Raw genomic sequence first — 56,777 nt, 5'->3', positions numbered from 1 at the left:
AGCCGGAGGAGCTCGGCCTGGCTCCCGCGGGCCCGTTCGCCGCCCGGTTCGCGGAGGTCCACGTGGACGCCGACCTGGGCCGGGTCCGCGTGGCCCGCATCGTGTCGGTGGTGGACGGCGGCCGCATCCTCAACCCGAAGACGGCCCGCAGCCAGATCATCGGCGGCACGGTCGGCGGCATCGGCATGGCACTGCTCGAGGAGACGGTGACCGACCCGCACACGGGCCGCATCGCCAACGCGACGTTCGGCGACTACCTGATCCCGGTGAACGCCGACGTCCCGGACCTGGACGTGGTCTTCGTCGGCGAGGCGGACCGCTTCAACCCGGTGGGCGTGAAGGGCGTCGGCGAGGTCGGCCTGGTGGGCGTGGCCCCGGCGATCGCGAACGCGGTGTTCCACGCGACGGGCAAGCGCGTCCGCGACCTGCCGATCACCATCGACAAGCTCCTCTGACCGGCACCCTGAGCTACTCGCGCAGTCCGGACACCTCCGGGTGGGCGAACAGCCCCGGCAGCCCGCCCGTGTGCACGAACACGGTCCGCTCACCGGCCCCGATCCGCCCGTCGGCGACGCAGGCGCGCAGCCCGGCGAGGGCCCGCCCGGTGTACGTCGGGTCGAGGAACAGCCCCTCGGTCCGGGCGGCGAGCCGCAGCGCGTCGGCCACGCCGGGGGCGAGCGTGCCGTACCCGGCGCCGACCTGCCCGCGCTCGATCAGCGGCAGCTCGCCGTCCACGCCCAGCGCCCGCAGCGTCGCCACCGGGTCGGGCACCGCCCCGACGTCGACGCCGACCACCCGCGCGGCCCCGAGCCCGGCGACGAGGCCGGCGGCCGTCCCGCCCGACCCGAGCGCCACGACCACCCGGTCGACCCCGGTGAGCTGGGCTTCGAGCTCCTGGGCGCACTCCAGATAGCCGCGGGCACTGTGCCGGCTGGAGCCGCCGAACGGGATGAGGAACGGCACGCCCCCGCTATCCCGGATGCGCCGCTCCTCGCCGGCGGCGACGTCGTCGGCCGCCCGGTCCCCGGCCCAGACGATCCGCGCCCCGGCGAGCAGGTCGAGCACCAGGTTTCCCCGCGGCTCGCCGGGCTCCTCACCCTTCAGGACGAGGGTGACGGCCAGCCCGAGCCGCGCCCCGGCGGCGGCGGTGAGCCGGGCGTGGTTGCTCTGGGCGGCCCCGGTGGTGACGAGGTGGGTCGCGCCGGCGGCGAGTGCCTGCGCGCACAGGTGCCGCAGCTTGCGCACCTTGTTGCCACCACCGCCGAGCCCGGTGAGGTCGTCGCGCTTCACCCACAGCTCAGCGAGCCCGACGGCGGCGGCGAGTCGTGGCGCCGGCTCCAGTGGCGTCGGCCACGTCCCGAACCTGGGGATGGACACGTCTGCGACGATACCGGGGATGCACCTCGCCGAGATCTTCGCCCGCGACACCCTGACGACCGACCGCCTCGTGCTGCGCCCGTTCACCCGCGAGGACGCCCCGGAGGTGCACCGCGCCTGGCAGGACGAGCGGTTCATCGCCTCGGCCCCGGTCGGCTACCCGTACGCGGGCGCCGACCTGGAGACCGCGCTCGCCTGGTGCACGACGGGCATCGAGCAGCGCCGCCTGGAGGGCAAGGGCGTGGGCTTCGCGGTGGTGCCGCACTCCGGCAGCCCCCTGGTCGGCCACGTCTCGCTGTTCGGCGCCGACTGGCAGGCCCGCACCTGCGAGATCCACTACTGGACGGCCCCGTGGGCGCGGCGCCGCGGCTACGCGGCCGAGGCGGCGGCCGCGGTGGCCCACTGGGCCCTGACCACCCAGCGCCAGGCCCGCATCACGCTGCAGGTCGACACGGACAACCCGGCCTCCCGCCACGTGGCGGAGCGGGCCGGCTTCCGCTTCGAGGGCATCCTGCGCAGCGTGGCCGAGTCCCGCACGGGCGGCCGGGCCGACATGGCGATGTACAGCCTCATCACGGAGGACCTGACCCCGGCCCACGTCTGACCATCGGTCAGGTCAGGTCAGGCGGGTTGGGGCGGGGTGTCCCAGAACTCCGTGGCGGGGTGGGCGGTCGGGTCGGCGTGCTTCTCGTGCTCCAGGTCGCGCAGCTCCACGCGGCGGATCTTGCCGGAGATCGTCTTGGGGAGGTCGGCGAACTCCAGGCGGCGGACGCGCTGGAACGGGGACAGGTGGGCGCGGCAGTGGGCGAACAGCGCCCGGGCCGTCGACTCGTCGGCGGGCCAGCCCTCGGCCAGCACCACGTACGCCTTCGGGACGGCCAGGCGGAGCGGGTCCGGGGACGGGACGACCGCCGCCTCGACGACCGCCTCGTGCTCGATCAGGACGCTCTCCAGCTCGAACGGGGAGATGCGGTAGTCCGACGCCTTGAACACGTCGTCGGCCCGGCCGACGTAGGTGATGTACCCGTCGGCGTCGCGGGCGCCGATGTCGCCCGTGTGGTAGCGGCCGCCGGCCATGGCCTCGGCCGTGCGCTCCTCGTCGCCGTGGTAGCCGGCCATCAGGCCCAGCGGGCGGTCGGTCAGGTCCAGGCAGATCTCGCCCTCGTCGGCCTCCTCGCCGGTGGTCGGGTCGACGAGCACCACCCGGTAGCCGGGCACGGGGCGGCCCATCGAGCCGGGCTTCACCGGCTGGCCGGGCGTGTTGGCGATCTGGACCGTCGTCTCGGTCTGGCCGAAGCCGTCGCGGATCGTCACGCCCCAGGCCTTCTGGACCTGCTCGATGACCTCCGGGTTGAGCGGCTCGCCGGCGCCGACCACGACCCGGGGCGGGGTGGTGAGGCGGGTCAGGTCGGACTGGATAAGCATGCGCCAGACCGTGGGCGGGGCGCAGAAGCTCGTCACGCCGCAGCGCTGCATCTGGGCCAGCAGGGCCGGGGCGTCGAAGCGGGTGTAGTTGTAGATGAAGACGCACGCCTGCGCGTTCCACGGCGCGAAGACGTTGCTCCAGGCGTGCTTGGCCCAGCCGGGCGAGGAGATGTTGAGGTGGACGTCGCCGGGCTGCAGGCCGATCCAGTACATCGTCGAGAGGTGCCCGGCCGGATACGACGCGTGGGTGTGCTCGACCAGCTTCGGCCGGGCGGTGGTGCCCGACGTGAAGTACAGCAGCAGCGTGTCGGACGCCCGGGTCGGGCCGTCGGGCACGAACTCGGCCGACGCGGCGAACCCGTAGTCGTGCCAGCCCGGCACGGCGCCGCCGACGGCGATGCGGGTGACGGACGGGTCGACGCCGTCGAACTTCGCCGCTGAGGCCGCCCCGGCGATCACGTGGCGGGCGCCGCCGCGCTCCACCCGGTCACGCACGTCGGCCGGGCCGAGCAGCGGCGTGGCCGGGATGATGACGGCGCCGAGCTTCATCGCGGCGAGGATCGTGTCCCACAGCTCGACCTGGTTGCCCAGCATGAGGACGAGGCGGTCGCCGCGGCCCACCCCGAGCTCCCGCAGGCGGGTGGCCAGCCGGTTGGAGCGCTCCGACATCTCGGCGAAGCTGAACCGCTGCTCGCCGCCGTCCTCCTCGACGATCCACAGCGCCGGTGCGTCGTTGCCGGCGGCGTTGACGTCGAACCAGTCGAGCGCCCAGTTGAACTCGGTCAGCGACGGCCAGCGGAACGCCTCCACCGCCCCGGCGTAGTCCTCGCGCAGGGCCAGCATCAGGTCTCGGGCCTGCCGGAACGCATCGGTCATGGTGCCTCCTCGCGTCGTGCTGCCACCCTACGACCTCCGCCCGACAAATTCCCCCAGCCCGAGCGCCGCTCACGCTCCGTCGAGGTCCAGCACACGCAGCGCGGCCGACAGTCGCGAGAGCCACGCGCCGGCGCCGGACCCCGCCACCGACGGATGGCTGTCCACGGTCCAGTCCGGGACCGAGGCCAGCGCGGAGCGGTCGACGAGCCGGCGCAGCCGCGGGGAGAGCGCCAGATCATCGCGGGCGGCGAGCAGCACCGCGTCGTAGAGGTCCTTCCCGCCGACCACCCCGCGCGTGGCGTGGTCGGCGGCGAGCCACTGCAGCTTCCAGACCAGCGACAGCGCCGGCGAGGCGGTCCACAGCGCGTGCGGTGTACGGCCGCCGTACCGCGGCACGGCCGTCAGCACCGGCGGCTCCGGCAGCGCCTCGTCGTAGGCGAAGTCGAGCTGGACGGTACCGCTGGATCCGTCGTCGGCCGAGAACGGGACGACCATCCGGGCGCCGCCCGGGTAGTAGCCGTACGACCGGCCGTGCACGGTGTCGGCCGGGTGCAGCCGCACCCCGCCGGCCTCCGGGTGCTCCTCGACGAGGTCCAGCAGCTCCTGGTGGGGCAGGGAGCGGTCCACCACGGCGGCCGGCCGGACGACGAAGTCGAGGTCCCCCGGCTCGCGGGCCCGGTCGCCGAACCAGGCCACCATCGTCATGCTCCCCCGCAGGACGAGGGTGTCGGCGCACCCGGACCGGGCCACCAGGGCCAGGACGTGGTCGAGGGCGGCGAGCCGGGCGGTCACGACGGCAGCGCCGTCAGGTGGATCTCGTAAGCGTCCGGGAGCACGCGGCAGAGGGTAGCGTGTTCCAGTTTTTGCACTGGAGGTTTGGTTATTGCATTTACAAACCCGAGTATGTACCGTCATCGCCACGAAACATCGCAACCGGTGGATGCCTGGGGCTTCGGCGGCCCAAGCGACACCCCGGCCCGAACCGTGTCCGGGAAGGAACCCTACCCGATGTCACCGCCGAACCGTGCCCGCAGGGCGGCCGCCACCGCCCTGCTCCTCCTGGCCCCCGGCCTCGCCGCAGTAGCGGCGCCCGCCCCGGCCGCGGCCGTCATCCCCGCCTCCGACTACCAGCAGGTCGAGCTCGCCAAGGGCCTCAGCGAGGTCGGCGAGCCCATGTCGATCGCGGTGCTGCCCGACCGCTCCGTGCTGCACACCGCCCGCAACGGCACCCTGCGCCGCACCGACGCCGCCGGGAACACCGCCGTCGTGGCCAACATCCCCGTCTACACCCACGACGAGGAGGGCCTGCAGGGCGTCGCGATCGACCCCGGCTTCGCCACCAACCGGTACATCTATCTCTACTACGCGCCGCCGCTGAGTACGCCCGGCGGCGACGCCCCCGCGGCCGGCGGCGACTGGAACGTGTGGAAGGGCGTCAACCGCCTGTCCCGGTTCACGCTCGCCACCAACTGGACGCTGAGCGCCGAGAAGGTGGTGCTGGAGGTCGGCACCGACCGCGGCATGTGCTGCCACGTCGGCGGCGACCTCGACTTCGACGCGGCCGGCAACCTGTATCTCTCGACGGGCGACGACTCCAACCCGTTCGACTCCAACGGCTACTCGCCGCTGGACGAGCGGACCGACCGCAACCCGGCCTACGACGCCCAGCGCAGCGCCGGCAACACCAACGACCTGCGCGGCAAGGTCCTGCGGATCAAGGTGAACGCCGACGGCTCGTACTCGATCCCGTCGGGCAACCTGTTCGCGGCCGGGACGCCGAACACGCGGCCGGAGATCTACGCGATGGGCTTCCGCAACCCGTTCCGGATGAGCGTCGACAAGCCCACCGGGATCGTCTACGTCGGGGACTACGGGCCCGACGCCGGCGTCACCGACGCGAACCGGGGACCGTCCGGGCAGGTCGAGTTCGACCGGGTGACCAGCGCGGGCAACTACGGCTGGCCGTACTGCACCGGCACGAACACCACGACGGAGACGTACAACGAGTGGAACTTCGCCAGCAACTCGACCGGCCCGAAGTACAACTGCGGCGGGGGACCGACGAACAACTCGTTCCGCAACACCGGCCAGCAGACCCTCCCGGCGGCCCGGCCGTCCTGGATCCGCTACGCCGGTGACGCGGGCAGCCCGCCCGAGTTCGGCAGCGGCTCCGAGTCGCCGATGGGCGGCCCGGTGTACCGCTACGACGCCTCGCTCAACTCGGCGGTGAAGTTCCCGCAGTCGCTCGACGGGAAGTTCTTCGCCGGCGAGTTCGGCCGCCGCTGGATCAAGGCGGTCACGGTCAACGCCGACGGCTCCCCCGGCACGATCGAGAACTTCCCGTGGTCCGGCATGCAGATCATGGACCAGGCGTTCGGCCCGGACGGCGCGCTCTACGTGCTCGACTACGGCGCGGGCTTCGGCAACGGCGACGCCAACTCGGCGCTGTACCGCATCGAGTACATCGGCGGCGGCAACCGCGCCCCGATCGCGGTCGCGGGCGCCAACCCGGTGTCCGGACCCGCCCCGCTGGCCGTCCAGTTCACGTCGGCGGGCAGCAGCGACCCGGAGGGTCAGGCCCTGTCCTACTCGTGGGCGTTCGGCGACGGTGGTACCTCGACCGCCGCGAACCCGTCGCACACGTACACGAACGCCGGCACCTACACGGCGACGCTCACGGTCCGCGACCCGCAGAACGCCACCGGCTCGGCGAGCGTGACGATCAGCGTCGGCAACACGCTGCCGACGGTGTCGATCACGGCCCCGGCCAACGGTTCGCTGTTCTCGTTCGGCGACACCATCCCGTACCAGATCAGCGTCTCCGACCCCGAGGACGGCAGCATCGACTGCAACCGGGTCAAGCTGACCTACATCCTCGGCCACGACAGCCACGGCCACCAGATCAGCCAGAAGACCGGCTGCTCCGGCACGATGACCGTGCCGACCGACGGCGAGCACGACGCGGCGGCGAACGTCTTCGCGGTGTTCGACGCCGAGTACACCGACAACGGCGGCCTCGTCGCGCACAAGCAGCACATCCTGCAGCCCCGGCTGCGCCAGGCCGAGCACTTCGGCGCCATGCAGGGCGTCCAGGTGTTCGACAAGGCCTCGGCCGAGGGCGGCAAGACCGTCGGGGAGATCCAGAACGGTGACTGGATCTCGTTCCAGCCGTACCTGCTGAGCAGCGCCACCTCGTTCAGCGCCCGGGTCTCCTCCGCCGGGGCCGGCGGCACGATCTCGCTGCGGTCCGGCTCGCCGACCGGCACCCTGCTCGGCTCGGCGACCGTCCCGGTGACCGGCAGCTGGGACACGTTCGTCAACGTCACCGGCGCGATCGCGAACGCGCCCACCACCGCCGGGACCCTGTACCTGGTGTTCACCGGCGGCAGCGGCGCGCTGTACGACGTCGACTCCTTCACCCTGACCACCGGCACCGTCCAGCCGCCGACCGGCCGGGTCGAGGCCGAGTCGTTCACCTCGCAGTCCGGCGTGCAGGTCGTCGCCGACGGCGCCGCGCACGGCGGCAACCGCGTCGGCTACATCGACGGCGGCGACTGGGCGGGGTACTCCGGCGTCAACGTGTCGGGCAAGACCGGCTTCACCGCGCGGGTCGCCTCGGGCGGCACCGGCGGCACGATCCAGATCCGGTCGGGCTCGCAGACGGGTCCGCTGCTCGGGTCGGTCGCGGTCGGCAACACCGGCGGCTACGGCACGTTCGTCGACGTCAGCACCACGATCACCGCGGGCTCCGGCGCACTGTTCCTGGTGTTCGTCGGTACCGGCACCGGCGGCCTGTTCGACGTCGACGACTTCGAGCTGACCGGCGGCTCCAACCCGCCGCCGACGAACCTGGCGCTGAACAAGACGGCCACCGCGGACAGCCAGTGCGCGGCCACCGAGGGCCCGGCCAAGGCCGTCAACGGCACCGTCAACGGCGGCAACGCCGACAAGTGGTGCTCGCTCGGCGCGTCCAAGTGGTGGCGGGTCGACCTCGGCTCCTCGCAGAACGTCGGCCGGATCGTCGTCCGCCACGCCGGCGCCGGCGGGGAGAACACCGCGTTCAACACCCGCGACTACGACCTGCAGGCCAGCACCGACGGCAACACCTGGACCACCGTCGCCCAGGTCCGCGGCAACACCGCCAACGTCACGACCTCGACGTTCACGCCGTTGAACACCCGCTATCTCCGCATCAACGTCATCGCACCGACCAGCAACGCCGACACCGCGGCCCGCATCTACGAGTTCGAAGCGTTCGCTTCCTAAGGACATGATGATGAGACGCAGACTCCTCGCCGTCGCGGCCGTGGCCGCGGTGCTGCTCGCCGGGGCGCACGCCCCGGCGGCCTCCGCCGACACCGCCTTCGACGTGCTCGTGTTCTCCAAGACGGCGGGCTTCCGCCACGACTCCATCCCGGCCGGCATCACGGCCATCCAGCAGCTCGGCGCGGCCAACGGGTTCACCGTCACGGCCACCGAGGACGCGAACGCGTTCACGACGGCCAACCTCGCGCAGTACGAGGCGGTGGTGTTCCTCAGCACCACCGGCGACGTGCTCAACGCGACCCAGCAGACGGCGTTCGAGTCCTACATCCGGGGCGGCGGCGGGTACGTGGGCATCCACGCCGCCGCCGACACCGAGTACGACTGGCCGTTCTACGGCGAGCTCATGGGCGCCTGGTTCTCCTCCCACCCGGCGATCCAGCAGGTCACGATGAAGGTCGAGGACCGGACCCACCCGGCGACGGCCCACCTCGGCGCGACCTGGGTGCGCACCGACGAGCTCTACAACTACCGCACCAACCCGCGCTCGACGGCGCACGTGCTGGCGACGCTCGACGAGTCGACGTACAGCGGCGGCACCATGGGCGCCGACCACCCGTTCGTCTGGTGCAAGACGGTCCAGAGCGGCCGGTCGTTCTACACCGGCGGCGGCCACACGCAGGAGTCGTACGCCGACGCCGCGTTCCGCTCGCACCTGCTCGGCGCGATCCGCTACGCTGGCGGCAAGGTCGCGGCGGACTGCAGCGTCGGGTCGACCCCGCCGCCGACCGGCCGCATCGAGGCCGAGTCGTTCACCTCGCAGTCCGGCGTCCAGATCGTCGGCGACGGCGCCGCGCACGGCGGCAACCGCGTCGGCTACATCGACAACGGCGACTGGGTCGGCTACTCGTCGGTCAACGTCTCCGGCAAGACCGGCTTCACGGCCCGGGTCGCGTCGGGCGGCAGCGGCGGCACGATCCAGGTCCGGTCCGGCTCGCAGACCGGCCCGGTGCTGGGGACGTTGACGGTCGTCAACACCGGCGGGTACGGCAACTTCGTCGACGTGACGATCCCGATCAGTGCCGGCTCCGGGGCGCTGTTCCTGGTGTTCAACGGCACCGGTGGCGGCGGCCTGTTCGACGTGGACGACTTCGCGCTCACCGGCAGCACCCCGCCGCCGGCCACGAACCTGGCGCTGAACAAGACGGCCACCGCCGACAGCCAGTGTGCGGCCACCGAGGGCCCGGCCAAGGCCGTCAACGGCACCGTCAACGGCGGCAACGCCGACAAGTGGTGCTCGCTGGGCGCGTCCAAGTGGTGGCGGGTCGACCTCGGCTCCGCCCAGTCCGTCGGCCGGATCGTCGTGCGGCACGCCGGGGCGGGCGGCGAGAACACCGCCTTCAACACCCGCGACTACGACCTGCAGGCCAGCACCGACGGCAACACCTGGTCCACGGTCGCGCAGGTCCGCGGCAACACCGCCAACGTCACCACCTCCACCTTCACCCCGCTGAACACCCGCTACCTGCGCATCAACATCATCGCGCCGACCAACAACAGCGACACCGCGGCACGGATCTACGAGTTCGAGGCGTTCGCCTCCTGATGACGGCAGGCCGCCGGCGCCCCGGGGTGAGGGCGCCGGCGGCTTCGCCTTGTCCGGCTCAGGTCAGCCCGGTCACCCCGGGCGCGGTAGACGACTCGGGCGGATGAAACGCGCCGAACACCCGACGGCCGATGTTCGGGGTGCTCACGCCGGGGAACGCAGCGTCAATGCGTGCGATCGTCATCGAGGGGTTCGGCGGGCCGGAGCACCTCGTCTACCGGGACCTGCCCGAGCCCGAGCCGGTGCCCGGCCAGGTCGTCATCGAGGTGAAGGCGTTCGGGCTCAACCACGCCGAGATGCACATGCGGCGGGGCGAGTGGGCCGAGGCCGCGCCGGTCAGCGGGATCGAGTGCGTCGGGCTGGTCACCGCCTGCCCCGGCGGGGAGTTCCCGGTCGGGGCCAAGGTCGCGGCGCTCATGGGCGGGCTCGGGCGCACGATCAACGGCAGCTACGCCGAGTACACGCGGGCGCCGGTGACCAACGTGGCGCTCATCGACTCCGGCCTGCCCTGGGCCGAGCTGGCCGCCATCCCGGAGACCTACGCGACCGCGTGGACCTGCCTGTTCCGCAACCTGGAGGTGACCGCCGGGCAGACGCTCGTCGTGCGGGGCGGCACGTCGTCGTTCGGGCAGGCGGCGATCAACCTCGCCGTCGACGCCGGCGCCCGGGTCACCGCGACCACCCGGCAGCCGGACCGCATCGCGATGCTGGCGGCGCTCGGCGCGGAGCGGATGGAGCTCGAGGGCCCGGAGCTCTCCCACCGCATCGCCGGTTCGGGCACGTTCGACGCGGTGCTCGACCTGATCGGCAACAGCACCATCCTCGACTCGCTCGACCTGCTGCGCCGCGGCGGCCGGGCCTGCCTGGCCGGCTGGCTGGGCGGCCTGGCGCCGATCCGCGACTTCAACCCGCTGCTGCAGATGGCCAGCGGCGTGTACCTCACGTTCTTCGGCAGCTTCGTGTTCGGCAAGCCGGGCTTCCCGCTCTCCGACGTGCCGCTGCAGGAGATCGCGGAGAAGGTGGCGGCGGGCCGGCTGCCCGCGAAGCCGTCCCGGGTGTTCGGCTTCGACGAGATCCGCGAGGCCCACGCCCTCATGGAGTCCGGCGAGGCCCGCGGCAAGATGGTGGTGGTCCGCGGGGAGTGACGAGCGGCGGCGACGACCTCGAGGTGTCGCGTGTCACCCTCGGCGCGCGTCGTGAACGCCAGGCCCGGCCCGAGCGCCTTCGGGGCGGTCGTGAGCAGGTCACCGGCCTGCCCGGCGGCCTCCGACCGGTTTCTGCCCACGCCGCGTCATCGGCGCGGCGCGCCGCCATCTGAGCACTTGGTGACAGTACGTCGATCACTTTGCCGACCACGGAGCGTGAACCGGGACCGTACGTTCTCCTCAGTCACGACAGCGACCAGAGGGAGACTGGTACCAGATGGGCCTCTTCAAGCAGATGAAGGACCTCAAGAACCTCACCGCGCAGGCGCCGGGCATGGTGGCGCAGGCGCAGCAGACCGCCGCCGCCGCGCAGGCCTACGCCGCGCAGCAGCAGGCCGCCTACGGCGCCACCGGCTACACCGCCGCCAACGCGTTCGGCGCCCCGGTCAACACGGGCATCGCCGCCGACGACCCGCGCCTGGCCCCGATCGCCGGCGTCGACCTCGTCATGTACGCCCGCATCTCGAAGGCCGCCTCGCAGGAGGGCCTGAACGTCGACGGCCTGCTGCTCAAGGCGCAGAGCTTCGGCGTCTCCGCCGAGGCGTGGCAGGAGGCCGCCGCCGGCTGGCCGCTGCGCATGCGCGGCGACACGCAGCTCGCCGTCCACTACGGCAACGTCTTCGGCCAGGTCTGAGCCGTGGGCCTCTTCGGCGACCTGCGCAAGCTGCAGCAGCAGGCGAAGGAGATCGACCGCACCTGGGACCCGGCCGCGCAGATGCGCGCCGGCATGGCCCAGATGCAGCACGTCGAGCAGCAGATGCGGGCCCAGACCGCCGACCTGGAGCTGGTGCAGACCGGCGTGCCGGCCGCGGCGACGATCATCGGCCTGGCCGACACCGGCACCCGGGTCAACCTGGAGCCGCTGGTGCGCATCAGCCTGCTCGTCGAGGTCGCCGACCGCCCGCCGTACCCGGTGACCCGCGAGGTCATGCTGCCGTTGCACGCCTCGGCCCAGGCCGGCGTCGGTCAGCGGGTCTCGGTGCTGGTGCACCCGCAGCAGCCGGACCGCGTCCTGGTCCGCTGGGGTGTTCCGGTCTGATGCCTGGTGAACGCCGGTCGACATCTCGGTCGGCCGGCATCGCCGTTCAACGGCCGGTCAACTGGCGTTCATGAGCGACTCATAGCGTGCGCGGAACTTGAACACGAGTTCCATTCCCGCGACGAGGAGCCCTGCATGACAGAGCCACACCGCCGCTCTTTGCCGTTCATCGGTACCGCCAAGGTGCCCGCACACGGCGGCCGCGACCGGATGACCTGCCTGTACCGCTGCGGCAACGCCTGCGACCACCCGGTGCCGAACCAGTCCGCCAACGAGTACTTCGGCGACCTCATGACCGCCGGCTCGGGTGAGGTCACCCGCCGCGGCGTCATGCGCGGCGCGTTCGTCGTCGGCCTGGCCGGCGCGGGCGTCGCGGCCGGCGCCGTGCCGGCGATGGCCACCCCGGCCGGCGAGGTGACCGAGCCCGACGTCGTCGTCCCCGAGGTCGACACGTACGCGGCGAAGGCCCCCGAGCCGTCGCAGCTGAGCTTCAAGGCCGTCACGCCCAACCAGGTCGACGGCATCGTGGTGCCCAACGGCTACGACCACGCCGTCGTCATCAAGTGGGGCGACGAGGTCGTCCCGGGCGCGCCGCGGTTCAACGTGGCGAAGCAGACGGCCGACGCGCAGTCGAAGCAGTTCGGCTACAACAACGACTTCGTCGCCGTGCTGCCGCTGGACCGCCGCGGCGAGCGGGCGCTGCTCGTGTGCAACCACGAGTACACCAACGAGGACCTCATGTTCCCCGCCTTCCCGGGCATCGACGGGCTGTCGGTGGAGCAGCTGAAGGTCGCGATGGCCGCGCACGGCATGTCCGTCGTGGAGCTGGAGCGGGTCGGCGACTCGGGCCGCTGGGAGCCGGTGACCCGCGGCTGGCGCCGCTACAACCGCCGCATCACCGCGCTGGCGACCAAGTTCACCGTCACCGGCCCGGCGGCCGGCAGCGCGCTGCTGAAGACCAAGGCCGACCCGACCGGTCGCGTGGTCGTCGGCACGCTGAACAACTGCGCCGGCGGCGTGACCCCGTGGGGCACGATCCTGTCCGGCGAGGAGAACTTCAACCAGTACTTCGTGGGCGCCGAGACCTCGACGGGCGCCGACAAGGACCGGTTCAACCGCTACGGCATCGACACCGTGAACCGCTACCCGTCGGGCAGCCGCAAGTGGGACCGGGCCGACGAGCGCTTCGACCTGACGAAGAACCCCAACGAGGCCAACCGCTTCGGCTGGGTCGTCGAGGTCGACCCGTTCACCCCGGGCTCGACCCCGCGCAAGCACACGGCCCTGGGCCGGGTGAAGCACGAGGGCGCGAACATCATCATCGCCAAGAGCGGCAAGGCCGTGGCGTACATGGGCGACGACGAGCGCTTCGACTACCTCTACAAGTTCGTGTCGGACAAGAAGTTCGACAGCGGCAAGTCGTACTTCGCCCGCCGCCACAACCTGACCCTGCTGGAGTCGGGCACGCTGTACGTGGCGAAGCTCGGCTTCACCTCGGCCGCCGAGATCGACGGCTCGGGCAAGCTGCCCTCGGACGGCGCGTTCAACGGCACCGGCACCTGGGTCCCGCTGGTCAAGGACGGCAAGTCGCAGGTCCCCGGCATGACCACCGAGGAGGTGCTGGTCTTCACCCGCCTCGCCGGTGACGCGGTCGGCGCCACCAAGATGGACCGCCCGGAGGACGTCGAGCCGAACCCGAAGACCGGCAAGATCTACGTCGCGCTGACCAACAACACGGCGCGCGGCCCGGCCGGCAAGGCCCCCGCCGACGAGGCGAACCCGCGCACCAACAACAAGCACGGCCACATCTTCGAGATCACCGAGGACAAGGGCGACCACACGGGCACCACGTTCACCTGGACGATCCCGATCGTCTGCGGCGACCCGAAGGACCCGGCCACGTACTTCATGGGCTACGACAAGAACCTGGTGTCGCCGATCTCGTGCCCGGACAACGTCGCGTTCGACGGCGCCGGCAACCTGTGGATCTCGACCGACGGCAACGCGCTCGGCACCAACGACGGCCTGTTCGCGGTGCCGCTCGAGGGCGCGGAGAAGGGCCACCTCAAGCAGTTCCTGACGGTGCCCTACGGCGCCGAGACCTGCGGCCCGTGGATCCACACCGACAACAAGAGCGCGTTCGTCGCCGTGCAGCACCCGGGCGAGATCTCCGGCGCCTCGATCGAGAAGCCGGCCTCGAACTGGCCCGACGGCGACTTCGCCAAGCCCGGCATCGCCGTGGCGTGGCGGCTCGACGGCCGCAACATCGGCGTCTGACGGCGTCAGTACCGGTCGTTCGGGTCCTCACGATCCGAACGGCCGGTACACCATCAGGACCACGATCACGCAGACGATCACGAACGACAGCCCGGCCGCCCCGGCGAGCCGGTCGCCGAGCGCGCTCAGCCGCTCCCGCTCGACGCCATCGGGCTCGTCGAGGGCCGCCACGGCCGAGCGCCGCTGCAGCAGCTGCGCCGCCTTGCGCAGCGCCGGCACCGTGTAGCCGGCGGACACCCCGAGCAGCACGACGAACAGCGTCGACGAGATGATGACCCAGGGCGTCCCGAAGGTGTACCGCGACGACACCGCCACCGCGAGCGCCCCGAACAGGGCGACGACGACCGACCCGGCCGTCGCCCAGCGCCCCGCGACGAACGCCTGACGCGCCGCGTCGGCGTCGCTCTTGCGGATGGCCCGGCGGCCGACGAACCCGGCGAGCACGAGCGGGCCGATGAGCAGGACCGCCGCAAGCACGTGGACCAGGACGACGAACCGCTCCATGCGATCACGGTACGTTCACGCCCGGATTCGGCGGGTCACCCCACACGAATGGCGCCCACTGCCCCCGCCCCCGGCGATGGTGGACGCGTCCCAACAAGCGGAACGTTCTCAAGGGGGAACCCATGACGAGTGCCACGGCCGAACGCACGCAGGGCGGCACGATGGAGCGCGAAGGCGAAGACATGCTCAACCCGCTGCTGCTCGCCGCGTTGATGTCGCGCCGCGAGGAGTCGTCCGAACGCATCTTCGACCACCCGCTGATGCTCGCCGCGCTGGCCAAGCGGCGCGGGGAGGGCGAGAGCATCATCGAGCACCCGCTGCTGCTGGCGATGCTCGCCCGTCGCCGCCGCGAGGAGGAGGGTGAGAGCATCATCGAGCACCCGCTCCTGCTGGCGATGATGATGCGCCGCCGGGAGCGCGGGGAGAACATCATCCAGCACCCGCTCCTGCTGGCGATGATGATGCGCCGCCGCGGCGAGGAGGGTGAGAGCGGGATCGAGCACCCGCTGCTGCTCGCCGCGATGCTCGCCCGCCGCTAGATCCGACAGGAGCCGACCATGCCGGCCGAGCCGTCCGGCGATCACGAGCACACACCGCATGTGGACTCGGTGATCGACGATCTCATCCTCGACATCCTCAACGACGCGGGCCGGGCGCAGGGCGCCGCAGCCCGGGGCCGGTCATCGCCTGCCGCGTCACTGCTCGACCTGGTGCTGACCCAGGGCGTCCGCGGCACCGGCGGCTCCCTCGTCGAGCGGGTGCTGCTCGCCGAGGTGCTCGCCGGTGCCATCGCCGACGCGCTCGCGCCGGCCCTCGCCGAGGCGCTCGCGCCGCGGCTGCTCCAGGTCATGGAGGGCGACGGCGGCGACGAGGCGCCCGCGCACACCCGGCGCCCCGCCGCCACCAAGTCGGCCTCCACCCGCAAGACCGACGCGAAGTAGCAACCGACAGTCGATCAGCCGCCGATCAGCAACCGATCAGCAACCGATCCGGGACGCCCCGACCGCCACGTCGTCGAACCACAGCGTGTCGTCGCCCGTGCCGTAGGCCTCCCAGCCGAGCCGCAGGTCGGCCGGCTGCGGCCGCCAGGTGCGGGCCAGCCACTGCTGGTCGATGTCGGCGGTCGGGGTGCCGTCAACGGTCAGGCCCGCCACCGCGGTGCCGTCCAGCCACGTCGACAGGGCGCCCCGGCCGTCGACCATGAACTCGACGCAGGTCCACGTGCCGGTCGCGAGCGGCCGGCTCTGCGCCACGCCGGCCGGGCTCTGCGCCGGCAGGGTCGCGTCGTCGGACTCGCGGTTCCACTGCAGGGCGCCGTTCTGGCCGCCGAGGCGCAGGTCCTTGCCGCCGTCGCCGTTGTCCCTGAGGGCGGCGAACGCGACGTGGGCGCTGGGCAGCGCCGTGCTGTGCCGGACGTAGAACCTGCCGTACCACACCGAGCCCAGGCCGCTGAGATCCTTCGCCGGCTTCAGCATGACGTGGTTGCAGTACCCGGCCCTGCCGTCGACCCGGACCGACCGCGTGCCGCCGTGGCGCACGGCGGTGTCGACGGTGGCCGTGCCGCTGCCCTGGCAGTTGGCGTACGACAGCCCCCAGTCACCCGACACCGTGCTGCCGGTCTGGCTCTCGAAGCCGTCGCAGAACGCCGCCGCGCCGCAGTTCGTCGCCGGGGGCGGCCCGGACGTGCTCACGCTCGGGCTCGGCGACGTGCCGGGCGGGCTCTGGGTCGGCTGGGTGCCGCCGGCCGCGGTACACGTCGGCTGGGGCAGTGGGGTGCTCGGACCGTTGGCCAGGAAGCCGAACATGGTGCTGCCCTTGGCCGGCACGGTGCCGTTCCACGCGGCGTTGGTGGCGGTCACCCGGGTGCCGGTCTGGCCGACGGTCGCGTTCCAGCCCTGCGTGACGCTCTGCCCGCCGGTGTAGTCCCAGCCGACGGTCCAGCCGCTGATCGGGGAGGGGCCAGGGTTGGTGACGGTCACCGAGCCCTGGAAGCCGCCCTGCCAGGAGCCGGCGACCTGGTAGGTGGCGGTGCAGCCGCCGCCGGTGGGGTTGCCCGGCCCGGAGCTCGACGGCGCCGGACTGGACGGACCCGGACTGGACGGACCCGGGCTCGAGGGCCCCGGGCTGCTGCTTCCGCCGATGCCGGTGACCTGGCCGTTGCCGCCGTCGAAGACCACGTCGGAGCAGTTGTAGAACGTCTCCGTGCTGTCCGAGCGGGCCCACATCGAGTAGATGATGTGCCGGCCCGACTTGTTCGACGGCAGGCGCCCGGTCCAGTAGTAGTGCCCGTCGGCGGTGCCCGGCGAGCCGACCATCGCCGGGTTCGTCACCTGCAGGAACGGCGTCGGCTCCAGGTCGCCCCAGGCGAGGGGCTTGAGCGGGTCGAAGCCGTCCTTGGTGATGTACAGCGAGAACGTGCCGGGGTGCGCCGCCCAGTTGCTGTAGTCGAACTCCATGCTCGCGCCGGCGGTCAGGTGGGTCACCGGCCAGTCGGTGCGGGCCAGGTCGAAGCCCGAGAAGTCGTACACGGTCGCGTTGGCGCTGCACAGCTTGCCGTCCGGCAGGAAGCCGGAGATCCGCCCGGCGCCGTCGGAGCGCAGCTGGGCGAACCAGTTGTACAGCGAGTTCGGCCCGCTCTGGGTGACGGCGGCGGCGCAGGCGGGGTTCCTCGGGTTGATCGCACCGGTGGCGTCCAGGCCGTCCTTCCAGCACAGGTACGTCCGGCTCCCCGGCTGCATCATCGCACCGTGCGCGGACGCCGGGCCCGCGGTCAGCACGACGGCGGCCGCGCCGGCCAGCGCCGCGGCGAGCCAGAGCGCCACTCTTCGTCGTCGGTCCACTGCGTCTCCTCGGTCATAGATCTCGGTCACTGCACCCGGATTGAAGGCCGCTGACCAGCGCATTGACAACGACGAGGGCGCCGCCGAGCGCGATGTCCAGGGTTTTGGGATGAAAGATTCATCACCAGCCGCTACCAACCCGACTGAGGGGTCGATAGGCTTCCGACGCTCAGTGCGCCTTTTGTCCCCCCTCCCGCGAGAAATATCGAGGTTCGGCCATGGGTTCATCCGCTCCCCTGCGGATCGCTGTCGTCGGCGCCGGCATCGGCGGCCTCACCGCCGCCATCGCCCTGCGCGCCAAGGGTCACGAGGTCGACGTCTACGACCAGGCCAACGAACTGACGGCGATCGGCGCCGGCATCTCCCTGGGTGCCAACGGCATGAAGGTGATCGACCGCATCGGCCTCGGCCAGGCGGTCCGCGACGTCTCCTCCAACCTCCAACGCATCCAGTTCCACCACTGGAAGACCGGCGAGATCTTCCACGAGCACCCGATGGGCGACTGGTACGACGAGCGCTTCGGCGGTCCGTTCCTCGGCATCCACCGGGCCGACATGCACGAGGTCCTGCTCGACGCGTTCGACGGGGCTCCGGCCCTCGGCCACCGCGCGACCGCGATCCGCGAGTCCGAGGACACGGTCGAGCTGGACTTCGCCAACGGCTGCACCATCACGGCCGACGTGGTGATCGGCGCCGACGGCCTGCGCTCGGCCGTCCGCGAGCACGTCTCCGGCCCCGACGAGGCCGTCTTCTCGGCGATGAGCTGCTACCGCGGCCTGGTGCCGGTGGAGAAGGTCCCCGGCGGCGACGAGATGGGCCTGACGTTCTTCCTCGGCCCGAACCGCCACCTGGTGGTGTACCCGGTCCGCGGCGGCGAGCTCATCAACTTCGTCGCCTACGTCCCCGACCCGGAGTGGACCCTGGAGTCCTGGTCGTCGAAGGCCGACTCGGCCGAGGCGGCCGCCGCGTTCACGGGCTGGAACGACACGGTCACCACGATGCTGAGCAACGTGCAGGAGACGGGCCGCTGGGCCCTCTACGACCGCGAGCCGCTGCGCCGCTGGAGCACCGGCCGGGTGACCCTGCTGGGCGACGCCGCCCACCCGATGCTGCCGCACGCCGGCCAGGGCAGCAACCAGGCCATCGAGGACGTCTCGGTGCTGGTGGCCCTGCTCGGCTCGCCGGAGCACCCGGTCGCCGAGGCGCTGCACCGCTACGAGCAGATCCGCAAGCCCCGCACCCGCCAGATCCAGATGGGCTCCCGGGGCAACGCGGCCTGCTTCCAGCTCCCGGACGGACCGGCGGCGGACGAGCGCAACGCCCGCCTGGTGGCCCTGCCGGACAACGTGGCCTGGATCCACGGCCACGACCCGGAGTCGGACCTCACGCCCGTGGCGTAGTCCGGTCGAAATCGTCGTCTCCCGTTCGACGCGTCAGTGAGAGCTCACTGACGACGTCGAACGGGAGACCCGAGATGACCACGACGACCCGCACCCACACCCGCTCCGTGACGCCGGCCGTCCTGGCCGCGCCGCTCTTCGTCGCCGCGGCAGCGGCGCAGGCCGCGACCCGCGACGGCTACGACCTGACCCGCCATCCGGTGAGCATGCTGGCCCTGGGCGACCTGGGCTGGATCCAGACGACGGTCTTCGTCGCGACGGCCCTGCTCACCCTCGCGGCCGTCCCCGCCGCTCAGCGGCTGGCCGGCGGCTGGACCCCACGCCTGCTGGCCCTCATCGGCGCGGGCCTGCTGATCGCGGCGGCCTTCGAGATGGACCGGGCGGACGGCTTCCCAGTGGGCACGCCGGCCGGCCCACCGTCAACCTTCAGCTGGCACTTCATCGTGCACAACGTGGGCGGCAGCCTGTCCTTCCTCTCGATGCTCGCCCTGTGCTTCGTCCTGTCCCGCCGCCTCACCACCGCCTGGCGCCGGACCGGCCGGGCGGCGGGAGCCCTGTTCGCGGCCGGCCTGGCCTGGGCGATGACGGGCGGCACGGCGGGTTCGCTGACCCTGTTCCTGGGCGTGGCGGTGGCCTGGCTCTGGATCGCCGCCGCGCTGCACCACCTGAGCACCCGCCCGTCCTGACCCGCCGCGCCCGGGCGGTGGTCGCGAGGTCACGGCGAGACCGTGCCGGCCACCGACCAGGCGCGGGCGGGGAGCGCGAACGGGCCGTCGGGAAGCCCGGCGCGCACCCGGTCGCGGATGGCGGAGCGCTGCTCGGGCGGCAGGGACGTCAGGTAGCCGGGGGCGGCGCCCTGGCCGCCGAGGAACGGGGTCCAGTAGTCCGCGAAGCCGGTGAACGTGGTCTCGATCTCGATCGGAGCGACCGAGACGGCGCGCAGGCCGGCCGAGTCCCAGGCCGCGCGCAGGGCGTCGGGGTGGCACAGCGGGAAGCGCGGGCCCTCGTCCAGGTCGGCCGCGGCCGGATCGACCTCGATCGCCGCCCGCCAGAACCGCCGCATCATCTCCATGCCCCCGGCGTAGTCCCAGACGTAGGCCGCGACCGTGCCGCCGGGGGCGGTGACCCGGGCCAGCTCGCCGACCGGCCGGGCGGCCGGGCCGGGGACGAAGTTCAGGGCCAGGCCGCTGACCGCGGTGTCGAAGCAGCCGGCGGGGAACGGCAGGTCGCGGGCGTCGGCCACCGTGAACGAGGCGTGCGGGACGGCGGCGCGGGCGGCGCGGACGAAGCCCGGCGAGCGGTCCACGCCGGTCAACAGCGCTGGAGCCGGTATTGCGGCGGACAGCGCGCCGGTGCCGCAGCCGACGTCGAGCCACCGGCCGCCGGCCGGGCGGGCCAGCCGGGACAGGAACGCGGCCGCCACGCGGCGGCTCCAGCGGCCGACGTACGCGTCGTAGGCGTCGCCGGCCTCCCAGGTGTCGTACGTCATGCCATCGAACCTTACGGGTGCGTCCGGGGAGTTGTCCGGGGTGCGACCCGGATGTCCCTCTCGGCCGGGCGGACGAGGCTGCTCGTATGACGCCTTCGCCACTCGTGCGGGCCGCGGCCATCGGCGCGCCCGTCCTGCTCTTCCTCTACGGCTCGCTGCGGCTGCTCGACGGCGCCGACGGGCACCACGACAAGGGCGGCCTGCTGTGGAACGCCGGCCACGCGCTGTTCTTCGTCGCGTTCCTGCTGCTCGGCGCGCTCACCGTCGGGGTGCGGCGGATGGTGCCGGTGCGCACGTTCGGGCAGCGCTGGCTGGCCAACGTCGCCGCCGCGTTCGGGGTGTTCGGCGCGGCCTGCTTCCTGGTCGTCATCACCGGCGACCTGTCCCCCGCCTTCGCCGACGCGTTCCCGCTGCCCGGCCCGCTGGAGCTCGCCGGGCCGGCGCTGTTCCAGGTCGGCGTGCTGATCCTGCTCGTGCTGCTGGTCCGGGCCGGGCGGCTGCCGGTGTGGAGCCCGGCGCTGGTGTTCGCCGGGTTCGTGGCGATCGCGGTCGACCTCGACTTCATCCCGCTCGCGGCGGTGCTGCTGCTCGGCGGCCTGGCCCCGCTGCGCCCGCGTCAGCCGGCGGGGGTGCGGCGGACCACCTGAAGGAGGTACTCCTTGCGGTCCCGCGGGTCGGGGCCGGTGCGCGGGCGGTCGGGGACCGGGCCGTGCACCGGCTCGTAGCGGTCGAAGTCGTACTCCAGGACGCCCTCGCCGCGGGTCAGGCCGGGCAGCGTCCGCTGCAGCCCGTCCACGTCGGCGGCCGGCACGTCACCCTCCAGTCGTCCGGGCAGGCTCAGCAGCGGCACGGCGCGGTGGCGGCCGAGCGCCTGCAGTACGACACCGGAAAGCTCCGCCGGGAACTCCAGCCGGAACCGGTGGACCGGCTCGAGCACGGTGGTGCCGGCGGCACGCAGCGCGTCCATGAGGACCAGCGGCGTGAGGTTGCGGAAGTCCCCGGCCGTGCTCGACATGCTCTTGTCGAAGGTGCCGTGGGCGTGGCTCTGCCGGGGCCAGTAGCCGGAGTGGGTCATGGTGACCATGCAGTCGGTGGTGCGCCAGCCGTGCAGGCCGGCCCGCAGCGTCTCGCGCACCGTGTCCTCGACGGCCGTGAAGAAGGCCGCGGGCATCGAGCCGCGCTCGACCTCCAGCCGGAACGCCACGCCGGAGCCGGGCGGCGCCGGGTCGACCCGCAGCCCCACCGTGGCCAGGAACGGGGCGGCACCGATGTGCTCGACGGCGGCACCGCTGCCGGCCGGGCGCTCGACGCAGATCGTGATGCTCTCGCGGAAGGTGACGGCGAGGCCGTACTCGTCGCGCAGGGTGGCCTCGACGACCTCCTTCTGGACCTCGCCGTAGAGCGAGACGCGCAGGTCCTCGGCCCGCAGGTCGATGAGCGGGTCCTGCTCGGCGAGCCGGGTGAGGGCCGTGTGCAGGGCGCCGCGCTCGGCGGGGTCGGCGGGCACCACGATGCTCTCCAGCGTCGGCGGCGCGAACTGCCGGCCGGTGCCCGGGGGCGGTGCGCCGACCGGGTCGCCGACCCGCACCGACGCGAGGCCCCACAGCTTGCCGATCCGCCCGGCGGTGACGGCGTCGCGGCGCACGACGGTGCCGGACTCGAACACGCCGACGGCGGTGACCTTGTCGTCGCCCATGAGGCGGTCGCGGACGTGGAGGGTGCCGGAGAACATGCGCACGTACGCGACCTTCTCCCCCGCCGGCCCGCGCTCCACCTTGAACACCGTGCCCGACACCGGCCCTCCCGGGTCACCGTCCACTGTGGGCAGGCAGTCGCGGATGGCGGCGGTGAGCGCGGGGATGCCCTCGCCGGTGATGGCGCTTCCCTGGTACACCGGGTGCAGCTGCATCGACCGCGTCTGCCGGGCGAGCCGGGACCGGATCTGCGCGGCGGGCACCGGGCGGCCCTCGACGAAGGCCGAGAGCAGCTCGTCGTCGTGGTCGGCGAGGACCTCGACGACGTCCTTCCAGGCCGGCGCGAGCGGCACCGGCAGCTCGCCGAGCACCCGCTCGGGATCGGCGCCGCGCCGGTCGGTCTTGTTGATGAAGACGATCGTCGGGATCCGCAGCCGGCGCAGCGTGCGCAGCAGGATGCGGGTCTGCGCCTGCACGCCCTCGACGGCGGAGACGACGAGCACGGCGCCGTCGAGCACACCGAGGACCCGCTCCACCTCCGCGATGAAGTCGGGGTGGCCGGGCGTGTCGATGAGGTTCACGGTGACGTCGTCGATCGCGAACGAGACGACGGCGGAGCGGATGGTGATGCCCCGGCGCCGCTCCAGGTCGAGCGAGTCGGTCTGGGTGCTGCCGTCGTCGACGCTGCCGAGCTCGTCGATGACGCCGGCGGCGTGCAGGAGCCGCTCGGTGAGGCTGGTCTTACCGGCGTCGACGTGCGCCAGGATGCCGAGGTTGAGGATGCGTGATGACAAGCGTCATGTCCCTTGGTCCGCGGGTCGGGTGGGTGGACATGAACGCTGCTCGCATGACGGGCTCCTTTCCTGGCGTCTCCTGGCAGTCAAACACGGGCGTCAAGCCGTTTGTGGAAGCCTTTTGTAGAAGAAGGTGCAGTCCTCCAGCACCCCGGCCGGGTTCGCGGCATAGTCCGGGACGATGCCGTACCGCGTCCAGCCGGCCGTCTCGTACAGCCGCTCGGCCGGGCTGCCGGTCGCGGTGTCGAGCAGCAGCAGGCTGATGCCCCGCTCGGCGGCGGCCCGCTCGGCGGTCTCCAGCAGCTCCCGGCCCAGCCCGCGGCCGCGGGCGGCGCTGTGCACGATGAGCTTGACGACCTCGCCGCGGTGCCGGCCGTTGGGCTTCGGCTCGGCCGCGAGGGTGACCGTGCCGACGACGCCGGCCGGGGCGTGCGCCGCCCAGACAGTGAGGCTGCCGTCGGCCACCGCGGGCTGCCGGGACCGCCACCAGCCGGCGGCCTGTTCGGGGCCGAACGGGTCGCGGAACCCGAGCGAGGCGCCGCCGGCGACGGCGTCGGCGAGCAGGCTGCCGAGTTGATCTGTGCTTTCGGAGTATGTGTCGACGGTCAGCTTCCGGATCATGCGGACTCCCTACGGCAGCACGATGAGCAGGACGTACCGGGCGGCCTCCGGCCCCGGGCACTGGAATCTCGAACGGCCCCAGAGCCGGTAGCGCAGGCAGTCGCCGTTCGTCAGGCGGTGCTCGGTGTCGCCGACCGTGAGGCTGAGGGCGCCGCCGAGCATCCAGAGGTGGTGCTCGAGGCCGGCGACGGGCGGCACGTCGTACGCGATGTCGGCGCCCGGCCGCAGCGTGCCCTCGATCACCTCGCCGCGCAGCCCCGGGTGCGGCGGGGAGACGGAGCGCCGCACGAAGCCGGAGGCGTGGTCCTCCCAGACCGGCTGCCGGTCGGCCGGCACCAGCTGCGGCGGCTCGGGCTCGACCTCGGCGAGCAGCCGGGACAGGGTGCGGCCGTACGCCGCGCAGAGCTTGTTGAGCAACGACGCGGTGGGGCTGATCTCGCCGCGCTCGAGGCGGGACAGGGTGGAGCGGCTCACGTCGGCGCGCTGCGCGAGGTCGTCGAGCGACCACCCGCGCTCGGTGCGCAGCTCGGCGAGCCGCCCGGCCAGCCGCTGCTCCAGCTCGGTGGTTCCCATATCCGGGACACTATCCCAGATCTGGGATACGGGCTACTTCTCCTTCTCGCGGGCGGCCTCCTGCAGCCGCTTCCACTGCGCCTTGGCCTCGGGGCTCCACCCCTGCATCGCACCTTCGACGGTCGCCGGCCCAAAGATCTTGAACAGGAAGTTGCCGATCCGGTCACGCTTCGCCATCACGCCATCCTTGGTGTACAAATTATTTGTGTACCAAGAGTCTGCCACGGGGGTGCCGGTTTGGAACAGGGCATGATGGTGGTCGTGACGCAGGCCGCAGACCCGGTTCCCGACCCGCTCGCACTGGAGCGCCAGGTGTGCTTCGCGCTCGCGGTGGCGGCGCGGAGCGTGATCGGCGTCTACCGGCCGCTGCTGGAGCCGATGGGACTGACCCATCCGCAGTACCTCGTGATGCTCGCGCTGTGGCAGCACGCCCCGCTGTCGGTGACCGACCTGAGCCGCCTGCTGCAGCTGGACCCGGGCACGCTGTCCCCGCTGCTGAAGCGCCTGGAGTCGGCGGGCTACGTGACCCGCGAGCGCTCCCGCACCGACGAGCGCGCCCTGGCCGTGACCCTCACCGACGCCGGCCGCGCCCTGCGCGCGGAGGCCGAGAAGATCCCGGCCGCGGTGGTCGACCGCCTGGGCATGCCCCTGGAGGACCTCCAGCACCTGCACACGGTCCTGACCGAGGTCATCGCCGCGACCCGCACCTGACCCCGGGCCACGGGCCGGCCGGTGGCTCTCCACGCGCCGGCCCGCCCCGGGCTACCGTGCGGACATGGTGGTCATCGCGCACGTCAGTGACATCCACATCGACGACGGCGAGCGCAGCGTCGAGCGGGCGCGACGGGTCCTGCAGTACGTCGCGCGGCTGCCGCGGGCGGTCGACGTCGTGGTCGTCACCGGGGACGTCGCCGACCACGGCCTCGACGCCGAGTACGCGCAAGTCCGCGAGCTCGTCGACCTGCCGGTGCCGGTCCTGCTCTGCCCGGGCAACCACGACGTGCGGGCCGCGTTCCGCGCCGGGCTGCTGGGTGAGGCCCGGTCCGACGGACCGGTCAACCAGGCGCGGGTCATCGGCGGGGCCCTGTTCGCGCTGTGCGACTCCAGCATTCCCGGACGCGACGACGGGTGGCTCGGCGACGAGACGCTGCGGTGGCTCGACGCGGAGCTGACCGCCGCGGCCGACCGGCCGGCGTTCGTGTGCTTCCATCATCCGCCCGTCGAGCTCGGCGCACCGGCGGCCGACGGGATCCGGCAGTTCGGCGCGGACCGGCTGGCCGAGCTCGTCGCGCGGCACCCGAACGTGGTGGCCCTGCTGTGCGGGCACGCACACACGCCGGCCGCCACCACCCTCGCCGGGCGGCCGGTCCTGGTCGGCCCGGGCGTGGTGTCGACGCTCATGCTGCCGTTCGAGAGCGACGCCGTCGTCGACCTCGACCTGCCCCCGATGCTGGCGTTCCACCTGCTCATGCCCGACCGGCGGGTCGTCACGCACTACCGCGTGGTGGCCTGACCCCGGCGGCCGGCGATGCGCCGGCTGCTGTACGGCACCCTCGGTCCGGCCGCGTCGCCCCGGTGGTAGCGGACGGGTGAGGTCACGGCCGGTGCGGGTGGACCGGGGCCGGACGGGTATCGACGGCCGATGGCTGACCAGATGGCGCGGCGGATTCGGGACGTGATCGCCCCGCTGCGGGTGCCGCCCGACACGCGGGTGCGGCTGCCGAAGGACTTCGACCCGCGGTACAAGGCGCGGCTCGCGCGCAAGAAGGACGGGGCCGAGATCCTGCAGCGCGGGGTCGAGCTGCTCGCCGACCAGCAGGCCAGGCTCGCGGCCCAGCGGACGCACGGGCTGCTGGTGGTGCTCCAGGCGCCCGACGCGGCCGGCAAGGACGGCACGATCCGGCACGTCATGAGCGGGGTCAACCCGCAGGGTGTGCACGTCCACAGCTTCAAGCAGCCGTCGGCCGAGGAGCTCGACCACGACTACCTGTGGCGGTACTCCGATCATCTGCCCGCCCGTGGCGAGATCGCCATCTTCAACCGGTCGCACTACGAGGAGGTCCTGGTCGTCAGGGTGCACCCGGACCTGCTCGACCGCCAGCGCATCCCGCCGTCGGCGCGGCAGGGCAACATGTGGCGGCGGCGGTACCGCGAGATCAACGCCTGGGAGCGGCACCTCGTCGGCAACGGCTTCCGGATCGTCAAGCTGTTCCTCAACGTGTCGAAGGAGGAGCAGCGCCAGCGCCTGCTCCAGCGGATCGACCGGCCGGACAAGAACTGGAAGTTCTCGATGAGCGACATCCAGGAGCGCAAGCGGTGGGACGACTACCAGGCCGCGTACGGCGACATGCTGACGCACACCAGCACGCCGTGGGCGCCGTGGTACGTGATCCCGGCCGACCGGAAGTGGTTCGCCCGGCTCGCCGCGGCGGCGGTGATCGCCGATGCCCTGATCGGCATCGGCGCGCAGTTCCCCACCGTCGACGCGGCGACCCGGCGCGCCCTGAAGGAGGTCAGGGCGAGCCTGGAGGCGTCAGCTTCCGCTTGACGAGAACGACGCCACCTCCGCAGCGGTCAGGGCCCGGCTGTAGAGCCGGGCGCTGTCGATCGCGCCGTCGAGGTACGGGTCGGCGTACTGCGAGCGGCCGAACCAGTTCTGCGTGGTCGCGCCCAGGCTGGACGGGCTGAGCGTGAGGCCGGTGTTGCGGGCGACCTCCGCCCCGTTGACGTACAGGATGCCGAGGTTGCCGCTGCGGGTGACCGCGACGTGCGTCCACGCCCCGACCGGCAGCGCCGCCGGCGCCTCGATGCGCTGCTCGCCGCCGGAGCCCGACGACGTGATGGCGAACCGGGCCGTGCCCGCGCTGGAGCGCGGGGTGAGGAACATGTTCACGCCGCTGCCCGAGCCGAAGTCGAAGACCCGCGACCAGGTGGTGAGCGTGTCGATGCGCACCCACAGCGCGATCGAGAAGTTGGTCGCGCCGTTGAGGATGCCGGTGGGCAGCGCGACGTAGCCGTTCGTGCCGTTGAGGTTCACCGCGTTGCCGGTGCGACCGGCGACGAACGACGTGTTGACGCCGGTCGCCGTCCTGCCGTTGCCGGTGGCGTCGGTGTACGCGCTGTCGAACTGGTAGTGGGCGACGAACTGCGGCAGGGGCTGGGTCGTCGTCACCGACCAGTAGACGGAGTACCGCTGGCCGTGCACCTTGTAGAACGGCGCGAGCGTGACCCCGCCGGCGGTGTACTGCAGCGGCGTCGACGTCGCGGTGAGCGACGACGGGTTGAGCGCCGGCAGCGCCGACAGGTTCTGGGTCCCGTACAGCCCGGCCAGGACGATCGGGCCGACCTTCACCGCCTGCACGGTGCTGTTGTCGTTGGTCGACTCGCGGGTCAGCGCCATCGGCAGCGTCACCTCGACGACGTCGCCGGACGCCCAGGTGCGGTTGAGCGTGGCGTAGGCGCCGGGGGCCGGGGCGGCCTGCGCGGCGCCGTTGACGGTGATCGCCGCGCCGGTCGCCCACGCCGGGATCCGGATGCGCATGGTGAACGCGCCGGCGCCGGTGACGGTGAGCCGGGTCGAGCCGCCCTCGGGGAAGCTCGTCTCCTGGCGGACCGTGACGCCGCGGGCCGACCAGGTGAGCACCGACGGGACGAACAGGTTGACGTACAGGGTGCTCGCGTTGTCGTGGAGGTAGATGGTGTCGCCGTACTTCGTGTTGCTCTCCATGCCGGTGCCGTGGCAGCAGACGAAGCTGTTGTAGTCGTTGCTGTACGTCTTGATGCCGCCCGCCCGCAGCGGCACGTAGTAGCACTGGAAGCCGTGCGACGAGTTCGGGTCCTGCGAGGCGAGGATGTGGTTGTAGAGCGCCTTCTCGTAGTAGTCCATGTAGTCGGCGCGCGACGGGTCGGTCATGAACAGCAGCCGGGTGAGCTTGAGCATGTTGTAGGAGTTGCAGCACTCGGCGGTGGTGTCGGACAGCTCGCTCGCGATGCGGTCCGGCGCCTTGAAGTACTCGCCGTTGGAGTTGCCGCCGATCGCGTACGTGTGGTGCCCGACGACGATGTCCCAGAAGTTCACCGCGATGTCCCGGTACCGGGTGGTGCCGGTCGCGTGGTACTCCCGGATCGCCCCGACGACCTTCGGGATCTGGGTGTTGGCGTGGTAGTTGTTCAGCGCGTCGGTGTTCGCCGCGAGCGGGTCGAAGATCTCGGCGTGGTCGAACTGCTGCGCGGCGGCCAGGTGCGCGGCGGTGCCGGTCAGCTGATAGAGATTCGTCAGTACCTCGTTCATGCCTCCGAACTCGGTGTCGAGCATGTTCTGACGCTGGGTCTGGGTCAGCCGGTCGTTGCGGAACTTCACCCACGACGCCATGCCGGTGAGCACGGTGAGCGCCTGCGCGTTGCCGGCCAGCAGGTGCATGTCGAGCAGCCCGGCCATGATCTTGTGCAGGGTGTAGTACGGCGCCCAGACCGACTGGCGCGCTTCGACCCGGTCGATGAAGCTCTCCGGGAAGGCGCTGAGGTAGCCGGTGTTGAAGCCCGCGGTAGCGGCCCGGGCCTGGCACTGGGCGAGGACGGTGACCAGCGCGTCGCCCTTGGTCTTGAACGCGGTGTTGCCGGTGCTCGCGTAGGCCTGCGCGAGGGCGGAGAGCAGGTGGCCCATCGAGTGCCCGCGCAGCTCGGTGGTCGGCGACTCCCAGCCGCCGCACGCGGTGGCCGACGACGACAGCCCGACGTTGAGCCGGAACGTGTGCAGCATCCGGTCGTTGTCGAGGAACAGCAGGTAGGACTGGGTGCGGGCGGTGTTGGCGGTGAACGGGCTGCTCAGCAGTGCGACGGCGGAGAGCGGGAAGGCGTAGAGCGAGACGCCGGTGTCGGGCCGGGCGGCGGTGGCAGCCGCCGTCGTTCCCAGCTCGACGAGCGTCGTGGCTCCGACCGCGGCGGCGCTGCTCTTGATGAGCGTTCGACGCGAGACGGGCATGGTTCCTCCCAGGGCAAAGGGGTGTCCCCGGACCGCCCGTCCGTGGGCGGTCCGGTCCGTGCCGTGTTCGTTTATCCGCGCAGGGCGCCCGACATGAAGCCGCGGACGTAGCTGCGCTGGAGGAACAGGAACAGCAACAGGCAGGGCACCGCCATGAAGGTCACGCCGGCCTCCAGCGCGGCGTAGTCGATGGCGCCGAACGAGGCGGTGCGCATGTTCACCACGGCGAGCATCATGGTGAACTTGTCGGTCGAGTTGAGCAGGATGAGCGGGGCGAAGAACTCGCTCCACGAGGTCAGGAACGCGAACAGCCCGACCGTGACCAGCCCCGGGCGCACCGCGTGCAGCATCACCCGGGTCAGGATGCCGAAGCTTCCACAGCCGTCGATGAGCGCCTGCTCCTCCAGCTCCTTCGGGATCGCCTCGAAGGAGTTGCGCATCATGAAGATGGAGAACGGCAGCTGGAACATGATGAGCACGGCGCTGAGCCCGACGAGGGAGTCCTCGAGGCCGATCCAGCCCAGCAGCACGTACAGCGCGATGAGGATCGTCGCGTAGGGCACCATGAGGATCGCCAGGGTCAGCAGGAACAGGGCGTTCTTGCCGGGGAACTGGAAGCGGCCGAAGGCGTAGCCGCCCAGGGTGGCGATGACGAGCGTGCCGCCGACGGTGAGCACCGAGACCGCGACGCTGTTGAACACGTGCTCGAAGCGGATGCCGTTGTCGGAGGTGAACAGCCGCGAGTAGTTCTCCAGGCTGAAGCCCGTGGGGGTGCGGAACGACGCCCAGGCGCTCCAGAGCAGGGGGAACAGGAACAGGATGGCGAGGGCCGCCGCGGTGAGCTTCTTCATGCTGTCAGCCCTTCCTGCGGAGCATGCCGAGCTGCACCACGTTGAAGACGATGAGGACGCCGAGGAGTACCACGGAGATCGCCGCGGCCGAGCCGAGGTCGAGCTCGATGAATGCCTCGCGATAGATGACCATGACGAGCGAGGTGGTGCTGTTGTCCGGGCCGCCGCGGGTGAGGATCCAGAACTGGTCGAAGGCGAGCAGCGAGCCGGTGACCATGAGCGTCAGCACGAGGGCGATGGTGGTACGCATCAGCGGTACCGTGATGCGTCGGAAGATCTGCCAGGAGGTGGCGCCGTCGAGGCGGGCCGCCTCGTAGACGTCGACCGGGATCGCCTGCAGGCCCGTCAGGAGGATCAGCATGTTGAAGCCGGCGAAGCGCCACAGCACGAGACCCACGGCCGAGCCGAGCGCCGTGTTCGGGCTGCCGCTCGTCCACGACACGTAGCCGTCGAGGAGGCCGACCGCCTCGAGGATCCGGTTCACCGGGCCGATCTCGTCGCTGAGCATGCCCAGGAACAGCAGCGAGGCGCTCGCGAAGCCGACCGCGGCGGGCAGGAAGAACGCGGTGCGCAGCAGGCCTACACCGCGCGAGCGGTGCTGCACGACGAGCGCGAGGCCGAATGAGAGCGCGAACAACAGGACGGTGACGACGACGGTGTACTTCAGGGTGAACCACGCGGCCGTCGCGAGCAGGTCGTCGTCGGAGAGGGCGGCGTAGTTCTCCGGCGCGTTCAGCTCGGGCGGGCCGAGCAGCGGCCAGTGGTGCAGCGACATCCAGGCCACGAGGCCCAGCGGGACGACGAAGAACATGCCGACCACGAACGCCGTCGGCGCGGCGTAGAGGGCACCGATCCACCGTCTCGTGTCGCGGCGTCTCCGGGCGGGTGCCGCCGGCAGAACGGGCGGCTTGGCGGGGGCCAGCAAGGTCATCTTCGCTCCGGTCGGGGGCTCGCTCCCTGGGGCGGGGGCGGATGCTCCGGTGGGTTGGGCGCCCGCCCCCCGCGTGGTGCGGGGCGGACGCTTCGGGCTCGGCCCGCCCCTCGCGAGGCGGACAGTCGTCGGGCTCAGGCCCACCCCGGGCAGGGGCGGACGGTTGGGGCTCGGCCCGCCCCTGGCGAGGCGGACGGGTCCGTGCCCCGCGGCCGGGGCCGTGTGATCGCGAAGGGTTTCGGCACCTATGGCTGGTGGAAGTCTTCGTGATCATGGTCTGGGTTGCGTTCGGTCGGTGGCGCCCGCGAGCGGGGGCGTTCCCGGTCCGGCCCGCCCCCAGGCTCGGGGGCGGGCCGTTGCCGGTGGCTACTTCTTCAGGGACGCCGTCAGTGCCGTGGCGCCGTCGTCCAGGGACTTCTTGGCGTCGCCGAACAGGGCGCCGCGGAAGGCGGTGACCCAGGGGCTCTGCGGGTCGTTGTAGGTGGCGTTGAAGTTCTTGGCGTAGGGCGTCTTGCCCTTGCCCATCAGGCTGTTGATCTTTACCACGCGCGGGTCGGACGAGGAGTACTTGTTCTCGGCCAGGTCCGTGCGCACCGGCACGCCCTTGCCCTTGGCCACGACCTCGACCTGAGCCTCGTCGCCGAGGGTCCAGGCCAGGAAGTCCCAGGCCTCGGTGGCGTGCTTGCTGGTCGCGCCGATGCCGATCGAGTCGCCGCCGACGAAGGTGGACTCGCCGCCGTTCATGCCGCTGATCGGGGCCACGCCGAGCTTGAAGGTGGCCTTCTCCTCGATGAGGCCGAGCCACGCCGACGGCGCCGGCGCGATACCGATCTTGCCGCTCTGCAGTGCGCCGAGCCAGGTCGGGCCGGCCTCGTCCTTCGACGCCGGGGCCGCGACGCCCTCCTCGTAGAGCTTGCGGTACAGCGCGAAGACGTCCGACATCTCCTTGCCGTTGATCTTGCTCTCGGTGCCGTCCTCGTTCATGACGTCACCGCCGGCCGCCCACACCGACGGCCACAGGGTGAAGACGTTGCAGCCGCCGCAGTTGCCGCCGAAGTAGGTGCCGTTGATGTCGCCGCCGAGCTTGTCGACCGCGCGGGCCGCGGCGGCGAACTCGGTCAGGTTGGTCGGCGCCTTCTCCGGGTCGAGGCCCGCCTGCTTGAACAGGTCCTTGTTGTACAGCATGACCGACATGTCGATCGTGTGCGGTACCGCGTAGTTCTTGCCCTTCCAGGTGCCGTTGCGGACGTGGGCCGGGGCGACCTTGTCCTTGACGGCGAGCGCGCCGAACTTGTCGGTGATGTCCAGCCAGAGGCCCTGCGACGCGTACTGGGGTGCGAACACGACGTCGGAGGCGAACAGGTCGGGCAGCGCCTTCGCGCCGGCGGCGGAGGCGAGCTTGGCCGGGTACTCCTCGTTGGGGTACGCCGTGACCTCCACCTTGTTCTTGTGCGTGGCGTTGTAGGCCGCGGCGTACGCCTTCGAGATGGACTCGGTGGCGGCCCGCGTCCAGAGCGTGATGGTCGCGCCGCTGTCGGGGGACGCGGGCGCGGAGGGGGTGTCGTCGCCGCAGGCGGCTGCGCTCACGACGAGTAAGGCAGCGACAGTGCTACCGATCCAGCGTTTCAAGTCCTTCATCCCTTCCCAGATGACACACGATGCTTGTGAGCGTTCTCATTGCGCAAGACCTTTGGTGCTGTGGCGCACGACGAGGCTGGGCGCCGACCGGTGGGTGCCGGCGCGGCGCACGCCCGTCGAGATCTGGGTGACCAGCAGGTTCAGGCTGTCGCGGCCGAGCTCGGCGAAGTCCTGCCGGACGGTGGTGAGCGGTGGTTGCAGGTACGGGGCCTCGGGCACGTCGTCGAAACCGACCACGCTGACGTCCCGCGGCACGATCCGGCCGGCCTCGTGCAGCGCCCGCAGTACACCGATGGCCATCTGGTCGTTGCCGCAGAACACGGCGGTGACCGACGGGTCGGCGGCCAGCCGGATGCCGGCGGCGTGCCCGGACTGCGCGCTCCAGTCGCCCGGCAGCGGCCGCGGCACGGGCCGGCCGGCGTCCTCCAGCGCCGCCCGCCAGCCCGCCTCCCGCTCCCGCGCCTCGGGCCAGTCGGCCGGGCCGGCGACGTGGTGCACGGTCGGGTGGCCGAGCTCGATCAGGTGCCGGGTGGCCAGGGCGGCGCCGGCGGCGTTGTCGACCGCGACCATCGGCACCTCCGGGTGGGTGTCGCCGCCCGAGCCGCTCAGGAGGCCGACGGCGACGATGGGGACGTCGAGGGGGACCTGGCCGAGCGCGGTCCAGGCGGCCGCGACCGGCGCGAGCGTGACGATGCCCTCGACCGACTGCTCGCGCAGGCGGCGGATCGCCTCCCGAACCGATGCCACGTCCAGCTCCCGGGCGCTCGCGATGCTGACGAAGAAACCGGCCTCCCGGGCCGCCCGTTCGATGGCGTGCACCATGAACGACGGCCCGAAGAGGGTCGTGTCGAACGTGACCAGCCCGATCGTCTGGGACCGGTTGGTCGCCAGGGTCCTGGCGGCGGCGTTGGGCTGGTAGTCCAGCTGCCGCATCGCCGCCAGGACCCGTTCCCGGGTCTCGGACCGTACGTTGGGATGGTCGTTGACCACCCGCGACACGGTCTGGTGGGAGACCCCGGCGAGGTTGGCCACGTCCCGCATCGCCGGCGGCCTCCGCACCCCTGTCATGCGCTAGCAGTCCCTTCCTCCTGGGCCGGGGCCTTCGGCTCCTGGCCTCAGAACGCCTTCACTTCGAGCAGCCCCACCGACTGTGTGCCGCTCTGCAGCAGCACGCGCAGCCGGGTGGTGCTCACCGGTGTGAAGGTGACGTGGTTGTACTGGTTGATCGCCGTCGGGTACCCGGAGGCCCCGGCCACGTCGACGTAGGCGGTGCCGTTCCAGTACTGCAGCTTCCAGGACGCCGGCAGCCGCACGCCGCCGTTGTCGTCGAAGAAGTACACGTCGGCACTGCTCAGCGTCTGCGCGGACGACCAGGTCAGCAGGCCCCACTGCTCGCCGGTGTTGGGCCAGGTCCCCCACCGCGGGTTGACCGTGTCGTTCGACGACGGCGGGTCGATGCCGTCGTTGAGCGCCGCCACGGACTCCCACTGCGAGGTGTACGACGCGGTCGGCGTGGCGCTCGTGGCGAGGTTGCCGCCGCCGGTCGGCGGTGGCTCGCTCGTGCCGCCGCGGTTGTACACCTTGACCTCGGTGAGGCCGGTCTTGAACCCGGAGGCGTGGGTGACCTGCACCCGCAGCCGGGTCGTGTTGACCGCGGTGAACCTGACCACGTTGTAGTTGGCCTGCGGGCTGGTCGGCGTCTTGACCTGCGACGCCGCGTTCACCCAGGCGCTGCCGTTGTAGTACTGGATCTGGTACGAGCCGGGCTGGCGGTACCGGTTGGTGGCCCGGTCGTTGCGGAACCACAGCCGCACCTCGTCGACCGTCCGCGCCTGGCCGAGGTTGAGCTCGAGCCAGTCGGTGGCGTTCGGCGAGCCGTAGGTGCCCCAGATCGGCTCGTTGATCGGGAACCCGTCGACCGCGTTGGCGCCGGCGGTGCCCGAGGCGGTGTAGGACGCCGTGGTGGACACTCCCTGCGCGTAGTTGGTGAGGTTCGCGGTCAGGTCGACGCCGGCCTTGTTGAACATGTCGACCATCTGGGCGCTGTTCTGCGTCACCTGGGCCGGCGACTGCAGGCCCGAGTAGGCCGCGCTGAACAGGACGGTCCCCGTGGTGGTGACCGCGCCGGTGTCCGGGTTCCAGGTCATCGGCGCCAGGCGGTCGATGGTGGCGACCCGGGTGCCGTTGATGTAGATCGAGTAGCCCTGCGGGACGCCGCTGTACTTGACGACGCCGTCGGCCGGGTCGTCCCAGATGATGCTCAGGTCGGCGTTGCGGTATCGCAGGTTGTTCGCCGCGAAGTTCGGCCAGCCGATGTTCAGCGGGCTGAGCTCCACCTGCTTGTCGCTGCGCGGCCGCAGGCCCATCACGTCCTCGATGACGGTCCAGTTGTTGCTGCCGAGGATGTTGTGGTGGATCCAGGAGCGGTAGTCGATCGTCTTGGTGCCGTTGTTCCAGTCGGCCCAGAACTCGTTCGCGTCGGGCCACTGGGTGTTGCCGCCGATGTACTGCGCCCAGGCGTTCCAGTACAGCAGCTTCTTGTAGTCCTCGACCGTCATCCACTGGTTCGGGTAGTTGCGCAGCACCGACGAGTAGAGCCGGAACTGCACGGTGGAGTTGATGGTCGAGAAGTTGTTGCTGCCGGGCTGGCCGGCCGCGGCGGCCGCCGCCTTGTCCTTCTGGTTGGCCGTGAAGAACGGGAACACCGGGTACTCGGCCGGGTCGGCGAACAGGCGCAGCGCCTGCCGGTACTCGTCGGTGTTGGGCATCGCGCCGACCGAGTACGGGTAGTAGTTGTTGATCTCTTTCCACGGCACCAGCGTGTTCGTGCTGACGTGCCGGTGCTCGATGAGCTTGTTCGTGGAGTCCCAGAGGTACGTGACGATGCCGTTGCGGATCCGGTCGGCGATCGCCTGCATCTCAGCGGCCTTGGTGGTGTTGCCGATCGCCGCGTACGCCTGGGCTGCGGCGAGGGCGCCGCTGTAGACGTAGGCGGACTCGGCCCGGTCGAGGTTGCCGGAGCGCCAGTGGAACGACACGGCGTCGGCGTCGTTGCCGGTGAGCGCGCCCCAGTCGTACTCGATGAGCCCGTTGTTGTTGTGGTCGTAGTAGGAGAGCTGGCCCTTCACGTCGCCCTCGGCGTACTTGGCCAGGTTCCCGGCGATCGCCGGCTGGCCGCCGTGGATCTGGTAGCTGCGCCAGGCCGCCTCGGCGATGTACTGCGTGTAGCTGTTCGACCAGTTCTCCGGGTCACCCGGGTTGTCCATGAACCGGCCGCCCTTGGAGACCTGCCCGGCCGACACCCACGAGCCGTAGGACAGGGCCGGGTTGCGCAGGTACTTCAGGTCGTCGATGTGCATCGGCTGGGTGAGCACGATGGCGTTGTTGTAGCCCAGCGCGCCCTCGACCGGGATCGGGAACTGGAAGTCCTGACCGGGGATGTCGGCGTCGAGGAAGTTGAACCGCATGAGCCACCAGCGGTAGTAGATCTCCTTCTTGATGGCCGGCTCGGGGACGTCGAGGTAGGGCACGTTCTGCGCCCACCAGCGGTTGTAGTCGCGCACGTGGGTGGCGAACGCGGTGGCCGCCGTGTAGCCCTTGTAGGTGTTGTACTCGGTGAGCGACGCCGGGATCTCGTTGGCGACGAAACCCATGAGCACCTTGGTCGTGACCGTCGCGCCGGCGGCGATCGTGATCGAGCGGTTCAGCCCGCCGCTGCTGACCGTGAAGCCGTCGCCGGACAGCCTGGGGTACAGCGTCGTCAGGTTGTTCTTGACGTTGACCTGGCCGGTCAGCTCGTTGCCGCTGCCGCTGGTCGCGTAGGGCGACGTCGCCCGCAGCGTCACCGTCGCCGACGCGCTGCCGGAGTTGGTGATCGCCAGGTTGGCGACCGCCACGTTGTTGTTGGTGATGAACTTCGTCTGGTCGATGCGGATGCTGCCGCTGGTGTGCACGCTCTTCCAGTGGCTGGGCGCCTGCCAGCGGGAGCTCACCTGCTCGGTGAACGTGCCGGGCGAGGCCGTGACCGTGAAGGCGTTCGCGTTGCTGATGCTCTCCCAGTAGGCGACCTGGCCGGCGAAGCCTAGGGTCCCGGGCGTGTGCGTCTTCATGAACAGCGCACGCCCGCGGCTCATCAGCCAGGTGCCCGCCGGGTCGTTGCCGGGCCGGGCGAGCAGCCGGTCCATCCAGAAGTCGGTGCCACCCGCCTCCGCGTCGTAGATGGCCTGCATGGTGTTGCCCGTGCTGAGCCCCACTGGTGGCTGCGGGACGGCGGGCCCGCTGAACGTGGGGTATCCGATGGTCTGGGCCGCGGACGCCTGGGTGGCGGGTAGCGTCACGGCCGCGATCGATCCGGTGAGGACGGTCGTCAACGCGAGTGCCAGTCTGGATCTCCAGCGGGGGTGTGGCATCGCGTCACCTCCTTGTTCGGGTCAGGACGGGGTGGTGGGCAGCCAGATCCGCATCGTCGAGGGGCCCCGGCGGGCCCAGCGGTGGTAGGGGACGAGAGGGATCACGACGGGATCGGGCTGTTCGGCGGTCTGGGGTTCGCCACGGTACGGCCAGCCGCCGGCGACGGGCAGGATCCGGCGGCCTTTCACCGCCGTGGCCTCGGGTGCGACGGATGTGTCGACCCGCAGCTCGTCGAGGGTGACGCCGTCTTCCTGGTCGACGGACTCGGCGCACATGACGACCGGCCCGACCTCGACGGCGGCGCACCCGCGCAGCGCGTCCGCGCGCGGGTCGGGGAACGTCCAGCGCGGACGCATGTTCAGCTCCAGGCGGATCTCGCCTGTGGTCGTTATCTGATGTGTCTGTGTGCCCTGGTCGCCCGCCCAGTGCGGAATCCGCAGCGTGAGCGTGCGGGGCGTCGGCGGCGCCTCGACGACGGTGACGGTGACGGCCCCGGAGTCCGGGAAGGCGGTGTCGACGTCGAGCACCATGCCGCCGGCCTCGATGCGCATCGGCGCGTACTGGTGCAGCTGCACCCCGCCGTCGTCCTCGGTGACCAGGTAGGTACCGAGCGAGGCGACGAGCCGGCCGACGTTGTTGAGGCAGCAGGACACCTCGAACCACGGCGCCCGCGGCCCGCCGCCGAAGCGCAGCTGCTCGCGGTCGAGCGGCAGTACCTCGGTCTGGGCGCGCTGGTGCAGGGTGTTGGCGTAGAAGAAGGACCGCCCGTCGTCGGCGACCGCGGTCGCGACCACGTTGTGCAGCACCCGCTCGACGATGTCGCCGTAGCGCGGCTCGCCGGTGGCCAGCAGCAGCCGGTGGGCCAGCATGATCGTGGCGACCCCGGCGCAGGTCTCGGAGTAGGCGCGGTCGGGCGGCAGGGCCCAGTCGTCGCCGTAGCTCTCGTCGAGGTGCCGCGAGCCCATGCCGCCGGTGATGTGGGTGCGCCGCTCCAGGGTGCGGTCGAACTGCCGGGCCACCGCGGCGAGCAGGTCGTCGTCGCCGGTCTCCACGGCGACGTCGACCGCGCCGGCGGCCAGGTACAGGGCCCGCACCGCGTGGCCGTGGAAGACCTCGCCGTCGCGGACCGGGATCGCGTCCTGGAAGTACCGCCACCCGAACTCGTGCTCGGGGAGGCTGCGGTGGCCGCGGCGCTCGACGAACTTGCGGGCCTGGTCGAGGTACCGCTCGTCGCCGGTCACCCGGAACAGCTCCACGAGGCCGGTCTCGACCTCGGGGTGGCCGCAGAAGCCCTCGTCCGCGAACTGCACGCACACGTGGTCAGCGGCCCGGCGGGCGACGGCGAGCAGCTCGTCCGGCGCGGCACCGGTGCGGGCCCCGGCGACGGCGGCCTGCAGGAAGTGCCCCACGCAGTACAGCTCGTGGCCGAAGTTGAAGTCCGCGTACCGCGGCGGCTGGCCGGGCCGGCCGTACGCCGTGTGCAGGTAGCCGTCGCCGGCCTGGGCACCCGCGACCAGCGCGGTGAGCTCGGCCAGCTGCGCGGCGTGCGAGGTGCCGCCGGGCCGGCCGGTCTCCCAGGACAGCGCCTCCATCAGCTTGTAGACCTCGGAGTCGGAGAACTCCCGGCCGCGCCGCGCCGGGCTGATCGGCTCGACGAAGTTCCCCGTCCAGCCCAGCCGGTCCAGCCACGTGCGGGAGTGCTCCATCGTGGCGGTGCCGATGACCGCCTGGCGCTGCCCCCAGAACCCGCCGGTGATCCGCACCTGGTGCAGGCCGACGGGCCGCAGCGCGCCGCGTGAGGGCACGACTGGTCCCCGGATGGCTGTCACCGCCACCGCCTCTCCGAAAAACTCGAAAACCTTTTCGGAGATAATGGCCGTCCGTTACCGGTGTGTCAACGGTCTCTTCCCTTGGAGAGTGCACGTTGTGACAGTGGCGCCTGTCCGGCTATGCTCGCCGAAATATTTTCGGAGGGTAGAAGGGCTTCGGAGGCAGGGTGGCTTCGGTGGGCAGGAAACGGGCGCAGGTCACGCTGACCGACGTCGCCAAACGGGCGGGCGTGTCGGTGGCGACCGCGTCGAAGGCACTCAACGCGCGCGACGAGGTCGCGCCGGCGACCCGCCGCCGGGTGCAGCAGGCGGCCGAGGAGCTGTCGTTCCAGCCCAACGTGCTGGCCCGCGGCCTCATCTCGGGCAACACCCGCACGATCGGCCTGCTGACCGACGAGCTGTCGGCGGCCCGGTTCGCGATCCCGGTCCTGCTCGGCGCCGAGAACGCGCTGGGCAACGAGCAGATGAGCGTCCTGCTGTGCGACGCGCGCGGCGACGCGATCCGCCGCCAGCACTACATCCGCACGCTGCTGGCCCGCCAGGTCGACGGCTTCATCATCCTGGGCGACGCCAACGACCTGCGGCCGTCGCTGACCCGCGACATCCCGGTCCCGGTCGTGTACGCCTACTGCGAGTCCGACGACCCGGCCGACCTGTCGATCGTCGCGGACGACGCGGGCGGCGCCCGCCTGGCCGCCGAGCACCTGGTCTCGCTGGGCCGCCGCCGGATCGCCCACATCACCGGCGACCACTCGTACCGGGCGGCCCGCGACCGCGCCGCCGCCCTGACCGCGGTGCTGTCCGACGTGGGCCTGCCCCTGGTCGGCGAGCCGCTCTTCGGCCAGTGGTCGCAGCGCTGGGGCCGGCACGCGACGGCCCGCCTGATGGCCTCGCACCCGGACGTGGACGCCATCTTCTGCGGCAGCGACCAGATCGCCGCGGGCGTGACGGAGGCGCTGCGCGAGCTCGGCCGCACGGTCCCCGACGACGTGGCGGTGGTGGGCTACGACAACTGGGAGGTCTTCGCGGCCGAGTGCCGCCCGCCGCTCACGACGGTGGACCTGAACCTGGAGCAGCTGGGCGCGACGGCGGTCCAGCACCTGTTCGCGGCCCTGGACGGCGACCGCCACGGCGGCGTGATCCGCCAGCCGGGCCGCCTGGTCGTCCGCGAGTCGACGGGCGTGGCCCCGACACCTCGCTGATTGGCCCGCCCCAAGCACACTCATGATCGATGGCGCGTTCCGGTTGTCATGGCAACCAGAACGCGCCATCGATCATGAGCCAGGCCCGCCACGGCCGCTCCATGATCGTGGGAAACATCTGGCTGCCACGGCGACCAGATGTTTCCCATGATCATGAGGCTGCGCTCGAGCGGGCCGGTCGGGGTGGCTGGGGCCTCCCCCCTTTTTGGTTGAAGTAGGCAGAAGTTGTGGCTGGGAAGCGCTCTCTGTTCCGAGTATTGACTGGATCGTGGTGAACGTCGATACTCTGCGCAGGGAGTTTGACGTGGAGTGACGGAAACGGTGCCATGTCGATCCATGAGTCTCAGTCGTCGCAGCGGTCCGCCAACCGCGCGCGGGTCGTGCAGGCCCTCCGGCAGCACGGGGCGATGAGCCGCAGTGCGCTCGCCGAGGTCGGGCTGTCGCGCTCGACCGTCGCCGGGGTCGTCGGCGAGCTGCTCGACGCCGGCACCGTGGTCGAGGTGGCCGACAGCCCGCGGCGGGACCGGGTCACCGGGCGGCCGCCGGGGCTGGTGGCGCTCAACGGGCGGCTCGGCGCCGCCGTCGGGGTCGAGATCGCCAACGGGATCGTGCGGGTCGCCGTGTGCAACGTCGCGCGCGAGCTGCTCGTGCACGAGTCCGCGCCGGCCGACGACACCGGCTCCCCCGCGGAGACGCTGCGCGTCGTCGACACGCTCGTCGACAAGCTGCTCGCCGCGACCGGGTACGAGCGGCGCCAGGTCATCGGGGCCGGCGTCGCCATGCCCGGGCCGATCCAGCGGCGGACCGGGCTGACCGGCCGGGCCTGCACGCTCAAGCCGTGGGTCGGGCTCGACGCCCGGGCCGTGGCCGCCGAGGCGCTGCGCCTGCCGGTGCTCGCCGACAACGACGCCAACCTGGCCGCGCTCGCCGAGCTCACCTGGGGCGCGGCGCGCGGGCTGAGCGACTACGCCTACATCTACTCCGCCACCGGCATCGGGGCCGGCTTCGTGCTCAACGGGGCGCTGTACGTCGGCGCCAACGGTACCGCCGGCGAGATCGGCCACACCACGATCAACGAGGACGGTCTCGTGTGCGAGTGCGGCGGCCGCGGCTGCCTCAACACGCTCGCCAACCCCGACGCCATCACCCGGCAGCTCTGGCAGAGCCACCGGCGCCGCCCCTCCATCGAGGAGGTCATCCGGCTGGCGCACGACGGCGACGCCGGCTGCCGCCGGGTCCTGGCCGACGCCGGCACGCACATCGGCGTGGCCATGGCCAACATGTACAACCTGCTCGACCCCGAGCTCATCGTGCTCGGCGGCAACCTCGCCGCCGCCGGCGCGATCATCATCGACCCGCTCCGCCAGTCGATGATGCGCCGCGCGATCCACGCCGGAGAGGCCGTGCCCGCGGTCGTCGCCGGCGCGCTGGACCAGGAGGTGGTCGTCGTCATCGGCGCCGCCGCCGCGGTCCTGCGCGACGCCACCCGGTTCCCGCTGCCCACCGCCTGACCGAGCCACCGCAGCACAGCAGCACGACGGCACCGCGCGCCAACGCGGCGCCGCGACGCATCAGCTCCGATACATCAGGAACGATGCATCAAAAATGATGCATCAGAAATGGTGGATCGGGGCGGACGCGCCGAGGAACCGGAACGGCCGAGAACGCCGAACGGCCGAGGACAACGACACGGAACGGCCGTGGAAACGGGAACGGCCGAGGAAACGCCGAGCGGCTGAGCGAACGAGACAGCCGAGCGGCTGAGGAAAACAGAACGGCCGAGAAAGCCGAGCGAACGAACGACCCGAATTACGGAACCGCCGCACGAAGCACGCCGGACCCGCCCGAAGCCGGCGTGAACGCAACGGCCAGAGCCGCAACGACCCTGGCCGCCCTGCCGCACACAGCGAAATGCGGGCATGACCACCGATCGCGGCGCCAACCGTGATCGATCGCCGAGGCCGCGAGCGCCAACTCGCGGCCCACTCCACCCTGAGGTGAAAGCCCCATGATTCTACAACCGATCCCCCGCCTCCTCGCCGCCGCGACAGCGCTCGTGCTGGCCGCGGGCATGATCGCCGGCTGCAGCGACGGGCCGGCCGCCGAGAAGGGCGCGGACAAGGGCAAGCTGAAGATCGCCCTCTCCAACTCGTTCATCGGCAACGGCTGGCGGGTCGAGATGGAAAACGTGTTCAAGGCGGCGTGTGCGATGCCGCCGTACGTGGACCAGGTCGAGTGCTCGGTCTTCAACGCCGGCAACGACGTCGCGACGCAGACCCGGCAGATCTCCAACCTCATCGCGCAGGGCGTCGACGGGATCGTCATCAACGCCGCGTCGACCAGCGGGCTCAACGGCGTCGTGCAGCAGGCCTGCGACCGCGGGATCGTCGTCGTCTCGTTCGACAACACGGTCGACGCGAAGTGCGGGCTGACCGTCAACACCGACCAGGTGAAGTTCGGCGAGCAGCTCGCCCAGTTCGTCGTCGACCAGCTCAAGGGCCAGGGCAACGTCGTCATGATCACCGGCGTGGCCGGGACCGGGGCGGACAACGACCGCAACGCGGGGGCGAAGAAGGTGTTCGAGGCCAACCCCGGCATCAAGGTCGTCGCCACGTACAGCGGCATGTGGGACTCGGCGACCGCGCAGCGCCAGACGGCGGCCCAGCTGCCGAGCCTCCCCCAGGTCGACGGGCTGTGGGTGTCGGGCGGCACGGACGGCGCGATCAAGGCGTTCGTCGAGGCCGGGCGCAAGGTGCCCGTCGTGGGCGGCGAGGCGGAGAACGGCTTCCGCAAGTACATGGCCGGCATCTCCCAGCCGAAGGTCAACGGCATGTCGATCGGCCAGCCGCCGTTCCTGTCGGTCATCTCCCTCGAGCTCGCGCGGGCGGTCATCAAGGGCGAGCACCCGAAGCAGAGCATCACCATCCCGTTCCCGATGGTCACCTCCGACACCGTGAAGGTCGGCGAGACGGTGTTCCCGGACCTGCCGGACAGCTTCTTCGCCGACTTCACCGACTCGGGGCCGAACGCGACCGTGGTGCTGTGCCAGGAGGCGGCCACCGACGGCACCCCGTGCCCGGGCAAGACCCTCTCCGTGAAGCTGGGTTCCTGACGGTGGATCCGACCCAGGTGGCCACGCTCGAACGCACCGACGCGGTGCGGGCCGAGGGCGTCGACCGGGCGTTCGGCGGGGTCCAGGCTCTCCGGGGCGCGTCCTTCGCGGCGCGCCCCGGCGAGATCCACGCCCTCGCCGGGGAGAACGGCGCCGGGAAGAGCACGATGATCAAGGTGCTGTGCGGGCTGGTCCGGCCCGACCGCGGGGAGGTCAGCGTCGACGGGCGGCTGGCGGCGGCGTTCCAGGAGCTGTCGCTCATGCCGGACCTGACGGTGGCCGAGAACCTGCTGCTGCAGCGGCCCCCGCGGGGCCGGTCGGGGCTGGTCGCCCGGCGCCGCCTGGTGCCCGAGGCGGCAGCGCTCCTCGAACGGTTCGGCGCCGAGGGCATCCCGGCCGGCGCCGAGGCCCGCGCGCTGTCGGTCGCCCAGCGGCAGGTCGTGGAGCTGGTCCGGGCCCTCGCCGCCGAGCCGCGGGTGCTCATCCTCGACGAGCCGACCGCCGCGCTCGCCGAGCAGCAGGTCGCCTGGCTCTCCGCCCACATGCGGCGGCTGCGCGACGACGGCTGCTGCGTGGTGTTCACCTCGCACCGCTGGCGGGAGATCGAGGCCCTCGCCGACCGGGTCACCATCTTCCGCAACGGCACGCACGTGACGACCCGGGAGCGGCTCGGCGAGACCGAGGCGGTCCGGCTGATGAGCGGCCGGACGATCGCCGGCACCTACCCCGACATCACCGCCATCCGCAAAGGTCCGACCGCGCTCTGCGTCAAGAACCTCGACGGTGTCTCGTTCGACCTCCAGGAGGGCGAGATCCTCGGCATCGGCGGCCTCGCCGGCCAGGGGCAGCGGGAGCTGTTCCTGACGCTCTTCGGCGCGCGGAAGGCCACCACCGGCGAGGTCGCGTTGGCCGGGAAGCCGGTCACCATCCGCCACCCGCGGCACGCGATCCGGGCCGGGATCGGCATCGCGTACGTGCCGGAGGACCGCAAGGCCGAGGGGCTGCTGCTGCCGCTGTCCATCCGGGACAACCTGGCCCTGGCCACCCTCGACCGCCGCGCGACGCTCGGGTTCGTGCGCCGCGGCGCCGAGGCCCGGGCCGTGCGCGACATCATCGAGCGGCTCAGCGTCCGGCTGCGCTCGGCCGGCCAGCCGGTCGGCACGCTGTCGGGCGGCAACCAGCAGAAGGTCCTCATGGGGCGGTGGCTGCTCACCGACGCGCGGGTGCTGCTGCTGTACGACGTGACGCGGGGCGTCGACGCGGCGACGAAGCACGACTTCTACGTCCTCGTCGCCGAGCTCGCCGCCCGCGGCATGGCCGTCCTGCTGTACTCCAGCGAGACCGAGGAGATCGCGCACCTCTGCCACCGGGTCCTCGTGCTGCGCGAGGGCCGGGTGACCGCCGAGCTGGCGGGGCCGGTGGGCGACGCCGAACGGATCGTGGCCGCCGCGATCAGCGACAAGGAGGCCGGCAGTGCCTAAGGTCATCGGCTACGCCGTGCTCGCCGCGACGTTCACGGCCTACCTCGTCGTCTACACCACGAGCCTCGGCCACCTGCCGACCTCGTTCGACTACCTGTCGCTGCTCAACACCGCGCTGCCGCTGGTGCTGGTGGCGGCCGGGCAGAGCCTGGTGGTGCTCACCGGCGGCATCGACCTGTCGGTCGGGGGCATGGTCGGGCTGGGCGTGGCGATCATGGCCGCGACGTCGGGTGGGGGCCTGGCCGCGAGTCTCGGCTGGATCGCCGTCGTGCTTGCCGCGGGGTTGCTCTGTGGTACCGCGAACGGCCTGATCGTCGCGAAGGGCCGCATCGCGCCGATCCTCACCACCCTCGCCACGCTGTCCGTCTACAGTGGACTGGCGCTGAAGGTACTGCCGGTCCCCGGCGGCTCGGTGGCGCCCGAGGTGCGGGCCGTGCTCACCAACCCCGACCTGCCGACCGCCCTGCTGTGGCTCGGCCTGGTCGTCGCCGGCTGGCTGGTGCTGCGGCGCACCCGGTTCGGCATGCGGGTCTACGCCGTCGGCAGCGACGAGACGGCCGCCCGGGCGGTCGGCGTCCCGGCGGCCCGGGTGAAGGTCGCCGTCTACGCGCTGTCCGGCCTGTGCTCGGCGCTCGCCGCCGTGTTCTACGTGGCGACGACGACATCCGGCGACCCGAACGCCGGCACGTCGTACATCCTCACGTCGATCGCCGCCGTCGTCGTCGGCGGGGTCGCGTTCAGCGGCGGGCGGGGCAGCGCGCTCGGCGCGATCGCCGGGGCGCTGTCCCTGACGCTCGTCGTCGACGTGCTGTTCTTCGCCGGCATCGACCCGCTGTACCAGTCGCTGTTCCAGGGCCTGTTCCTGGTCGTCGCGGTGCTGCTCGGCGGCGCCACCCTGCGGCTGCGGAGGGCTGCCTCATGATCGGGCCGATGCTCGAGCGGGTCACGCCGGACACTCGCCGGATCGCCTACGCCGTCGCCGCCGCGGGCGCGATCCTGGCCGCCGGGGCGATCGTCCACCCGGGCTTCGCGTCGTGGACGAGCCTGCGCGCCATGATCATCGTGGCCAGCTTCATCGGGTTCGTCGCGGCCGGGCAGATGCTCGTCGTGCTCGTCGGCGGCATCGACCTGTCGATGCCGTGGGTGCTCAACGGCGCGGCGATCGTGGTCACCACGACCAGCCTCGGCCGCACCGACCGGCTCGGCCAGGCGGTGCTCGCCGCGCTCGCGGTCGGCGCCGCCGTCGGGCTGGCCAACGGCCTCGGCGTGGCCTGGCTGGGGGTCCCGGCGGTCGTCATGACGCTCGGCATGAACGGCGTCATGGAGGGGCTGTCGCTCGGCCTGTCGAAGGGCCTGACCTGCCCGTCGTGCGCGTCGTACGTGCCGGACCCGCTGCACCGGCTGGTCGTCGGCCGGCTCGGCCCGGTGCCGACCGAGCTGCTGGTGTGGGCCGGGGTGGCGCTGTTCGTGACGGTGCTGCTGACGTTCACGACGTTCGGCCGGCGGGTGTACGCCGTCGGCACCAACCCGCGGGCGGCGTTCCTCGCCGGCGTCCCGGTCCGGCTGGTGACCGTCGTGCTGTACACCCTCAGCGGGGTCTTCGCGGCGTTCGCCGGCATCGCGCTGGTGTCCTACGGCGGGCAGCCGTCGCTCGGGCTCGGCGACCCCTACCTGTTCGAGTCGATCGCCGCGGTCGTCGTCGGGGGCGTGTCGATCCTCGGCGGCCGCGGGCACTACGCCGGCGTGGTCGCCGGGTCGGTGACGCTGGTCGCGATCGTGACCCTGCTGCAGGCGCAGCGGGTGCCGGAGTACGGCCGGGACGTCATCTACGGCCTGGTTATCCTGGCGATCCTGTTCACCTACGGCCGGGAGCGTGCCGATGATTGAGATTCTCTCCGGTACCGCGTGCGCCCTCGGCGAGAGCGCCCTGTGGGACCCCGACGGGCAGCGCCTGCACTGGGTCGACATCCTCGGCGGCACCGTGTTCACGCTCGACTGGCGCACCCGCCGCACCACGACGCTGGACCTGCCCGGGCCGGTCGGCTCGGTCGGCCTGCGCGCGGCCGGCGGGCTGGTCGCGGCGCTGCGCCATGCCGTCGCGGTCTGCGACACCGAACTGGTCACGGTGGTCGCCGAGCTGGAGACCGGCCTCGACGGCAACCGCTGCAACGACGGCGCGGTCGACCCGGCGGGACGGTTCTGGTTCGGCACCATGGACCTCGCGGAGGCGGCCCCGAGCGGCGCCTTCTACTGCCTGCACCCGGACGGCACGCTGACCCGGGCGTTCGGCGGGATCGTCTGCTCGAACGGCCCGGCCTGGAGCCCGGACGGCCGCACGATGTACCACGTCGACTCGACCCGCCGGCGGATCAGCGCCTACGAGTTCGACGTCGCGACGGGCACGGTCGGGCCGGGCCGGCTGTTCGTGTCGGACGAGGCCAACGGGTGGTACCCCGACGGCGTGACCGTCGACGCCGACGGCTACGTCTGGAACTGCAAGTGGGACGGCGGCCGGATCGTCCGGTACGCGCCCGACGGGCGGGTCGACCGGGTGGTGCCGCTGCCGGTGCGGCGACCGACCCGGTGCGCGTTCGCCGGCCCGGACCTCACGCTGCTGGCGGTGACGAGCGCCGCGACCGGCCTGGACAACCCGACCCCGGAGGACGGGCACACGCTGCTGCTCGACCCCGGCAAGGGGGTGCGCGGCCTGCCGCCGGCCAGGTTCGCCGGCTGAACCGGCGTCAGCGCAGCTCGTCCAGCGCGGCGGACAGGGCGGCCAGCTCGTCGTCCACCACCGAGTCGACGTCGCCGCGGGCCGTGGTGGCCAGGGCGGCCGCCACGGCCACCGCCACGGCGGCGTCGGCGGCCCGCTCCAGCCTGAGCAGGGCCAGGCCGAGGTTGTGCAGGTGGCGGTCGCGGACGCTGCGGCGCTGGCGGCCGGTCAGCCGGCGGCTGGGGTCGCGGCGCGACCGGCCGGCCGTCACGTGCGCGGGCGCGGTCGGCACCAGGGCGGCGAGGCGCTCGGCCCGCTCCAGGGCGGCCAGCAGCCGCGGGGCGCCGGCCAGGAGCCGGCGGTGGGCCGGTGACATGGGGACGAGGGTGTGCAGGGCCCGCCAGTACCGGGCGTGCGCCTCCTCGGCCACCTCGAGCAGGTGCCGCGGCGTCACTGGTCCTCCCCTGCCGCGCGATAGGTGACCGGGAGCCAGGCGGCCCGGTGGGCCTGGTCGACGCCCGCGCCCAGGCCGGACAGCCAGGTGCCGACGTCGGTGGCGTGCGGGTGCTCGTGCAGGCGCAGGCCGATGCGGGCGGCTGCGTCGGCGATCCCGGCCAGCTCGGCCCGCACCAGCAGGACCCGGTCGCGCAGCGGCAGGGTCGGCGACGGGCCGAGGCTGCCGGTGAGGTCGCCCAGCGGGTCGGCGGCGAGCGCGGCGACCAGCGCCGGGGACCGGCCGGGGCCGTCGGGGTCGAGGAAGGCGCCGAGCTCGGCGGTCCGCCGGGCGGTGTCCAGCAGCGCCACGAGCGACGGGCGGTGGCCGTGGACGCCGTCGCGGACCGGGCCGGGCGGCAGGGCGGCCACGACCCGGTCGAACGCGAGGAGGGCATCGCAGCACTCGGCGTACCAGACCCGCCACGGTCCCGAGCCGAGCGCCGGGGTCCACGCGTCGCCGGCGCTGGTGCCCTCGGCGATCCGGCGCCGCCGCGCCCGGGCCCGGCGCCGCTGCAGCCAGCCCACTCAGGCCTCCGGCACGGTCGTGAACAGGGCGGTCAGCCGCGCCGGCAGGCCCGCGGCGTCGCGGCCGCCCGAGGTGGCCAGCGCGATCTCCTCCACGGCCCGGGCGACGGCGGTGAGGTGCGCGACCGCCGCGACGAGCCGCTCGTCGATCTCGGCGGCGGCGCCGGCGAGCTCGGGCCGCTCGCCCGGGCGGGTGCCGTCGGCGAGCGTGGTGTCGTCGTCGGGGGCGACGGCCTGGCCGACGGCGGCGATGCGGGTGTACCGCCCGGCGCGCAGCCGCACGACGTGCAGCAGCCGCTCCAGCTCGTCGCGCACGGCGCCCGGCGGCACCCCGTCGACGGCCGCCCGGCAGCGCTCGACGGCGGCGCCGAGCCGCTCGGCGTGGCGGTGCCAGTGGCCGGTCCCGGCACCGCCGCCGGGCCGGTCGCCGGGCTCGCGCAGGCTCACCGGCACGCCGGGCTGCCCGATCTCGGCGGCCAGTGCCCGCACCCGCCCGGGATCGGCGGGCCGCGGGTCGGGGCGCCCGGGCACGGGCGGGCGCAGCCGGAGCGGACGATCGTCAGCTGTCACGCTCTCCAGTCTCAACGCCGACGCAAGGGCTTGCAGCCCAGTGCGGGACGGTCCACCATCTCCGGTATGCATCGGCCACCCGTCCCCGGCCCAGGAGGCTGACCGCGATGGCGTCCGCCGCGATCGAGACCGGCCACGGCACGATGCCCGCCTACATCGCCACGCCGCGGGCGACCGGCCCGCACCCCGGCGTCGTGGTCATCCACGACGCCATGGGCATGGGGCAGGACGTGCGCAACCAGGCCGACTGGCTGGCCCGGGAGGGGTTCCTGGCGATCGCGCCGGACCTGTTCTTCGACGGCCGGCGGCTGCGCTGCCTCGGCACCGCGGTCGGCGACCTGCGCCGCCGCTCGGGCCGCACGTTCGACGACGTGGAGGCGGTCCGCCGCTGGCTGGCCGAGCGGCCGTGCTGCACCGGCCGGATCGGGGTGGTGGGCTTCTGCCTCGGCGGCGGGTTCGCGCTGCTGCTCGCGCCCGGCCACGGCTTCGGCGCGGTGAGCGCCAACTACGGCATGCTGCCGAAGGACCCGGCGGCGGCGCTGGCCGGCGCCTGCCCGGTCGTGGCCAGCTTCGGCGCCCGCGACCTCACCCTGCGCGGCGCCGCGGATCGCCTCGAACGGGCGCTTGCAGCCAACGACGTGCCCCGCGACGTGCGCGAGTACGCCGGCGCGGGGCACGGGTTCCTCAACGACCACAAGGGCGCCGGTGACCCGACGCCCGTGCTGGTGCGGCTGGCGAAGCCGGTCCTGCGGTTCGGTCCGCACGAGCCGTCGGCGGCCGACGCCCGGGCCCGGATCGTCGCGTTCTTCAAGGCCCACCTGGCGGGGCCGCCCGCAGACGGCCCCGCCGAGGCGGACTCCTAGACGGTGTAGGGGATCGTCAGCGTCGACTGGCGGCCGTTGGCGGCCGAGGCGTCGATGCGGACCGTGGTGCTGGCGTTGCCGATCGCGTTCCAGACCTCGAGCCGCACGCAGCCGCCGCTCATCGCCGCGAGGGTGCCGCTCGACGAGGCGAGCCCGGCCGCCTGGGTGTACTGCTCCGTGCCCGCGACCGGGTCGGTGGCGAAGTAGCGGTAGGTCTCGACGCGCCCGTAGGTGCCGCCGCCGGTGAAGTCGTACGAGACGCGGGCCTGGACGCCCTGCGCCACCGCCGTGCCGGCGTCGACGTGCAACGCGAAGGCGGTCGACCCGCCGTTGATGCTGCCGGTGATCCCGCAGGTCCGGTAGGTGACCGGGTTGTGCGGGTTGCCGTCCCAGTTGCCGTTGGCGGCGGTGATCGTCTGCGTCCCGGCCGCGGTGCCGGCCGTGGTGGCCAGCGCCGGCCCGCTGCGCAGGTAGAACAGGTTCGAGCCCGCGGGCGGGTTCGACGTCGGCGGCTGCGACGACGGGGGTTGCGACGAGGGCGGCTGGGACGACGGGGGTTGCGAGGACGGCGGCTGCGACGTCGGCGGCTGGGAGGTACCGTTGCCGCCGCTCCACGTGAATGCGCCCGTCGTCGCCGTCTTGCCCGCGCCCACGGTGAGGGTGCGGCCGTCGGAGAACGTCACGGTGACCGGGGCGGTGCCCAGGTTGGTCGCCGCGTACGTGCGGGCGCCGTTCTTGTTGAACACCGCGTAGAGCGGCGTGTTCGCGGTGATCGTCGTGTCGACCTGGCCGAGGGCCGCGAGGTTGCGGATCCAGTGGAACGTGTGGGCCCGGCTCTCACCCTCCTCCGGTGTGTAGCCGGGGTTGTTGCGCAGGTTCGTCAGCGCCTGGTCGCCGTTGCCGAGGGCCTGGAACGACCAGAGGATGTCCTGCCAGACCGTCGGCTGGCCGCCGTTGTTGGTGACCAGCTCGTTCCAGTTGGTGGTCACGTACGACGGGCGGTACCCCATGTAGAACGAGCCGCCGGTCACCGGCAGCATGTTGATGCCCTGGATCATCTCGGGCTCGCCGCTGAACCAGGTGGCGTAGGCGCCGCCGTCGCCCCAGACCATGCCGACGGTGCTGTGCCCGAAGGCGGCCGGGAAGTTCTGGTTCTGCGAGTCGAACCAGTACTCCTGGATCGCCTGCGCCTGGGTGGTGTAGATGTACAGGCCGGCGTCGCGCACGGCGGTGTTGCCGGTGGCGATGCCCCACTGGATGAGGGCGTTGGCGAAGTTCATGCCCTCCGACGACGACTCCTGGTTGTTGCCGGCGCCGAACGAGCCGTGGCCGGACGCCCAGTCGTGCCCGGCGTAGATGTCGAAGTCGCGCAGGAACGGGAACATCGTGTCGGCGCGGTCGGGGTTGTTGGCGTCGCGGATGAGCAGGTTCACCATGCCGCCGTAGGCGCCGTTCGCGGCCCAGGCCGGGTCGAACTTGGCGAGCGTGGCCGCGGCCGCGATGTAGTAGCCGTAGTGGAAGTGGTGGTCGTTGAGCTCCTGGTCGGAGCCGTACGACGCCGGGTAGCCGATGAGGGTGCCCCACGCCGCGTCGTAGGCGAACAGCCGGCCGGTCTCGCCGGAGCCGGCGGTGAACCAGTCGGTGAGCCGGGTGCGGATGGCGGCCAGCAGGCTGTCGCGCTGGGCGGTGCGGCCGAGCTGGTCGGCGATCTCGGCGGCGCGGGCGGCGCGGCCGAGGCCCTTGCCGGTCCAGTAGGTGTCGTTGCCGAAGGCGGCGAGCGGGTCGCCGGTGGCCACCTGGTCGAGGTAGCCGCCCAGGGTGGTCAGGTCGGCGCCCGAGGACGTCGCCACGGCGGGGATCTCCGGCAGTACCCCTTGGAACTTCGTGGCCGTCGTGAACGCTCCGGTGCCGGTCAGGATCTTCATCGCCCCGCGCGGGGAGACGTAGGTCTGCGTGATCGGCGTGCTGCCGCTGAGGCTCTTCCACTGGTGCGGGTAGAGGGCGACGACCGTGCCCGAGCCGGTGCCCTCGCGGGCCGTCGTGGTGAACGTGTAGGTCGCGTTCACCGTGCTCGTGGCCTGGTTGTACGACCAGCCGACGCGGGTGCCGGTGACGTGGTTGTGGGCGTACTGGCCGTAGGTGTTGGCCAGGGCCGTTCGGTCGGCGGCGGGCGTCGACGTGGTGGTGGGCAGCAGCGCGACCGAGAAGAAGTCGCGGCCGGCGAGGGCCGAGGTGATCGTGGTACCGCTGACCGTCCAGGTGGCGCCGGTCGGGGCGTAGGCCATGTAGTCGTGGCCGCGCACGGTGAAGCCGATCCGGTTGCCGCTGTTGGACCAGACGGCGGGCGCGCCGCCGAAGCTCAGCTGGGCGTTGCCGCCGGTGGTGCGGGCGTACACGAACGGCAGGCCGTGGCCGATCGTGGCGCGCAGGGTGCGGGCGCCGTCGGACCATGACGGCGTGACGGTCCAGTCGGTCCAGCCGTCGACGAGCGTGTTCGGCGCGTTGAGGCCGGTGACGCCGAGCGTGAACTCGGTCGCGTACGGGTAGTGGTACTCCCCCACGCCGGTGGCCGTGCCGGAGATCGCCGCGTCGGTGGTGTAGCCGACGCCGAGTCCGCCGGCGCTGGGCTGGAACGCCATCGGGTGCGCCTGCAGCGGCGTCGAGTAGGCGCAGTCGGTGCGCTTGAACAGCAGCGCCGACCACCAGTCGTTGGTCGGCACCGGGCCGGTCGGCGCGTTCGCGGTGACGAACTGACGGGGGTTGGTGGCGATGCTGCCGCAGCCGGTGGGCCCGGACGTGCCGGCCGGCCGGGTGGTGGCGTAGCTGCCGGAGCCGAGGGTGGCGGCTTCGGCGTCGGGGAGCGTCAGGAAGGTCACGACGGTGGCGACCACCGCGACGGCGATCGCGCCGGCGGCGAAGGGCCGGCCTCGGGCAAGGCGCATGAAGGGACTCCGTGTTTCTGAAGTGGCGGGCTTCCACAGGTCCCTGCGAATGATGCGGATCGCGGCGACCGATGTCAATGGTCACTTCGCGGAGAGCGCTCTCAAATCGGCGTCTGAGCTGGGAAAACGTTTTGAGAGCGCTCTCGGCTCACGGGCACGGCACACTCGATGCATGCGGATGCGGCTGACCGGTCGGTGGACCGTCGAGCTGGAGGGGGCGTGGGAGCGCCGCCGGCAGCGCCACGCGCAGCTGCCGGTGACCTGGACCGGGCCGGACGGCCTGCTCCAGGTGCTCGACGTGGCGACCGCCGGGTCGCGCGACGTGAGCGAACTGGACCTGCTCGCGATGCTCGCCGACGAGGTGCCGCCCGGCGCCGCCGGACGGCTGGGCGAGGCGGGCCGCGACGGGATCGGGCACCGCGCGGCGTGGCGCTTCCCCGACGCGCTGTGGGGATACACGTTCGTCGACGGCCGCTACGTGCGCACGGTGTTCGTGAGCGTCGATGCCGACCTGCGCTGGGCCTTCGCGGCCTGGCGGTCGATCCGCTACTCGCCGCTGCCCGGGGCGTGATCCGCCCAGTGGACCAGCGTGTGGTGCAGGGCGTCGAGGGCGCGGCGCCACGAGCCGTCGAGCGAGCGCGGGTGGGCGAAGCCGCCGTTGCTCTCCAGCACCGCGAAGCCGTGGAAGGCGCTGCGCAGCAGCCGGGCCGCGTCGGTGAGGTCCGGGTCGACCAGGCCGTAGCCGCGCAGCATGCCGTGGGTCAGCTCGAGGCTGCGGATCATGGCGGCCGTGCCCTCGGTCACCGCCGGGTCGAGCGGCCGCTGGGTCGCGGCGTAGCGGCCCGGGCGCTCGACGGCGAAGGCCCGGTACATGTCGGCGAAGGCCACCAGGGCGTCCTTGCCCGACCGGCCCACGACGGCGAAGGCGATCCGGTCGGTCATCTCCTCCGCGGCCAGCAGGGCGATGCGCGTGCGCAGGTCGTCGAGGCTCTTCACGTGTGAATACAGGCTGGCGTCCTTCACGCCGAGCCGCCGCGCCACGGCCGACACCGTGAGGGCGGGCAGCCCGACCTCGTCGGCGAGGTCCGCCGCCGCCTTCACCACGATCTCCGTGGTGAGCCCCTTCCTAGGGCTGATAACCATTTGCCTAGGATATCTAGGCAACGTACCGTCGGGCAAGTGAAGGCACTCTCCGAACGCGACATCCGCACGTCGTTCGTCAACTGTTCCAAGGGCGAGGCCCAGCGGGCGGCACTGCCGCGCGACCTCGCCGACCGGCCCTGGGCCGACCTCGACTTCCTCGGCTGGCGGGACCCGGGCGCGCTGGACCGCGCCTACGTCGTGGCCGAGCACGGCGACCGCCTGGTCGGCGTCTCGCTGCGCATCGCGGCCCAGCGGCGTGGCCTGCTGCACCGCGGCATGTGCTCGCTGTGCCTGACGACCCATCCGGGCTCGGGCGTGACGATGATGACCGGGCGCCGGGCCGGGCAGGCGGGGCGCGACGGCAACTCGATCGGGCTCTACGTGTGCACCGACCTGGCCTGCTCGCTGTACGTCCGGGGGAAGAAGCGCCCGGAGCTCGGCGGCCGGTTCGACGAGACGCTGTCGCTGGACGAACAGATCGCACGCACGCAGGGCAAGGTCGCGGCGTTCCTGGACCAGATCCTGGTGTCGTCGGCGCCACAGTCCGTCGGCACGGAACCCGACTGAACGCGGGCGGGCGGGCGGCCATGCTGGTCGCCGTGTCGAGCCTCAACTCGGGCGCCGGTGCCGCCCGCCTCACCGGCCTCATCCTGCTGCCGGTCGCCGTCCTGCTGTCGTTCGTCGCGCTTGCGCTGCGCGGCATCGAGCTCGTGGCGGTGGCCGGCGTGGCCGTCGCGCTCTTCGCCACCGGTGTACCGCTGCTCGTGATCGGGGCGCGCAACCTCGCCCGGCAGCGGCGGGTGCTGCGCACCGGCACCCCGGCCTTCGCGACCGTGACGGCGGTCGGCGGGGTGTCGGCGGACCGGGACGAGCACCAGGTGACCCGCATCGACCTGGCCGTCCCGACCGCGGGCGGGCCGGTCGCGGCGCGGGTGCGGCAGGTCGTGCCGCCCGCGCTCGCCGGGCTGGTCGGGCCCGGGGTGCTGCTGCCGGTGCGCTACGACCCGGCCGACCCCACGATCGCGGTGGTCGACTGGGAGCACGCGCAGGAGCCGCGGAACATCGGCGGTTCTGTCGCGCTAGACCTGGCTTTTGGTCTGCTCGGCTGATTCTATAGGAGGACTGATCGAAAGATTCAAGTCCTTCGGGTAGACGAAAGGCGCCGCCAATGCCGAGTCGTCGTCAACTGTTCGGTGCCGCCGCCCTGGGTGCGGCGGCTTCCACCACGCTCCTCGGTGCCGCTGACGCCGCACCCGCGGGGCGCCCGGACCGGGTGCCGCGCGACAAGATCAGCGTCCAGCTGTACACCCTCCGCGACCAGCTTTCCATCGACCTCGACGCCAGCCTGCGGGAGCTGCGTGCGATCGGCTACACGCGGGTCGAGCACGCCGGCTTCGTGGGCCGCACGGCCGCCCAGTTCCGGGCCGCGCTCGACGCCGCCGGCCTGCGGGCGACGTCCGGGCACGTCGGCATCCCGCAGCCGTTCGACGCGTCGGCCTGGGAGCGGGCCCTCGAGGACGCCAACGTGGTCGGGAACTCCTACGTCGTGCACCCGTTCTTCGGCCTCGACTTCGCGACCGGCCAGCCGATCCGCGACGGCGCGCGGTACCACGCGATGGCCCGCGACCTCAACCGCGCCGGCCGGCTCGCCCAGCGCGCCGGCCTGGACTTCGGCTACCACAACCACCAGCTCGAGTTCGTGCGCCAGGACGGCGGCAGCCGCCGCGGCTACGACATCCTCACCGCCGAGACGGATCCGGATCTGGTACATCTGGAGGTGGACCTCTTCTGGGCGTGGCGCGGCACCGCCGACCCGGTCGACCTGATCCAGCGCCACCGCGGCCGCATCCGCCAGGTCCACGTCAAGGACCTCGACACCAACGCGTCGTTTGCCGACCCGGGCGCGGGCCTCATCGACTTCGGCCGCATCTTCGAGCACGCCCGCGAGGCCGGCCTGGTGGAGTACATCGTCGAGCGCGACGACGCGGGCAGCCCGCCCCGCACCCCGGCCGAGGCCCTGACCACCGCCCGCAACGGCTACACGTATCTGGCGAACCTCCGCTTCTGAGGAGGTTCCGTGAAGGTCCTTCCGCGGCGGGGACCTCCCGCGACAGCATCACCGCATGCCGCTGACGTTCCCGTCGCACGCCGCCGCCGTCCTGCCGCTGAAGCTGTGGCGGCGGCGGTGGTTCGACGGGGTCGCGCTGACCATCGGCTCGGCTGCGCCCGACCTGCCGTACTCGCTCTCGCCGTACGTCAACTACAACGCCCACACGTGGAGCGGCATCCTGCTGTGCTGCGTGCCGCTCACCGTGCTGCTCACGGTCCTGACCCGGGCCGCCGCGCCGTCCGTCGTGGCGCACTTGCGGCCGTTCTTGACCGGTGACTGGGCGGTCCTCGGCGCCCGGCGGCACCCCTGGCCGGTGACCGTGGCCAGCGCCTGGCTCGGTGCGGCCTCGCACCGGCTGTGGGACCTGGTCACGCACGCGGCGAACGCCGACCGCGGCACGTCGCGGCTGACGTTCCTCGACGCGACCGCGTTCGCCGGCCAGCCGTGGTGGCGGGTGCTGCACTACGGCTCGACCCTGGTCGGCGCCCTGGTCGTGCTGGCCCTGGCCCGGCATGTCACCCGGACGGGCTGGCTGCGGGTGGGTGTGGCAACGGTACCGGTGGCGCCGCGCCGGCCGGCGGTGTTCTGGACCGCCGCCCTGGTCGTCTGGGTGCCCGGCGTCGCGGTACAGCCGTTTCTGGCCTGGTTCACCGAGCCGCAGGCGATCATCGTGCGGCTGCTGGAGGTGGGCGGGGCCGGGCTGCTGGTCGCAGCCGGGGTCGTGGCGTTCCTGAGTGATTCACAGGTTCGCTCAGGAAGCTCTTAGCGTCCTGGGAGCAGGCTCTCAGCATGGGGGACATTCGGGTCCACAGTGGACAACCGCCGCGGCTGGTGCGGTGGTACGCGGCCGCCGGGTGTGCGGCGGCGGCCATCCCGCTGGTCACGGGCGGGGGCGGGTACGTGCGGTTCGGCGTCGCCGGCGCGGCGGGGCTGCTCCTGCTGGCGCACGTCCACAAAGGACAGCTCGGCGGTGTCCGAGCAGCGCCAGCCCATCTTGT

51 protein-coding genes and 2 pseudogenes (1 of these 53 running past the window's edge) are annotated in these 56,777 nt (G+C 72.2%); 30 read left to right on the top strand and 23 right to left on the bottom strand.

Features of this window, described 5'->3' with window-relative positions; genetic code table 11:
* Positions 1-455, top strand: partial view of a xanthine dehydrogenase family protein molybdopterin-binding subunit gene (locus ABZS66_RS15135; RefSeq protein ID WP_354757810.1) — the 3' end only. Its footprint begins 1,741 nt before the window's first position; 455 of the gene's 2,196 nt are visible here — the last part of the coding sequence; its start codon lies beyond the left edge, outside the window; its stop codon occupies positions 453-455.
* A 13-nt stretch (positions 456-468) separates the two neighbouring features.
* Here ABZS66_RS15135 and ABZS66_RS15130 read toward each other — a convergent pair whose 3' ends face one another.
* The gene (locus ABZS66_RS15130; RefSeq protein ID WP_354757808.1) at positions 469-1,377 is read right to left on the bottom strand and encodes a pyridoxal-phosphate dependent enzyme; all 909 of its coding nucleotides are present in this window, start codon (positions 1,375-1,377) and stop codon (positions 469-471) included.
* Positions 1,378-1,396: 19 nt separating this feature from the next.
* On the opposite strand from ABZS66_RS15130, the gene ABZS66_RS15125 reads away from it, so the two are divergent.
* Positions 1,397-1,981, top strand: coding sequence for a GNAT family protein (locus ABZS66_RS15125; RefSeq protein WP_354757806.1), 585 nt, complete (start codon positions 1,397-1,399; stop codon positions 1,979-1,981).
* Positions 1,982-1,998: 17 nt separating this feature from the next.
* Here the strand turns inward: ABZS66_RS15125 and ABZS66_RS15120 are convergent, their stop codons facing one another.
* Together ABZS66_RS15120 and ABZS66_RS15115 are read right to left on the bottom strand one after the other, a co-directional pair.
* Entirely contained in the window at positions 1,999-3,678 is a 1,680-nt protein-coding gene (locus tag ABZS66_RS15120; protein ID WP_354757805.1) for an AMP-binding protein, read from the bottom strand.
* 69 nt (positions 3,679-3,747) lie between these two features.
* A complete protein-coding gene (locus ABZS66_RS15115) occupies positions 3,748-4,470 on the bottom strand; it encodes a nucleotidyl transferase AbiEii/AbiGii toxin family protein (RefSeq protein WP_354757803.1) in 723 nt (240 codons plus the stop codon).
* Positions 4,471-4,686: 216 nt separating this feature from the next.
* Between ABZS66_RS15115 and ABZS66_RS15110 the strand changes: the two genes are divergently transcribed.
* The 6 genes from ABZS66_RS15110 to ABZS66_RS15085 all read left to right on the top strand — a co-directional run bounded on the left by ABZS66_RS15110 (position 4,687) and on the right by ABZS66_RS15085 (position 14,068).
* On the top strand, positions 4,687-7,944 hold the full coding sequence (locus tag ABZS66_RS15110) for a carbohydrate-binding protein (protein ID WP_354757801.1): 3,258 nt from the start codon (positions 4,687-4,689) through the stop codon (positions 7,942-7,944).
* A 10-nt stretch (positions 7,945-7,954) separates the two neighbouring features.
* Positions 7,955-9,547, top strand: a complete 1,593-nt coding sequence (locus tag ABZS66_RS15105) for a ThuA domain-containing protein (protein ID WP_354757799.1) — start codon at positions 7,955-7,957, stop codon at positions 9,545-9,547.
* Positions 9,548-9,714: 167 nt separating this feature from the next.
* Entirely contained in the window at positions 9,715-10,692 is a 978-nt protein-coding gene (locus tag ABZS66_RS15100) for a zinc-binding alcohol dehydrogenase family protein (protein WP_354757797.1), read from the top strand.
* 277 nt (positions 10,693-10,969) lie between these two features.
* Complete coding sequence (locus ABZS66_RS15095) at positions 10,970-11,386, top strand: hypothetical protein (RefSeq protein ID WP_354757795.1); 417 nt, start codon at positions 10,970-10,972, stop codon at positions 11,384-11,386.
* A gap of 3 nt (positions 11,387-11,389) precedes the next feature.
* Positions 11,390-11,791 carry a hypothetical protein gene (locus ABZS66_RS15090; RefSeq protein WP_354757793.1) on the top strand — a complete coding sequence of 134 codons (402 nt, stop codon included), beginning with the start codon at positions 11,390-11,392 and terminating at the stop codon, positions 11,789-11,791.
* A gap of 135 nt (positions 11,792-11,926) precedes the next feature.
* Positions 11,927-14,068 (top strand): PhoX family phosphatase, encoded by a 2,142-nt coding sequence (locus ABZS66_RS15085; protein WP_354757791.1) that lies wholly within the window; start codon positions 11,927-11,929, stop codon positions 14,066-14,068.
* Positions 14,069-14,095: 27 nt separating this feature from the next.
* Here ABZS66_RS15085 and ABZS66_RS15080 read toward each other — a convergent pair whose 3' ends face one another.
* Complete coding sequence (locus ABZS66_RS15080; protein WP_354757789.1) at positions 14,096-14,572, bottom strand: DUF2269 family protein; 477 nt, start codon at positions 14,570-14,572, stop codon at positions 14,096-14,098.
* A gap of 122 nt (positions 14,573-14,694) precedes the next feature.
* Here ABZS66_RS15080 and ABZS66_RS15075 point away from each other — a divergent pair, with 122 nt between their 5' ends.
* The gene (locus tag ABZS66_RS15075; RefSeq protein WP_354757787.1) at positions 14,695-15,111 is read left to right on the top strand and encodes a hypothetical protein; all 417 of its coding nucleotides are present in this window, start codon (positions 14,695-14,697) and stop codon (positions 15,109-15,111) included.
* 18 nt (positions 15,112-15,129) lie between these two features.
* Positions 15,130-15,513: a hypothetical protein gene (locus tag ABZS66_RS15070; RefSeq protein WP_354757785.1), complete on the top strand. Its 384-nt coding sequence runs from the start codon at positions 15,130-15,132 to the stop codon at positions 15,511-15,513.
* 36 nt (positions 15,514-15,549) lie between these two features.
* On the opposite strand, the pseudogene ABZS66_RS15065 reads toward ABZS66_RS15070, so the two are convergent.
* Positions 15,550-16,191: pseudogene (locus ABZS66_RS15065) on the bottom strand (cellulose-binding protein); the annotation flags it as partial.
* Positions 16,192-16,317: 126 nt separating this feature from the next.
* Positions 16,318-17,394: pseudogene (locus ABZS66_RS15060) on the bottom strand (lytic polysaccharide monooxygenase); the annotation flags it as partial.
* A 236-nt stretch (positions 17,395-17,630) separates the two neighbouring features.
* On the opposite strand from ABZS66_RS15060, the gene ABZS66_RS15055 reads away from it, so the two are divergent.
* Positions 17,631-18,812 carry an FAD-dependent monooxygenase gene (locus ABZS66_RS15055; RefSeq protein WP_354757783.1) on the top strand — a complete coding sequence of 394 codons (1,182 nt, stop codon included), beginning with the start codon at positions 17,631-17,633 and terminating at the stop codon, positions 18,810-18,812.
* A gap of 74 nt (positions 18,813-18,886) precedes the next feature.
* The gene (locus ABZS66_RS15050) at positions 18,887-19,498 is read left to right on the top strand and encodes a DUF998 domain-containing protein (protein ID WP_354757781.1); all 612 of its coding nucleotides are present in this window, start codon (positions 18,887-18,889) and stop codon (positions 19,496-19,498) included.
* 29 nt (positions 19,499-19,527) lie between these two features.
* On the opposite strand, the gene ABZS66_RS15045 is transcribed toward ABZS66_RS15050, so the two are convergent.
* Positions 19,528-20,301, bottom strand: coding sequence for a class I SAM-dependent methyltransferase (locus ABZS66_RS15045; protein WP_354757779.1), 774 nt, complete (start codon positions 20,299-20,301; stop codon positions 19,528-19,530).
* Positions 20,302-20,387: 86 nt separating this feature from the next.
* On the opposite strand from ABZS66_RS15045, the gene ABZS66_RS15040 reads away from it, so the two are divergent.
* A complete protein-coding gene (locus ABZS66_RS15040; protein WP_354757777.1) occupies positions 20,388-20,948 on the top strand; it encodes a hypothetical protein in 561 nt (186 codons plus the stop codon).
* Here ABZS66_RS15040 and ABZS66_RS15035 read toward each other — a convergent pair.
* From ABZS66_RS15035 to ABZS66_RS15020, 4 genes are all read right to left on the bottom strand, one after another.
* Complete coding sequence (locus ABZS66_RS15035; RefSeq protein ID WP_354757775.1) at positions 20,918-22,789, bottom strand: translation factor GTPase family protein; 1,872 nt, start codon at positions 22,787-22,789, stop codon at positions 20,918-20,920. The two genes, ABZS66_RS15040 and ABZS66_RS15035, sit on opposite strands and share 31 nt — an antisense overlap.
* Before the next feature lie 99 nt (positions 22,790-22,888).
* Positions 22,889-23,410 carry a GNAT family N-acetyltransferase gene (locus ABZS66_RS15030; protein WP_354757773.1) on the bottom strand — a complete coding sequence of 174 codons (522 nt, stop codon included), beginning with the start codon at positions 23,408-23,410 and terminating at the stop codon, positions 22,889-22,891.
* Between the two features lie 9 nt (positions 23,411-23,419).
* Positions 23,420-23,983, bottom strand: a complete 564-nt coding sequence (locus ABZS66_RS15025) for an XRE family transcriptional regulator (protein ID WP_354757771.1) — start codon at positions 23,981-23,983, stop codon at positions 23,420-23,422.
* A gap of 33 nt (positions 23,984-24,016) precedes the next feature.
* Positions 24,017-24,160: a hypothetical protein gene (locus tag ABZS66_RS15020; protein ID WP_354757769.1), complete on the bottom strand. Its 144-nt coding sequence runs from the start codon at positions 24,158-24,160 to the stop codon at positions 24,017-24,019.
* Positions 24,161-24,244: 84 nt separating this feature from the next.
* Here ABZS66_RS15020 and ABZS66_RS15015 point away from each other — a divergent pair, with 84 nt between their 5' ends.
* The 3 genes from ABZS66_RS15015 (at position 24,245) to ABZS66_RS15005 (ending at position 26,531) form a co-directional block, all read left to right on the top strand.
* Positions 24,245-24,694: a MarR family transcriptional regulator gene (locus ABZS66_RS15015; RefSeq protein WP_354757767.1), complete on the top strand. Its 450-nt coding sequence runs from the start codon at positions 24,245-24,247 to the stop codon at positions 24,692-24,694.
* 64 nt (positions 24,695-24,758) lie between these two features.
* On the top strand, positions 24,759-25,496 hold the full coding sequence (locus ABZS66_RS15010) for a metallophosphoesterase (RefSeq protein ID WP_354757765.1): 738 nt from the start codon (positions 24,759-24,761) through the stop codon (positions 25,494-25,496).
* 129 nt (positions 25,497-25,625) lie between these two features.
* Entirely contained in the window at positions 25,626-26,531 is a 906-nt protein-coding gene (locus tag ABZS66_RS15005) for a PPK2 family polyphosphate kinase (RefSeq protein WP_354757763.1), read from the top strand.
* On the opposite strand, the gene ABZS66_RS15000 is transcribed toward ABZS66_RS15005, so the two are convergent.
* The 7 genes from ABZS66_RS15000 to ABZS66_RS14970 all read right to left on the bottom strand — a co-directional run bounded on the left by ABZS66_RS15000 (position 26,517) and on the right by ABZS66_RS14970 (position 38,599).
* Positions 26,517-28,964 (bottom strand): beta-L-arabinofuranosidase domain-containing protein, encoded by a 2,448-nt coding sequence (locus ABZS66_RS15000; protein WP_354757762.1) that lies wholly within the window; start codon positions 28,962-28,964, stop codon positions 26,517-26,519. The two genes, ABZS66_RS15005 and ABZS66_RS15000, sit on opposite strands and share 15 nt — an antisense overlap.
* Positions 28,965-29,035: 71 nt before the next feature.
* A complete protein-coding gene (locus ABZS66_RS14995) occupies positions 29,036-29,815 on the bottom strand; it encodes a carbohydrate ABC transporter permease (protein WP_354757760.1) in 780 nt (259 codons plus the stop codon).
* Positions 29,816-29,819: 4 nt separating this feature from the next.
* Positions 29,820-30,746, bottom strand: coding sequence for a sugar ABC transporter permease (locus ABZS66_RS14990; protein WP_354757758.1), 927 nt, complete (start codon positions 30,744-30,746; stop codon positions 29,820-29,822).
* A gap of 366 nt (positions 30,747-31,112) precedes the next feature.
* Entirely contained in the window at positions 31,113-32,333 is a 1,221-nt protein-coding gene (locus ABZS66_RS14985) for a sugar ABC transporter substrate-binding protein (protein ID WP_354757756.1), read from the bottom strand.
* An 87-nt stretch (positions 32,334-32,420) separates the two neighbouring features.
* A complete protein-coding gene (locus tag ABZS66_RS14980; protein WP_354757754.1) occupies positions 32,421-33,452 on the bottom strand; it encodes a LacI family DNA-binding transcriptional regulator in 1,032 nt (343 codons plus the stop codon).
* Positions 33,453-33,499: 47 nt separating this feature from the next.
* On the bottom strand, positions 33,500-36,754 hold the full coding sequence (locus tag ABZS66_RS14975) for a discoidin domain-containing protein (protein ID WP_354757752.1): 3,255 nt from the start codon (positions 36,752-36,754) through the stop codon (positions 33,500-33,502).
* A gap of 60 nt (positions 36,755-36,814) precedes the next feature.
* Positions 36,815-38,599: a beta-L-arabinofuranosidase domain-containing protein gene (locus ABZS66_RS14970; RefSeq protein WP_354757750.1), complete on the bottom strand. Its 1,785-nt coding sequence runs from the start codon at positions 38,597-38,599 to the stop codon at positions 36,815-36,817.
* Between the two features lie 200 nt (positions 38,600-38,799).
* On the opposite strand from ABZS66_RS14970, the gene ABZS66_RS14965 reads away from it, so the two are divergent.
* The 7 genes from ABZS66_RS14965 (at position 38,800) to ABZS66_RS14935 (ending at position 47,152) form a co-directional block, all read left to right on the top strand.
* On the top strand, positions 38,800-39,825 hold the full coding sequence (locus tag ABZS66_RS14965) for a LacI family DNA-binding transcriptional regulator (RefSeq protein ID WP_354757748.1): 1,026 nt from the start codon (positions 38,800-38,802) through the stop codon (positions 39,823-39,825).
* Between the two features lie 407 nt (positions 39,826-40,232).
* Positions 40,233-41,336, top strand: coding sequence for an ROK family protein (locus tag ABZS66_RS14960; protein WP_354757746.1), 1,104 nt, complete (start codon positions 40,233-40,235; stop codon positions 41,334-41,336).
* Positions 41,337-41,833: 497 nt separating this feature from the next.
* Positions 41,834-42,937, top strand: coding sequence for a sugar ABC transporter substrate-binding protein (locus ABZS66_RS14955; protein ID WP_354757744.1), 1,104 nt, complete (start codon positions 41,834-41,836; stop codon positions 42,935-42,937).
* Between the two features lie 2 nt (positions 42,938-42,939).
* On the top strand, positions 42,940-44,418 hold the full coding sequence (locus ABZS66_RS14950) for a sugar ABC transporter ATP-binding protein (protein WP_354757742.1): 1,479 nt from the start codon (positions 42,940-42,942) through the stop codon (positions 44,416-44,418).
* Positions 44,411-45,340: an ABC transporter permease gene (locus tag ABZS66_RS14945; protein ID WP_354757740.1), complete on the top strand. Its 930-nt coding sequence runs from the start codon at positions 44,411-44,413 to the stop codon at positions 45,338-45,340. Before ABZS66_RS14950 ends, ABZS66_RS14945 begins: the two co-directional genes overlap by 8 nt.
* Before the next feature lie 8 nt (positions 45,341-45,348).
* Positions 45,349-46,305 carry an ABC transporter permease gene (locus ABZS66_RS14940; protein ID WP_354757738.1) on the top strand — a complete coding sequence of 319 codons (957 nt, stop codon included), beginning with the start codon at positions 45,349-45,351 and terminating at the stop codon, positions 46,303-46,305.
* Positions 46,298-47,152: an SMP-30/gluconolactonase/LRE family protein gene (locus tag ABZS66_RS14935; protein WP_354757736.1), complete on the top strand. Its 855-nt coding sequence runs from the start codon at positions 46,298-46,300 to the stop codon at positions 47,150-47,152. The genes ABZS66_RS14940 and ABZS66_RS14935 overlap by 8 nt, the downstream gene beginning before the upstream one ends.
* 7 nt (positions 47,153-47,159) lie before the next feature.
* Here the strand turns inward: ABZS66_RS14935 and ABZS66_RS14930 are convergent, their stop codons facing one another.
* Genes ABZS66_RS14930 through ABZS66_RS14920 form a run of 3 tightly spaced genes read right to left on the bottom strand, consistent with a single transcriptional unit; the run spans position 47,160 to position 48,721 of the window.
* Entirely contained in the window at positions 47,160-47,585 is a 426-nt protein-coding gene (locus tag ABZS66_RS14930) for a hypothetical protein (protein WP_354757734.1), read from the bottom strand.
* Complete coding sequence (locus tag ABZS66_RS14925; RefSeq protein WP_354757732.1) at positions 47,582-48,151, bottom strand: hypothetical protein; 570 nt, start codon at positions 48,149-48,151, stop codon at positions 47,582-47,584. The genes ABZS66_RS14930 and ABZS66_RS14925 overlap by 4 nt, the downstream gene beginning before the upstream one ends.
* Complete coding sequence (locus ABZS66_RS14920) at positions 48,152-48,721, bottom strand: hypothetical protein (protein ID WP_354757730.1); 570 nt, start codon at positions 48,719-48,721, stop codon at positions 48,152-48,154.
* Between the two features lie 107 nt (positions 48,722-48,828).
* On the opposite strand from ABZS66_RS14920, the gene ABZS66_RS14915 reads away from it, so the two are divergent.
* Entirely contained in the window at positions 48,829-49,584 is a 756-nt protein-coding gene (locus tag ABZS66_RS14915; protein WP_354757728.1) for a dienelactone hydrolase family protein, read from the top strand.
* Here the strand turns inward: ABZS66_RS14915 and ABZS66_RS14910 are convergent.
* Complete coding sequence (locus tag ABZS66_RS14910) at positions 49,581-52,526, bottom strand: glycosyl hydrolase (protein ID WP_354757726.1); 2,946 nt, start codon at positions 52,524-52,526, stop codon at positions 49,581-49,583. The genes ABZS66_RS14915 and ABZS66_RS14910 overlap by 4 nt on opposite strands.
* A gap of 172 nt (positions 52,527-52,698) precedes the next feature.
* Between ABZS66_RS14910 and ABZS66_RS14905 the strand changes: the two genes are divergently transcribed.
* Positions 52,699-53,097 (top strand): hypothetical protein, encoded by a 399-nt coding sequence (locus tag ABZS66_RS14905; protein ID WP_354757724.1) that lies wholly within the window; start codon positions 52,699-52,701, stop codon positions 53,095-53,097.
* Here the strand turns inward: ABZS66_RS14905 and ABZS66_RS14900 are convergent.
* Positions 53,073-53,669: a WHG domain-containing protein gene (locus tag ABZS66_RS14900; RefSeq protein WP_354757722.1), complete on the bottom strand. Its 597-nt coding sequence runs from the start codon at positions 53,667-53,669 to the stop codon at positions 53,073-53,075. The genes ABZS66_RS14905 and ABZS66_RS14900 overlap by 25 nt on opposite strands.
* A 36-nt stretch (positions 53,670-53,705) precedes the next feature.
* Here ABZS66_RS14900 and ABZS66_RS14895 point away from each other — a divergent pair, with 36 nt between their 5' ends.
* The 5 genes from ABZS66_RS14895 to ABZS66_RS14875 all read left to right on the top strand — a co-directional run.
* Complete coding sequence (locus ABZS66_RS14895) at positions 53,706-54,236, top strand: FBP domain-containing protein (protein WP_354757720.1); 531 nt, start codon at positions 53,706-53,708, stop codon at positions 54,234-54,236.
* A 32-nt stretch (positions 54,237-54,268) separates the two neighbouring features.
* Positions 54,269-54,778, top strand: a complete 510-nt coding sequence (locus ABZS66_RS14890) for a DUF3592 domain-containing protein (RefSeq protein ID WP_354757718.1) — start codon at positions 54,269-54,271, stop codon at positions 54,776-54,778.
* 59 nt (positions 54,779-54,837) lie between these two features.
* Positions 54,838-55,737 (top strand): sugar phosphate isomerase/epimerase, encoded by a 900-nt coding sequence (locus tag ABZS66_RS14885; protein WP_354757716.1) that lies wholly within the window; start codon positions 54,838-54,840, stop codon positions 55,735-55,737.
* A gap of 55 nt (positions 55,738-55,792) precedes the next feature.
* Positions 55,793-56,545 carry a DUF4184 family protein gene (locus ABZS66_RS14880; protein WP_354757714.1) on the top strand — a complete coding sequence of 251 codons (753 nt, stop codon included), beginning with the start codon at positions 55,793-55,795 and terminating at the stop codon, positions 56,543-56,545.
* A 23-nt stretch (positions 56,546-56,568) separates the two neighbouring features.
* On the top strand, positions 56,569-56,777 hold a 209-nt coding region (locus ABZS66_RS14875), incomplete at its 3' end, for a hypothetical protein (RefSeq protein WP_354757712.1).

The sequence above is a fragment of the Dactylosporangium sp. NPDC005572 genome, assembly GCF_040605515.1.
Classification (GTDB): Bacteria; Actinomycetota; Actinomycetes; order Mycobacteriales; family Micromonosporaceae; genus Dactylosporangium.
Note: the sequence above shows the minus strand (reverse complement) of the source record. Positions and strands in the feature narration are given on the sequence as shown.

What these genes read in the sequence shown, in the direction of transcription:
- ABZS66_RS15075 (WP_354757787.1), top strand. Translation starts at nt 14,695, where the DNA reads ATGACGAGTGCCACGGCCGAACGCACGCAGGGCGGCACGATGGAGCGC.
- ABZS66_RS15100 (WP_354757797.1), top strand. Translation starts at nt 9,715, where the DNA reads ATGCGTGCGATCGTCATCGAGGGGTTCGGCGGGCCGGAGCACCTCGTC.
- ABZS66_RS14940 (WP_354757738.1), top strand. Translation starts at nt 45,349, where the DNA reads ATGCTCGAGCGGGTCACGCCGGACACTCGCCGGATCGCCTACGCCGTC.
- ABZS66_RS14915 (WP_354757728.1), top strand. Translation starts at nt 48,829, where the DNA reads ATGGCGTCCGCCGCGATCGAGACCGGCCACGGCACGATGCCCGCCTAC.
- ABZS66_RS14905 (WP_354757724.1), top strand. Translation starts at nt 52,699, where the DNA reads ATGCGGATGCGGCTGACCGGTCGGTGGACCGTCGAGCTGGAGGGGGCG.
- ABZS66_RS15045 (WP_354757779.1), bottom strand. Translation starts at nt 20,301, where the DNA reads ATGACGTACGACACCTGGGAGGCCGGCGACGCCTACGACGCGTACGTC.
- ABZS66_RS15010 (WP_354757765.1), top strand. Translation starts at nt 24,759, where the DNA reads ATGGTGGTCATCGCGCACGTCAGTGACATCCACATCGACGACGGCGAG.
- ABZS66_RS15000 (WP_354757762.1), bottom strand. Translation starts at nt 28,964, where the DNA reads ATGCCCGTCTCGCGTCGAACGCTCATCAAGAGCAGCGCCGCCGCGGTC.
- ABZS66_RS15005 (WP_354757763.1), top strand. Translation starts at nt 25,626, where the DNA reads ATGGCTGACCAGATGGCGCGGCGGATTCGGGACGTGATCGCCCCGCTG.
- ABZS66_RS14885 (WP_354757716.1), top strand. Translation starts at nt 54,838, where the DNA reads ATGCCGAGTCGTCGTCAACTGTTCGGTGCCGCCGCCCTGGGTGCGGCG.
- ABZS66_RS14935 (WP_354757736.1), top strand. Translation starts at nt 46,298, where the DNA reads ATGATTGAGATTCTCTCCGGTACCGCGTGCGCCCTCGGCGAGAGCGCC.
- ABZS66_RS14995 (WP_354757760.1), bottom strand. Translation starts at nt 29,815, where the DNA reads ATGAAGAAGCTCACCGCGGCGGCCCTCGCCATCCTGTTCCTGTTCCCC.
- ABZS66_RS15120 (WP_354757805.1), bottom strand. Translation starts at nt 3,678, where the DNA reads ATGACCGATGCGTTCCGGCAGGCCCGAGACCTGATGCTGGCCCTGCGC.
- ABZS66_RS15085 (WP_354757791.1), top strand. Translation starts at nt 11,927, where the DNA reads ATGACAGAGCCACACCGCCGCTCTTTGCCGTTCATCGGTACCGCCAAG.
- ABZS66_RS14960 (WP_354757746.1), top strand. Translation starts at nt 40,233, where the DNA reads ATGAGCCGCAGTGCGCTCGCCGAGGTCGGGCTGTCGCGCTCGACCGTC.
- ABZS66_RS14980 (WP_354757754.1), bottom strand. Translation starts at nt 33,452, where the DNA reads ATGACAGGGGTGCGGAGGCCGCCGGCGATGCGGGACGTGGCCAACCTC.
- ABZS66_RS15095 (WP_354757795.1), top strand. Translation starts at nt 10,970, where the DNA reads ATGGGCCTCTTCAAGCAGATGAAGGACCTCAAGAACCTCACCGCGCAG.
- ABZS66_RS15030 (WP_354757773.1), bottom strand. Translation starts at nt 23,410, where the DNA reads ATGATCCGGAAGCTGACCGTCGACACATACTCCGAAAGCACAGATCAA.
- ABZS66_RS14900 (WP_354757722.1), bottom strand. Translation starts at nt 53,669, where the DNA reads ATGGTTATCAGCCCTAGGAAGGGGCTCACCACGGAGATCGTGGTGAAG.
- ABZS66_RS15105 (WP_354757799.1), top strand. Translation starts at nt 7,955, where the DNA reads ATGAGACGCAGACTCCTCGCCGTCGCGGCCGTGGCCGCGGTGCTGCTC.
- ABZS66_RS15055 (WP_354757783.1), top strand. Translation starts at nt 17,631, where the DNA reads ATGGGTTCATCCGCTCCCCTGCGGATCGCTGTCGTCGGCGCCGGCATC.
- ABZS66_RS14880 (WP_354757714.1), top strand. Translation starts at nt 55,793, where the DNA reads ATGCCGCTGACGTTCCCGTCGCACGCCGCCGCCGTCCTGCCGCTGAAG.
- ABZS66_RS15080 (WP_354757789.1), bottom strand. Translation starts at nt 14,572, where the DNA reads ATGGAGCGGTTCGTCGTCCTGGTCCACGTGCTTGCGGCGGTCCTGCTC.
- ABZS66_RS15125 (WP_354757806.1), top strand. Translation starts at nt 1,397, where the DNA reads ATGCACCTCGCCGAGATCTTCGCCCGCGACACCCTGACGACCGACCGC.
- ABZS66_RS14990 (WP_354757758.1), bottom strand. Translation starts at nt 30,746, where the DNA reads ATGACCTTGCTGGCCCCCGCCAAGCCGCCCGTTCTGCCGGCGGCACCC.
- ABZS66_RS15025 (WP_354757771.1), bottom strand. Translation starts at nt 23,983, where the DNA reads ATGGGAACCACCGAGCTGGAGCAGCGGCTGGCCGGGCGGCTCGCCGAG.
- ABZS66_RS14910 (WP_354757726.1), bottom strand. Translation starts at nt 52,526, where the DNA reads ATGCGCCTTGCCCGAGGCCGGCCCTTCGCCGCCGGCGCGATCGCCGTC.
- ABZS66_RS15020 (WP_354757769.1), bottom strand. Translation starts at nt 24,160, where the DNA reads ATGGCGAAGCGTGACCGGATCGGCAACTTCCTGTTCAAGATCTTTGGG.
- ABZS66_RS15110 (WP_354757801.1), top strand. Translation starts at nt 4,687, where the DNA reads ATGTCACCGCCGAACCGTGCCCGCAGGGCGGCCGCCACCGCCCTGCTC.
- ABZS66_RS14955 (WP_354757744.1), top strand. Translation starts at nt 41,834, where the DNA reads ATGATTCTACAACCGATCCCCCGCCTCCTCGCCGCCGCGACAGCGCTC.
- ABZS66_RS15070 (WP_354757785.1), top strand. Translation starts at nt 15,130, where the DNA reads ATGCCGGCCGAGCCGTCCGGCGATCACGAGCACACACCGCATGTGGAC.
- ABZS66_RS15050 (WP_354757781.1), top strand. Translation starts at nt 18,887, where the DNA reads ATGACCACGACGACCCGCACCCACACCCGCTCCGTGACGCCGGCCGTC.
- ABZS66_RS15040 (WP_354757777.1), top strand. Translation starts at nt 20,388, where the DNA reads ATGACGCCTTCGCCACTCGTGCGGGCCGCGGCCATCGGCGCGCCCGTC.